59 protein-coding genes and 5 tRNA genes (1 of these 64 only partly in view) are annotated in these 52409 nt (G+C 53.7%); 24 read left to right on the top strand and 40 right to left on the bottom strand.

Going from position 1 to position 52409, the window contains the following annotated elements; translation table 11 throughout:
• Positions 1 to 244: hypothetical protein (locus A6U95_RS31355; protein WP_206744301.1), on the top strand; the 244-nt coding region annotated here is incomplete at its 5' end.
• A gap of 123 nt (positions 245 to 367) precedes the next feature.
• Here A6U95_RS31355 and A6U95_RS25210 read toward each other — a convergent pair.
• Positions 368 to 622: a helix-turn-helix domain-containing protein gene (locus tag A6U95_RS25210; protein ID WP_343227247.1), complete on the bottom strand. Its 255-nt coding sequence runs from the start codon at positions 620 to 622 to the stop codon at positions 368 to 370.
• A 94-nt stretch (positions 623 to 716) separates the two neighbouring features.
• Between A6U95_RS25210 and A6U95_RS25205 the strand changes: the two genes are divergently transcribed.
• The 12 genes from A6U95_RS25205 to A6U95_RS25150 all read left to right on the top strand — a co-directional run bounded on the left by A6U95_RS25205 (position 717) and on the right by A6U95_RS25150 (position 6312).
• Positions 717 to 1421: a helix-turn-helix transcriptional regulator gene (locus A6U95_RS25205; RefSeq protein WP_083196459.1), complete on the top strand. Its 705-nt coding sequence runs from the start codon at positions 717 to 719 to the stop codon at positions 1419 to 1421.
• Between the two features lie 202 nt (positions 1422 to 1623).
• Positions 1624 to 1944 carry a hypothetical protein gene (locus A6U95_RS25200; protein WP_065686468.1) on the top strand — a complete coding sequence of 107 codons (321 nt, stop codon included), beginning with the start codon at positions 1624 to 1626 and terminating at the stop codon, positions 1942 to 1944.
• Positions 1945 to 2019: 75 nt separating this feature from the next.
• The gene (locus A6U95_RS25195; protein WP_065686467.1) at positions 2020 to 2316 is read left to right on the top strand and encodes a hypothetical protein; all 297 of its coding nucleotides are present in this window, start codon (positions 2020 to 2022) and stop codon (positions 2314 to 2316) included.
• Positions 2317 to 2416: 100 nt separating this feature from the next.
• Complete coding sequence (locus tag A6U95_RS25190; protein WP_065686466.1) at positions 2417 to 2785, top strand: S24 family peptidase; 369 nt, start codon at positions 2417 to 2419, stop codon at positions 2783 to 2785.
• 27 nt (positions 2786 to 2812) lie between these two features.
• Entirely contained in the window at positions 2813 to 3193 is a 381-nt protein-coding gene (locus A6U95_RS25185) for a hypothetical protein (RefSeq protein WP_065686465.1), read from the top strand.
• Positions 3183 to 3398: a hypothetical protein gene (locus tag A6U95_RS25180; protein WP_065686464.1), complete on the top strand. Its 216-nt coding sequence runs from the start codon at positions 3183 to 3185 to the stop codon at positions 3396 to 3398. Before A6U95_RS25185 ends, A6U95_RS25180 begins: the two co-directional genes overlap by 11 nt.
• A complete protein-coding gene (locus A6U95_RS25175) occupies positions 3389 to 3574 on the top strand; it encodes a hypothetical protein (protein ID WP_065686463.1) in 186 nt (61 codons plus the stop codon). Before A6U95_RS25180 ends, A6U95_RS25175 begins: the two co-directional genes overlap by 10 nt.
• Complete coding sequence (locus A6U95_RS25170) at positions 3571 to 3864, top strand: ANR family transcriptional regulator (RefSeq protein WP_065686462.1); 294 nt, start codon at positions 3571 to 3573, stop codon at positions 3862 to 3864. Before A6U95_RS25175 ends, A6U95_RS25170 begins: the two co-directional genes overlap by 4 nt.
• Positions 3857 to 4726, top strand: a complete 870-nt coding sequence (locus A6U95_RS25165) for an ORF6N domain-containing protein (protein WP_065686461.1) — start codon at positions 3857 to 3859, stop codon at positions 4724 to 4726. The genes A6U95_RS25170 and A6U95_RS25165 overlap by 8 nt, the downstream gene beginning before the upstream one ends.
• Positions 4723 to 5115 (top strand): hypothetical protein, encoded by a 393-nt coding sequence (locus tag A6U95_RS25160; RefSeq protein ID WP_065686460.1) that lies wholly within the window; start codon positions 4723 to 4725, stop codon positions 5113 to 5115. The genes A6U95_RS25165 and A6U95_RS25160 overlap by 4 nt, the downstream gene beginning before the upstream one ends.
• Positions 5112 to 5363, top strand: coding sequence for a pyocin activator PrtN family protein (locus A6U95_RS25155; RefSeq protein WP_039995829.1), 252 nt, complete (start codon positions 5112 to 5114; stop codon positions 5361 to 5363). The genes A6U95_RS25160 and A6U95_RS25155 overlap by 4 nt, the downstream gene beginning before the upstream one ends.
• A gap of 127 nt (positions 5364 to 5490) precedes the next feature.
• On the top strand, positions 5491 to 6312 hold the full coding sequence (locus tag A6U95_RS25150) for a pyridoxal phosphatase (protein ID WP_065686459.1): 822 nt from the start codon (positions 5491 to 5493) through the stop codon (positions 6310 to 6312).
• A 384-nt stretch (positions 6313 to 6696) separates the two neighbouring features.
• Here A6U95_RS25150 and modC read toward each other — a convergent pair whose 3' ends face one another.
• The 4 genes from modC to A6U95_RS25130 all read right to left on the bottom strand — a co-directional run bounded on the left by modC (position 6697) and on the right by A6U95_RS25130 (position 9553).
• Positions 6697 to 7800: a molybdenum ABC transporter ATP-binding protein ModC gene (modC, locus tag A6U95_RS25145; protein ID WP_024530540.1), complete on the bottom strand. Its 1104-nt coding sequence runs from the start codon at positions 7798 to 7800 to the stop codon at positions 6697 to 6699.
• Positions 7801 to 8490 carry a molybdate ABC transporter permease subunit gene (gene modB / locus A6U95_RS25140; RefSeq protein ID WP_065686458.1) on the bottom strand — a complete coding sequence of 230 codons (690 nt, stop codon included), beginning with the start codon at positions 8488 to 8490 and terminating at the stop codon, positions 7801 to 7803.
• Positions 8487 to 9260 carry a molybdate ABC transporter substrate-binding protein gene (modA, locus tag A6U95_RS25135; RefSeq protein ID WP_065686457.1) on the bottom strand — a complete coding sequence of 258 codons (774 nt, stop codon included), beginning with the start codon at positions 9258 to 9260 and terminating at the stop codon, positions 8487 to 8489. Before modA ends, modB begins: the two co-directional genes overlap by 4 nt.
• 149 nt (positions 9261 to 9409) lie before the next feature.
• Positions 9410 to 9553 carry an AcrZ family multidrug efflux pump-associated protein gene (locus tag A6U95_RS25130; RefSeq protein ID WP_021180335.1) on the bottom strand — a complete coding sequence of 48 codons (144 nt, stop codon included), beginning with the start codon at positions 9551 to 9553 and terminating at the stop codon, positions 9410 to 9412.
• Positions 9554 to 9732: 179 nt separating this feature from the next.
• Here A6U95_RS25130 and modE point away from each other — a divergent pair, with 179 nt between their 5' ends.
• From modE to gpmA, 9 genes are all read left to right on the top strand, one after another.
• A complete protein-coding gene (gene modE / locus A6U95_RS25125) occupies positions 9733 to 10524 on the top strand; it encodes a molybdenum-dependent transcriptional regulator (RefSeq protein WP_065686456.1) in 792 nt (263 codons plus the stop codon).
• Positions 10525 to 10614: 90 nt separating this feature from the next.
• Entirely contained in the window at positions 10615 to 12084 is a 1470-nt protein-coding gene (modF, locus tag A6U95_RS25120) for a molybdate ABC transporter ATP-binding protein ModF (protein WP_065686455.1), read from the top strand.
• Between the two features lie 120 nt (positions 12085 to 12204).
• Positions 12205 to 12777, top strand: a complete 573-nt coding sequence (locus A6U95_RS25115) for a cysteine hydrolase (protein ID WP_065686454.1) — start codon at positions 12205 to 12207, stop codon at positions 12775 to 12777.
• A gap of 146 nt (positions 12778 to 12923) precedes the next feature.
• Entirely contained in the window at positions 12924 to 13742 is an 819-nt protein-coding gene (locus tag A6U95_RS25110) for a CPBP family intramembrane glutamic endopeptidase (RefSeq protein ID WP_065686453.1), read from the top strand.
• A 263-nt stretch (positions 13743 to 14005) separates the two neighbouring features.
• On the top strand, positions 14006 to 15055 hold the full coding sequence (galT, locus tag A6U95_RS25105; RefSeq protein ID WP_065686452.1) for a galactose-1-phosphate uridylyltransferase: 1050 nt from the start codon (positions 14006 to 14008) through the stop codon (positions 15053 to 15055).
• Positions 15055 to 16206, top strand: a complete 1152-nt coding sequence (gene galK / locus A6U95_RS25100; protein ID WP_065686451.1) for a galactokinase — start codon at positions 15055 to 15057, stop codon at positions 16204 to 16206. Before galT ends, galK begins: the two co-directional genes overlap by 1 nt.
• A complete protein-coding gene (gene galM / locus A6U95_RS25095) occupies positions 16200 to 17243 on the top strand; it encodes a galactose-1-epimerase (RefSeq protein WP_065686450.1) in 1044 nt (347 codons plus the stop codon). Before galK ends, galM begins: the two co-directional genes overlap by 7 nt.
• Positions 17244 to 17430: 187 nt before the next feature.
• Entirely contained in the window at positions 17431 to 17769 is a 339-nt protein-coding gene (locus tag A6U95_RS25090; protein ID WP_024483131.1) for a PsiF family protein, read from the top strand.
• A 283-nt stretch (positions 17770 to 18052) separates the two neighbouring features.
• A complete protein-coding gene (gpmA, locus tag A6U95_RS25085; RefSeq protein WP_024483132.1) occupies positions 18053 to 18805 on the top strand; it encodes a 2,3-diphosphoglycerate-dependent phosphoglycerate mutase in 753 nt (250 codons plus the stop codon).
• 52 nt (positions 18806 to 18857) lie between these two features.
• Here the strand turns inward: gpmA and A6U95_RS25080 are convergent, their stop codons facing one another.
• From A6U95_RS25080 to aroG, 3 genes are all read right to left on the bottom strand, one after another.
• Positions 18858 to 19892, bottom strand: coding sequence for a M48 family metallopeptidase (locus A6U95_RS25080; RefSeq protein WP_065686449.1), 1035 nt, complete (start codon positions 19890 to 19892; stop codon positions 18858 to 18860).
• A 10-nt stretch (positions 19893 to 19902) separates the two neighbouring features.
• Positions 19903 to 21081 carry a DUF898 family protein gene (locus A6U95_RS25075; protein ID WP_065686448.1) on the bottom strand — a complete coding sequence of 393 codons (1179 nt, stop codon included), beginning with the start codon at positions 21079 to 21081 and terminating at the stop codon, positions 19903 to 19905.
• A 367-nt stretch (positions 21082 to 21448) separates the two neighbouring features.
• Positions 21449 to 22504 carry a 3-deoxy-7-phosphoheptulonate synthase AroG gene (aroG, locus tag A6U95_RS25070; RefSeq protein ID WP_065686447.1) on the bottom strand — a complete coding sequence of 352 codons (1056 nt, stop codon included), beginning with the start codon at positions 22502 to 22504 and terminating at the stop codon, positions 21449 to 21451.
• 208 nt (positions 22505 to 22712) lie between these two features.
• Between aroG and zitB the strand changes: the two genes are divergently transcribed.
• On the top strand, positions 22713 to 23651 hold the full coding sequence (gene zitB / locus A6U95_RS25065; RefSeq protein ID WP_065686446.1) for a CDF family zinc transporter ZitB: 939 nt from the start codon (positions 22713 to 22715) through the stop codon (positions 23649 to 23651).
• Positions 23652 to 23682: 31 nt separating this feature from the next.
• Here the strand turns inward: zitB and pnuC are convergent, their stop codons facing one another.
• From pnuC to sdhC, 26 genes are all read right to left on the bottom strand, one after another.
• Positions 23683 to 24408: a nicotinamide riboside transporter PnuC gene (gene pnuC, locus A6U95_RS25060; protein ID WP_065686445.1), complete on the bottom strand. Its 726-nt coding sequence runs from the start codon at positions 24406 to 24408 to the stop codon at positions 23683 to 23685.
• A 31-nt stretch (positions 24409 to 24439) separates the two neighbouring features.
• The gene (gene nadA / locus A6U95_RS25055; protein WP_037375120.1) at positions 24440 to 25501 is read right to left on the bottom strand and encodes a quinolinate synthase NadA; all 1062 of its coding nucleotides are present in this window, start codon (positions 25499 to 25501) and stop codon (positions 24440 to 24442) included.
• Between the two features lie 400 nt (positions 25502 to 25901).
• Positions 25902 to 25977, bottom strand: a tRNA-Lys gene (locus A6U95_RS25050).
• 78 nt (positions 25978 to 26055) lie between these two features.
• Positions 26056 to 26131 (bottom strand) — tRNA-Lys (locus A6U95_RS25045).
• 167 nt (positions 26132 to 26298) lie between these two features.
• Positions 26299 to 26374, bottom strand: a tRNA-Lys gene (locus tag A6U95_RS25040).
• A gap of 7 nt (positions 26375 to 26381) precedes the next feature.
• Positions 26382 to 26457, bottom strand: a tRNA-Val gene (locus tag A6U95_RS25035).
• Positions 26458 to 26610: 153 nt separating this feature from the next.
• Positions 26611 to 26686 (bottom strand) — tRNA-Lys (locus A6U95_RS25030).
• 193 nt (positions 26687 to 26879) lie between these two features.
• Entirely contained in the window at positions 26880 to 27683 is an 804-nt protein-coding gene (gene cpoB / locus A6U95_RS25025; protein ID WP_021805256.1) for a cell division protein CpoB, read from the bottom strand.
• A gap of 9 nt (positions 27684 to 27692) precedes the next feature.
• Complete coding sequence (pal, locus tag A6U95_RS25020; protein ID WP_065686444.1) at positions 27693 to 28202, bottom strand: peptidoglycan-associated lipoprotein Pal; 510 nt, start codon at positions 28200 to 28202, stop codon at positions 27693 to 27695.
• A 47-nt stretch (positions 28203 to 28249) separates the two neighbouring features.
• Complete coding sequence (gene tolB, locus A6U95_RS25015) at positions 28250 to 29542, bottom strand: Tol-Pal system beta propeller repeat protein TolB (RefSeq protein ID WP_065686443.1); 1293 nt, start codon at positions 29540 to 29542, stop codon at positions 28250 to 28252.
• 132 nt (positions 29543 to 29674) lie between these two features.
• Positions 29675 to 30883 carry a cell envelope integrity protein TolA gene (gene tolA, locus A6U95_RS25010; protein ID WP_037375210.1) on the bottom strand — a complete coding sequence of 403 codons (1209 nt, stop codon included), beginning with the start codon at positions 30881 to 30883 and terminating at the stop codon, positions 29675 to 29677.
• A 78-nt stretch (positions 30884 to 30961) separates the two neighbouring features.
• Entirely contained in the window at positions 30962 to 31390 is a 429-nt protein-coding gene (gene tolR / locus A6U95_RS25005) for a colicin uptake protein TolR (protein WP_024529347.1), read from the bottom strand.
• 16 nt (positions 31391 to 31406) lie between these two features.
• On the bottom strand, positions 31407 to 32090 hold the full coding sequence (tolQ, locus tag A6U95_RS25000; RefSeq protein ID WP_024483139.1) for a Tol-Pal system protein TolQ: 684 nt from the start codon (positions 32088 to 32090) through the stop codon (positions 31407 to 31409).
• On the bottom strand, positions 32087 to 32494 hold the full coding sequence (gene ybgC / locus A6U95_RS24995; RefSeq protein WP_021805263.1) for a tol-pal system-associated acyl-CoA thioesterase: 408 nt from the start codon (positions 32492 to 32494) through the stop codon (positions 32087 to 32089). Before ybgC ends, tolQ begins: the two co-directional genes overlap by 4 nt.
• Positions 32495 to 32627: 133 nt before the next feature.
• Positions 32628 to 32924 carry a cyd operon protein YbgE gene (gene ybgE / locus A6U95_RS24990; RefSeq protein WP_024529346.1) on the bottom strand — a complete coding sequence of 99 codons (297 nt, stop codon included), beginning with the start codon at positions 32922 to 32924 and terminating at the stop codon, positions 32628 to 32630.
• Positions 32924 to 33037 carry a cytochrome bd-I oxidase subunit CydX gene (gene cydX, locus A6U95_RS24985; RefSeq protein ID WP_021805265.1) on the bottom strand — a complete coding sequence of 38 codons (114 nt, stop codon included), beginning with the start codon at positions 33035 to 33037 and terminating at the stop codon, positions 32924 to 32926. Before cydX ends, ybgE begins: the two co-directional genes overlap by 1 nt.
• Before the next feature lie 17 nt (positions 33038 to 33054).
• Entirely contained in the window at positions 33055 to 34194 is a 1140-nt protein-coding gene (cydB, locus tag A6U95_RS24980; RefSeq protein WP_065686442.1) for a cytochrome d ubiquinol oxidase subunit II, read from the bottom strand.
• A gap of 15 nt (positions 34195 to 34209) precedes the next feature.
• The gene (gene cydA / locus A6U95_RS24975; protein ID WP_065686441.1) at positions 34210 to 35778 is read right to left on the bottom strand and encodes a cytochrome ubiquinol oxidase subunit I; all 1569 of its coding nucleotides are present in this window, start codon (positions 35776 to 35778) and stop codon (positions 34210 to 34212) included.
• Between the two features lie 764 nt (positions 35779 to 36542).
• A complete protein-coding gene (sucD, locus tag A6U95_RS24970; protein ID WP_024483143.1) occupies positions 36543 to 37415 on the bottom strand; it encodes a succinate--CoA ligase subunit alpha in 873 nt (290 codons plus the stop codon).
• Complete coding sequence (gene sucC, locus A6U95_RS24965; RefSeq protein WP_065686440.1) at positions 37415 to 38581, bottom strand: ADP-forming succinate--CoA ligase subunit beta; 1167 nt, start codon at positions 38579 to 38581, stop codon at positions 37415 to 37417. The genes sucD and sucC overlap by 1 nt, the downstream gene beginning before the upstream one ends.
• Positions 38582 to 38700: 119 nt before the next feature.
• A complete protein-coding gene (gene odhB, locus A6U95_RS24960) occupies positions 38701 to 39918 on the bottom strand; it encodes a 2-oxoglutarate dehydrogenase complex dihydrolipoyllysine-residue succinyltransferase (protein ID WP_065686439.1) in 1218 nt (405 codons plus the stop codon).
• 10 nt (positions 39919 to 39928) lie between these two features.
• Complete coding sequence (sucA, locus tag A6U95_RS24955; protein ID WP_024483146.1) at positions 39929 to 42745, bottom strand: 2-oxoglutarate dehydrogenase E1 component; 2817 nt, start codon at positions 42743 to 42745, stop codon at positions 39929 to 39931.
• 256 nt (positions 42746 to 43001) lie between these two features.
• Positions 43002 to 43718, bottom strand: a complete 717-nt coding sequence (locus A6U95_RS24950) for a succinate dehydrogenase iron-sulfur subunit (RefSeq protein ID WP_021805271.1) — start codon at positions 43716 to 43718, stop codon at positions 43002 to 43004.
• 16 nt (positions 43719 to 43734) lie between these two features.
• Positions 43735 to 45501, bottom strand: coding sequence for a succinate dehydrogenase flavoprotein subunit (gene sdhA, locus A6U95_RS24945; protein ID WP_024529344.1), 1767 nt, complete (start codon positions 45499 to 45501; stop codon positions 43735 to 43737).
• Positions 45502 to 45849 (bottom strand): succinate dehydrogenase membrane anchor subunit, encoded by a 348-nt coding sequence (gene sdhD, locus A6U95_RS24940; RefSeq protein ID WP_021805273.1) that lies wholly within the window; start codon positions 45847 to 45849, stop codon positions 45502 to 45504.
• Positions 45843 to 46232, bottom strand: a complete 390-nt coding sequence (gene sdhC / locus A6U95_RS24935; protein WP_024483149.1) for a succinate dehydrogenase cytochrome b556 subunit — start codon at positions 46230 to 46232, stop codon at positions 45843 to 45845. Before sdhC ends, sdhD begins: the two co-directional genes overlap by 7 nt.
• Positions 46233 to 46878: 646 nt before the next feature.
• Here sdhC and A6U95_RS24930 point away from each other — a divergent pair.
• The gene (locus tag A6U95_RS24930) at positions 46879 to 48168 is read left to right on the top strand and encodes a citrate synthase (RefSeq protein WP_021805275.1); all 1290 of its coding nucleotides are present in this window, start codon (positions 46879 to 46881) and stop codon (positions 48166 to 48168) included.
• 87 nt (positions 48169 to 48255) lie between these two features.
• On the opposite strand, the gene nei is transcribed toward A6U95_RS24930, so the two are convergent.
• The 6 genes from nei to pxpC all read right to left on the bottom strand — a co-directional run.
• Complete coding sequence (gene nei / locus A6U95_RS24925; protein ID WP_065686438.1) at positions 48256 to 49047, bottom strand: endonuclease VIII; 792 nt, start codon at positions 49045 to 49047, stop codon at positions 48256 to 48258.
• Between the two features lie 72 nt (positions 49048 to 49119).
• Entirely contained in the window at positions 49120 to 49764 is a 645-nt protein-coding gene (gene pcp / locus A6U95_RS24920; RefSeq protein WP_065686437.1) for a pyroglutamyl-peptidase I, read from the bottom strand.
• An 8-nt stretch (positions 49765 to 49772) separates the two neighbouring features.
• Positions 49773 to 50780, bottom strand: a complete 1008-nt coding sequence (locus A6U95_RS24915; RefSeq protein ID WP_024483152.1) for a DUF979 domain-containing protein — start codon at positions 50778 to 50780, stop codon at positions 49773 to 49775.
• Complete coding sequence (locus A6U95_RS24910; protein ID WP_021805279.1) at positions 50777 to 51508, bottom strand: DUF969 domain-containing protein; 732 nt, start codon at positions 51506 to 51508, stop codon at positions 50777 to 50779. The genes A6U95_RS24915 and A6U95_RS24910 overlap by 4 nt, the downstream gene beginning before the upstream one ends.
• Positions 51509 to 51574: 66 nt before the next feature.
• A complete protein-coding gene (gene pxpA, locus A6U95_RS24905; RefSeq protein ID WP_065686436.1) occupies positions 51575 to 52312 on the bottom strand; it encodes a 5-oxoprolinase subunit PxpA in 738 nt (245 codons plus the stop codon).
• A protein-coding gene (gene pxpC / locus A6U95_RS24900) for a 5-oxoprolinase subunit PxpC (RefSeq protein ID WP_024529340.1) crosses the window boundary here: on the bottom strand, positions 52309 to 52409 show its 3' end. 826 nt of this gene lie beyond the right edge of the window; 101 of the gene's 927 nt are visible here — the last part of the coding sequence; its start codon lies beyond the right edge, outside the window — the gene reads right to left on this strand; it ends in the stop codon at positions 52309 to 52311. The genes pxpA and pxpC overlap by 4 nt, the downstream gene beginning before the upstream one ends.

Raw genomic sequence — 52409 nt, 5'->3', positions numbered from 1 at the left:
AGATGTGTATAAGAGACAGTTCATGTATCATCTTGCTAGTACATTCCTGTACTACTTTGCTGATACGTGGTTCTGGCTTTCTGGTGAGTTCCGACCTGCCGTTACCTCCTCCGCCTTTTCTGTTAACCCCATGCTCGCCTTTGAGCGCTGGGTGACGTACAACCTCAACCGGGTGTTGGCCTCATGCCTTGCCCTGTTCTCCTGTCTGAATGACACCGGCTCTTCGTCCCATGCAGCCTGGTAGATATCTGCATACAACGTCACAATCTTGCGCCGGGCGGATGCGGTAAACTTTTCAAGCTGCCCCTGTATCCATTCGGCATCAGCGGGGCAATACACCGCAGGCATAACCGCCCTGGTGTACTGATCAGGCCCCCGCTGATTCATTGGTAGGCTCAGGAACAGGGAAGATATCGGGAAGATCCGGGCGGATTTCGTGGGCTTTAGCCTCACCATTCGACGCACGGGAGATGGCCACTACATAATCAGCCTTGACCCTGCTACCATTGAGCCAACGAAATACGGCGGGCTGAGATACTCCGCAAGCCCTTGCAAGCGCAGCCTGCCCCCCCGCTATCTCAATTGCTTTTTTGATATATGGGTTAATCACATTTAATACCATAAGTTATTTATCAATTCTTGGATGATAGCACTAGCATAACTTATTGCAATAACTTATTGTATTTGCCTACCAATAACTAAAGGTATAGGATGCAATGATGAAAACTACCTTATCGGAACGTCTGTCACTCGCAATGGAACTCACTGGGACTACCCAGGGTATGCTTGCTGACAGGGTTGGCGTATCCCAACCATCTATTTGGAAACTCGTTTCAGGAAAAACCAATTCCAGCCGAAAATTAGTCGAAATTGCGCGCGAACTGAAAGTTCGTCCTGAGTGGCTAGCTAGGGGTGAGGAACCCATGTGGGAGGAAAAAACGGCCCCCAGAGAAGCGCGCGAAGAATCTGTTAACCACCAAGACAACTATGGTTCACGATCTGGTGATGAGGTTGAGGTTCCTTTCCTAAGTGACATTGATTTTATTGGCAGTGATGGTGTCTTTTCTACCGATGGGCAGAAACCCCTTACGCTCACCTTTGCTAAGAGGCTATTGCAAAAAGCTGGTGCGGAAATGGATGGTAGAGGCGTTTTGTGTTTTCCGATCAGCGGGGATGGCATGGTGCCAGCGATGCCAGATGGCAGTATCTTGGCGATCAATACCGAGGATAAGAAGATTGTGGATGGCAAAATTTACGCTATAAGTCAGAATGGATGGAAGCGTGTAAAAATTTTATACAGAACCGGCCCCAGCTCTTTAAGCCTTCGCAGCTTCAACAAAGATGAGCACCCCGACGAGTCAGCGCCCATTCAGGATGTTGAGGTTATCGGCCGTGTTTTTTGGTGGTCGGTCACCTGCTAGTTAGGACAAGTGACACTGATTCAAACCGGCAATTGCCGGTTTTTTTTTCGCCAAAAATGCCCTCAAATAACTTATTGAAATAAAAATAACCTTTGGTTTCATTAATTTATTATCTTTTTGCATGTTATAATAACTTTTTGTATTGCCATAAGTTATTGCTGCGTGTATCTTAATCTCATCGGCAAACAACGGAGCCAGTGAGATGAACAGTCAGCCATTACCCCCAGCCACATTAAAGTTAAACCAGCAAGCTTTTTGCATTCGCCAAAAGCTTAAAGATACCAATAACCACTGGGCTTACTCATTTCCAGTCACCTCTCACTACGGCAACGGTAATTATAGCTTGGTCACGGAGTGGGCTGATTGTGTTGAATACGCCTTGTATAAGCGCGTTGGTACGAATTTTATCTTGGTTGATTTTTTTTCAGAAATTAACGCTGCTTGTGATGAAGCAAAAGAAATCCTTTGCAAGATTCCTAAATTCGAAAAAGCCATATCGACAATGGCGAGCCATATTAATTAGACAGCTCTGGTCACGACGCCAATCACTAACCAGAGCCTAACCCCAGAAAACTCGAAATATTTTAAAGAGGCTGATATGAACAATAGCATGCCACAGAATAAAAAATCAAACCGGCTGAAGCTGATTGAGCCCGCCAAGTTACGCAGGGCGCAGCAAACCATTAAGCAGTTCCCTGGTTCATGGTCTTGGAAGATCTGCATGCATTTAGCAAAGCAGGCCTACGGGATTGAATGCAAAGCCCCACTGCCAGAGGTAGGTGATTGTATCGGTAATTTTGAATGTACTTACCTACGGGAAGACACAGGCGACTATGCGTTTTCCCACAAGCGTAAAAGCTCACAAATTAATTACTGTGAATATATTCCCAACTAATTAAATTCGGCATCACCGATTAGTCATATTCAGAAGTACTAATTACAACCTATCAGGTTGGGGGATAACTCAACCTGAATTCAGGATCAGGGTAATTGCTATGGTAAGAAACATTATGCAGACAGCGGTTAAAAAAGCGATGTGCGTTCGCGCTGATGTTGCAGAGCACATCAAATTTGATGGTAAGCAAGTAACTTGCCGCATGCCCGATGACACTATGTCAGGTGAAATTGAAGCTGGTGAACATCTCGCTATCGACACTACCATTAGCAGCTACATCGAAGATGGAATATTTGCTTTTTATTGGGATGGAATCTTCATGGTTAAGCGCCTGCAATTCACAGCGAAGGCTATCCGAGTAATTCCAAGCAGTAAATTCTATCAGGTTTGGGAAATAGAAGAAGGCAAAGAGCAGCCATTGTTAATCATTGGCCGCGTTATCGCTAGCCAATCTATCAGACGCCATTAGTTTTAATAACCGAAAGGGACATTAACAATGTCAAATAAAATTAATTTAATTGAAAAGAATAGACAGCGAATTGCCCTCGCCTATTTGGATTTCTGTCAGCGCCATTATGGCGGTAAGTGGGCTGATGTGCTTATTCCTCGTCGTCGTAAAGCAGTGCGTGTCGATGTGACACAAAAAAGCATTGAGGAAGTTATGCGTGTGTATATCGAAGACATGATCCGCGCTGAATTCGGTATTGCTGATGGTCAGAAACAAATCGCCATTTCATACGATGCCATGTTGAGCAGTGGAGGCAAATTAACGCCGCTTGGCGCTACCTCAATGGAAGAGGCGTTTGTCGATGCCGTGGCCTACAAGCTCCTGCATCCGGATAGCGCATTGCTGCAGGTGGTGACTAATGGCAACTAATAGCACAACTACACCACGGTCAATCGCGCATATCGCAGCTCTGGATGCAATGGCGAAGATTGCGACTCTCGCAGAGGTCGCTATGTGCCTCACGGCAAATAAAGGCGAACTGCGCGCACAGTCTGAGCTGCTTGGCGTTATCTATGACATGTGCGTCCGAGCAGAAGATGAGGCGGAACAGGAGGATCATCAGCCATGCAACTAATAGACGCCCAGTGCCGGGCAGAACAGGCAAGAGCGGTTCTTGATATGTGGCTTGAAGCGGAAATCCTCGACCACAACGAATCAGCTCTGGTGTGCGCGCTGATCACCATCTTAGACGGGGTGCCTGAGTCAATCCGGGATCACATCAATAGTCTGCCAGCAATGGGGGCTAAATGAAACTTAGCCCCTACATGCTCAACGCCAACCAGGCGGCCAAATTCGAGAAGGCTGGCCAGTTGCAACTTGCGTCCACGTTCTGGCGTCAGGCCAGCGCGGTAGCAGTGAAGCCGATAAACCGCGACTGGGCAGACGTCCGGGCGGATCGCTGTGATAAGCGTAGGACACTGGCCGCTCGCCATGAGGCTGCTCGTCAGAAGGCAATCGCCGAAAAAGAATCTAAGCGGGTCGCCGAGGCCCTCGGCAGCCACATTAACAAGACCACCAGCGGAGAAATTAAGAATGGCTAAAAAAACTGAGCTTGTGGCCGTCGAGGCCAAAGACCTGCAGATCATCGAGTATCGCGGGCAGCGTGTGGCGACCACCGAGCAGTTGGCGGTTGGGTATGGTGCGACTGAGCAGATGATCACGAATAATTTCAATCGCAACAAGACGCGCTTTGTTGACGGGAAGCATTACTTCAAGTTGAGGGGTGAAGAAGTAGAAATTTTGCGCAACTCTTTCAGCGGTGTGCAAATTTCCTCTAAAGCACGATCTCTCACGCTGTGGACTGAGCGCGGAGCTGCCAACCACGCGAAGATATTAGAAACCGATCAGGCGTGGGAATACTACAACGATCTGACCGAGTTCTACTTTACTCGCCGTGATGCCATTGCGGCACCGGTTGACGCCATGCAGTTGCTGAATGACCCATCCACGCTGCGCAGTTTGTTAATGAACTACTCAGGCGACAACGAGCGCCTCAAAGGTGAAAACCAGCAGTTAGTGAGCACAGTTGAAAGCCTGGAAAAACACTTCACCAAAGGCATGACGATCCCGGCGTTCTGCAAGTGCCTGAACGGCGTCAACATCAACAAAATGATGTGGTGGGCCTTCGAGCGCAATTGGATTTTCAACGAGCAGCGTGATCCAGAGAAAAGCGCCCGCTGGCGCGTAGCATCGTATGCGCGAGATACCTACCTCACCGAAGACGAAATGGAGATCAAGCCGCACGGTAAGGAGGCATTCACCAAGAAAACCCCTGTGCTGCTAGAGAAAGGCTGTCACCGCCTGTACGCGCTTTACATGAAAGGCGAGCTGCCAATGAAGGCAACGTGGAATGGTGAGTATAGCCACGACAAAGCAGCCTACACGCCGGAGGAAAAGCAGTGAGTAAAGATATTTTTGATGGCACTCGGCAGCCCGTAAACAGAACGGCAGCGCTAATTCTTGGTAAGGGGTTTGCCTACCGGCCGGAAAAGAAAATTCAGACGGCAGATCAGCCAAATCCTATCCGACTAAGGTTCGAGGTGCCGCCTAACCTTAAAAAATTTATCGGCAAGCAATTTGGGCGAATGATCGTAATGGGCCTTGCATACGAAAAAAGGGGGCGCTGGGTTGTCCGTTGCGCCTGCGGCACCTATACCCTTCGAAAATTGAAGGCCATCAAGAACCCAGAGAATAAGCACGATTGCTGCGAACATTGCCGCCACCTTCTTTATCTGAGGCGTGCCGATCACTTTCGCAGAACCGGAAAAGAAATTGAATGGGGTGATTTATGAACACGATGTTTTTGCTGATGGCTGAGTTTGAAAAGGTTAATATCCCCCTATCCGATATAGCCGAGAAGTATCTAGGTATGCGGCCCTCAACTGCAGATCAGAAAGCCGCCGAAGGTAAATTGCCAATTGCCACATTCCGAATCGGCAACACCCAGAAAGCACCACGCTTGGTGCATGTTCAGGACTTGGCCGACCATATCGACAAACAGAGAAAGGATGCCAAGGAGGAACTGGAACGCTGCAAATAGGTAATCATATAGGCAGTAACCCGGCACCCCAATAGCACCCCTTTAAATTATAACACCTTGATTTACATGTAACATTAATCATATGTACCATCGAGGTAATTTTCTTGCTAACTATAATGAGACCGCTATGAGCTACCGTGTTATTGCCCTCGATTTAGACGGCACTTTGCTAGACAACCAGAAACGTATCTTACCGCAGTCGCTGGCCGCGCTGGAGGAAGCCCGTGCCGCCGGAGTGAAAGTCGTGGTGGTCACCGGCCGCCATCACGTGGCTATCCATCCGTTCTATCAGGCGCTGCAAATCGATACGCCAGCCATTTGTTGTAACGGAACCTATCTGTATGATTTCCAGCAGAAAAAGGTACTGGCCTCCGATCCGCTGGCAAAAGAGCAGGCCAAGCAGGTACTGCAACTGCTCAAGCAAAGCGATATTCACGGCCTGATGTATGTGGACGACGCCATGCTGTATCAGGAGACAAGCGGTCATGTGATCCGTTCTCTAGCCTGGTCAGAGACTTTGCCGGTAGCCCAGCGCCCAACATTGTTGCAGGTCAACAGCCTGATGCAGGCGGCGGATGAGGCGCAGGCCATCTGGAAGTTTGCCACTTCACATAGCGATCTCCCGGCGCTACGCAGCTTTGCCGAAATGGTAGAAAAAGAGCTGGGCCTGGCCTGTGAATGGTCCTGGCACGATCAGGTGGACATTGCCAAAGGCGGCAACAGCAAGGGTAAACGCCTGCAGCAGTGGGTGGAGTCACAGGGGTTGAGCATGGATCAGGTGGTCGCCTTTGGTGACAACTACAACGACCTGAGCATGCTTGAAGCCGTTGGGCTGGGCGTTGCCATGGGTAATGCCGATAATGCCATCAAGGAACGTGCTGATCTGGTGATTGCCGATCACCTGCAGCCGGGGATTGCCGAGGTTATCCGTTCTCGCGTGCTGAATTAGAAAGATACCCCCTCACCCTAACCCTCTCCCACAGGGAGAGGGAACCGATCGAGTGGGCTGAAAGTATCGTGATTCTTCATGAGCACCGGCAGATTCAGCTTGGTTGAGAGGGCGATCGAGTTTGCTGAGGTGACCTCTTTATTTCCAAAAGAGCAGGGGCTAATGGCTCCCTCTCCTTTTTGGGAACCGATCGAGCTTGCTGAGGTGACCTCTTTACTTCCAAAAGAGCAGGGGCTAATAGCTCCCTCTCCTTTTTGGGGGCCGATCGAGCTTGCTGAGGTGACCTCTTTATTTCCAAAAGAGCAGGGGCTAATAGCTCCCTCTCCTTTTTGGGAGCCGATCGAGTTTGCTGAGGTGACCTCTTTACTTCCAAAAGAGCAGGGGCTAATAGCTCCCTCTCCCTGTGGGAGAGGGTTGGGGTGAGGGGCCATCGCGACTGATCGACACACTCTTGACCTGTGCATACAGCCACTGGCCGGGCCTGATAGCCAGATCGTCACGAGCCCATGGGGTGATCCGCGCCCAGAGAATGTTTTCCCCGACCGTCAGCTTCACCTCAACCTGCCCTGCTACATCGAGACACTCCACCACCTTGGCGGGCAGAATATTACGGATGCTGCTGTTGGCTGGTGGTTGTAGCACTAAAGAAACGTCGGCGGCGTTGATACGAATACGCATTTGGCTGCCCACCGGCGCCTCAATACCGCCGACCCACAGCCGCTGATCGCCCAGTGCCAGCGCGGTCATGGCATAGCGCGGGTGATGCTCAATCACGCTCACACTCAACACGCTGCTCTGATCTTCACGCTGTAGCCAAGGCCGCAGCGCGCTGCTGGCCCAAACCTCCTCCAACCCACCGTACGCCCGCACCTGGCCGTGATCCAACACCATCACTTGCTCTGCAAGGCGCAAGATCTCGTCCATGCTGTGGCTGACATAGAGGATGGGGATGTTGACGTCCTGCGCCAGTCGCTCCAGATATGGCAGCAGTTCACGCTTGCGCGGCATATCGAGTGAGGCCAGCGGCTCATCCATCAGCAACAGTTCCGGCGCGGTCAGCAGCGCCCGACCAATCGCGACGCGCTGTTTCTCACCGCCGGACAGGGTCAAAGGCAAACGGTTCAGCAAAGGCGCAATCCCTAACAGCTCGACAATGCTGTCAAACTGGCCGCGCATACTGGCCGCCATGCCGTATTGCAGGTTGCCGCGTACGCGATAATGCGGGAACAGGCGCGCATCCTGGAAAACATAGCCAACCCGGCGTTTTTCCGGTGGCAAACAGACACCGCTGGCGGTATCCACCAGCGTGCGGCCATTCAGCACAATACGCCCCTGCTGCACCAGCGTCAGGCCACCGATGGCATTGATCAAGGAAGTTTTGCCGGCCCCGGAAAGCCCGAAGATCGCGGTGATCCCCTGAGCCGGCAGATTAGCCTGCACATTGAGATTGAGATCGCCAAGCTGCTGGGAGAAATCCAGTTCTAACATCTATAAGCCCATACGCTTGCGGCCCCAGCGGGCCAGCCATTCAGAAACCATCAGGGCAGCCAGTGCCAGCACGATGGCAATCACGCACAAACGCGCTGCCGCCGATTCGGCCCCTGGCGTTTCGATCAGGGTGTACATTGCCAGCGGGATGGTACGGGTTTCACCGGGGATATTGGAAACAAAGGTGATAGTAGCGCCAAACTCACCCAAAGAGCGGGCAAAGGCCAGCACCACGCCAACGATCACGCCGGGCAGCGAAAGCGGTAAGGTGATGGTGAAAAACACCCGCCACGGGTTGGCGCCCAAGGTGCGGGCCGCCTGTTCCAAACGGGTATCCACCGCTTCCAGCGACATGCGGATAGCCCGCACCATCAGCGGGAATGCCACCACCGCCGAAGCCAAGGCAGCACCACGCCAGCTGAAACTGAAGCTGAAACCAAACCAGTTGTACAGCCATTCGCCGATAAAGCCGCGCCGCCCCATGGCGATCAGCAGCAGATAGCCCACCACCACCGGTGGCAGGACTAACGGCAGATGAATAATGCTATCCAACAACGATTTACCGGGAAAATTGCAGCGAACCAGGATCCAGGCCATCAAAATACCCAGCGGCAAACTGCAGATCACCGCCAGGCTGGACACTTTCAGGCTCAGTTCAACCGCCTGCCACTCATACTCACTTAATATCATTTACGCGGGGTGAATCCATAACGTTCGAAGATAGCCGCAGCGGCCGGAGTCTTCAGGTAATCGTAGAAAGCCGTCACGGCTGGCGTCTGGTGATCTTTAACGATGGCCATTGGATACTCAACCGGCTTGTGGCTGTCTTCCGGGAAGATGGCAATCACTTTGACCTTGTCGCTGGCCACGGCGTCAGAGCCGTAAACGATGCCCAACGGGGCTTCTTCACGCTCAACCATGGCCATGGCGCTACGCACATTATTAGCCCGCGCCAGCTGAGGTTCCAGCGTGGTCCATGCCCCCAGGTTCTGCAACGCTTCTTTGGCGTAGATGCCCGCAGGTACATGATCCGGATCGCCTACGGACAGGCGGCCACCGTTGAGCAATTTGGCCCAGTCGGTTTGCTTGTTGATAGTGATTTTATCTTGTTTGGCTGCTTTGGCGGCGATCAGCACCAGTTCGTTTCCCAACAGGGTATAACGGGTGTCTTTCACCATCTGCTGCTTATCGATGGCGTAATCCATCCATTGCTGATCGGCAGAGATAAACATGTCCGCAGGCGCCCCTTGCTCAATCTGGCGTGCCAGCGTTGAGGAGGAAGCAAAAGAGGAGACGACTTCGACGTCTTTGCCTTTCTGGTATTCGGTGGCGATATCCTGTAAGGCGTTGGTCAGCGAAGCCGCGGCAAACACGGTGATTTTCTCTGCCGCAGAAACCTGTGCCACCAGCCCGCAAGCTAATGCCACACCGCCAACCCAGTTAATCCATTGCTGTTTCATTGTTTTCTCCGCAAGTTAACTCTCATCACATCGCTATGTAAAAAATAATATAACGCAGCGAGAACGATTGTCATGCGGTTTATCGGCAAAGCGAGAGATAACTTGAGAAATACCCGCCAAGAGAGCTCAGCGGGCATTTGGGAGGGGGATTAGCTGCGGTTTTCTTTAGGATGGCCAACTTTGGAGAAGATGTTGAACACCTCGCCCAAGCCATAAATCAAGCCTAAAATAATGGCCATCACTACTGGCACCATTACCACGGCAAACAACAGACTTTTCAATAATTCTAACATCGTAGCCTCACTTGACTGCTTTAAACCGCTGCGTAGGTTTCACTGTAAACCAAAACGCAGGCGAAAACGCGGTTATTTTACCGACTGAGGGAAATTTGTAACCGGCTAAACGTGCTCAGTTGGCGCTTTGCGGCAAATCGGCGACAATAGCCTGACTTACTGCCTTATAAGGACCCATCATGCAGGCCGAGATCCTCCTTACCTTAAAGCTGCAGCAGAAACTGTTCGCTGACCCACGCCGCATCGCGCTGCTCAAGCAAGTGGTGCATACCGGCTCGATCAGCCAGGGAGCCAAGCTGGCGGGGATCAGCTACAAAAGCGCCTGGGATGCCATCAATGAGATGAATCAGCTGGCCGAGCAAACGGTGGTCGAACGCGCTACCGGCGGCAAAGGCGGCGGTGGCGCGCAGGTGACCCGTTATGGCCTGCGGCTGATCCAACTTTACGATCTGCTGGGCCAAATCCAGCAGAAGGCCTTTGACGTGTTGCAGCAAGACAATTTGCCGTTGGACAGCCTGCTGGCCGCCATCGCCCGTTTCTCGTTGCAAACCAGCGCCCGCAACCAGTTTTTCGGCACCGTGATTGAACGCGACCACCAGCAGGTCCAACAGCATATCAGCCTGCTGCTGGCCGACGGCCACACCCGCCTGACCGCTGCCGTCACTCAGCAAAGCGCCGACCGGTTACAGTTGACGCCGGGCAAAGAGGTGTTGGCCCTGATTAAAGCGCCTTGGGTGAAACTCAGTACCGATCCGGCGTCGACCGGCCTGGCCGATAACGCGCTGCCGGGTTGCATTGCCAGCATTCAGCCGGGTAGCGATCACAGTGAGGTTCTGGTGACGCTCAACGGCGGAGAAACGCTGTGCGCCACCGTCAGCAACCAGGAACTGGCGCAGTTGAAACTGAGCGTCGGCACGCCGGTACACGCCTTGTTCAACGCCGATCGGGTGATTGTCGCGACGTTGTGTTAAACGCAACGTCACGTTGCAGTATTGCCGATTGACATCTTTTACGCTTGCGCCTATTTCTAAAGCGAAACATTGCAGAATAGGGATTAGAAGATGTCGTCGTTGCACATTTCGCAAGGTTCATTTCGTTTAAGCGATACCCGCACGCTGGAGCTGGATCGGCTTGATATTCTGTCCGGCGATAGCTGGGCGTTCGTCGGGGCTAACGGCAGTGGGAAATCTGCGCTAGCCCGGGCGCTGGCCGGTGAGCTGACGTTGCTGAAAGGCGAGCGCCACAGTGAATTTCGCCGCGTAGTACGGATCTCCTTTGAGCAGTTGCAAAAGCTGGTCAGCGATGAATGGCAGCGCAACAATACCGATCTGCTCAGCGTGGACGAAGACGACACCGGCCGTACCACGGCAGAAATCATTCAGGAAGAACTCAACGATCCCGCTCGCTGCACGCAGTTGGCCGAGCAGTTTGGCATCACGCCCCTGCTTACGCGCCGTTTCAAATATCTCTCTACCGGTGAGACCCGCAAAACCCTGCTGTGCCGTGCCCTGATGGCCCAACCCGATTTATTGATCCTCGATGAGCCGTTCGACGGACTAGACGTCAATTCACGTGCTCAGCTCGCCGCCCTGCTTGGTGAACTTTCACAGCAGGGTTATACCTTGGTCCTGGTACTCAACCGGTTTGATGAAATTCCAGGCTTCATTGAGCAGGTCGGCGTGCTGGCCGATTGCACCCTCACCAGCCAAGGGCCACGGGAGCAGGTGATGGCCGACGCGCTGGTCGCTCAACTGGCGCACAGTGAAAATCTCAACGGCTTGACGTTGCCAGAAACCGAAGATCCCACCCAGGTCATCAGGCTGCCGGACGATCGGCCACTGATCGTTCTACGTGATGGCGTAGTAAGCTATAACGATCGCCCCATCCTCAACCAACTCAGTTGGCAGGTTAACCCCGGTGAACACTGGCAGATCGTTGGCCCGAACGGGGCGGGAAAATCCACCCTGCTCAGCCTGATCACCGGCGATCATCCGCAAGGCTACAGCAACGATCTGACGCTGTTTGGCCGCCGACGCGGCAGCGGGGAAACCATCTGGGATATCAAACGCCATATCGGCTACGTCAGCAGCAGCCTGCATCTGGACTACCGTGTCAGCTCCAGCGTGCGTAACGTGATCCTGTCCGGTTTCTTTGATTCGATAGGCATTTATCAGGCAGTTTCCGATCGTCAGCATCAGTTGACGTCGCAATGGCTGGCTCTGCTCGGGCTTGGCGCTATGGGCGATGCTCCCTTCCATAGCTTGTCCTGGGGCCAGCAACGCTTGGCTCTTATCGCCCGGGCGTTAGTCAAACATCCGGCGCTGCTGATCCTCGATGAGCCACTGCAGGGCCTGGATCCGCTAAACCGCCAGTTGGTAAGGCGCTTCGTGGATGTGCTGATCCAACAGGGCTCGACGCAGTTGCTGTTTGTTTCACACCACGCAGAAGATGCGCCGCAATGCATCACCCACCGTTTCTCCTTCATCCCTGAAGGCGATGGCTACCGCTATCAACAAGACGTTCTGGCTTAACCTACTCGGGGTGAGTGCTACAGCGCTCATCCTGGGGACATATCCGGCAACACTTCCTTCACAACGCATCACATTTGGCCTTTTATCATTAAAGGGTACAGAGACGTTTTTGGAGAAGGTATGTCCGCCGCGTTGATTATTATTGACCTGATTGAAGATCTGGCTGGCCCTAAAGGGCGGGCGAATCACTGCCGCGAACACATCGTAACGCGTGATGTAATCGCGCACGTCAATGCTGCTGCGGCCTACGCTCGGGTGCGTAAAATCCCGGTGATTTGGTTACGCACCGGTTTTGCCGATAATTACCACGATATTCCCCGACACTCGCCGCTGTTCAATCAGCTCAAACATATCGGTGCGCTGCGCTTAAGTAACGGGGGATGTCATTGGCTGGCCGGTCTGGAGGTAAAAACCGAGGATCTGTGCCTGGAAAAGAAAGGGCTTAGCGCCTTTGCCGGTAACAATTTGTTAACCTGGTTACAGCAGCATCGCTGCCACCACCTGCTATTGGGCGGGATCAGCACCCCGCTAGCCATTGAGAGCACCGCCCGGCAGGCGCACGATGCAGGTTTACAGGTAACGGTGCTACAAGATTTATGCGCCGCCCCAACGGATGAGATCCACCAGCAAAGCCTGGAAACCTTGCAGAACCTTGGGGAGGTTATGCGTTCGCAAGCCTGGATGAAGGGTTAAAACCGTTTCCGCACGATTAACTACTGTCCCGACCTTTAAATTCACCCTGTTGTGCTACTATCCCAATTAGTGCTCGTTTAACCAGACATTAACACGCCGGATTTCCGGCATTGAGCGCCGTGTATCTATTTAAAGGGATAGCTATTATGTGGGGCGTACTTTCGGCTTCGTTGTTTTTTTTGCCATTTAACCGGCTGATTGCCTCGGTAGTATTGGCTGCGGCCGCCGCAATGGGGGTTTACCATCATGTCCTGACGCCCGTTGGGCTGGGTTATCTGGCGGTTATCGCCATTGCCATCTGGCTTCATCAGCACTATCGCCAGCAGCGCAGCATCGCGCTAGCGCTGGAAGTGTTTTTAGTCGCCTGCTCAATCGCGCTGTTTTATCACCTGATACCGGGCTTCAATAACCAATTGATGGTCGATCAGGACAAAGTGGGCCCGATGAGCTCGCTGTATTCCATGTATTACAACTTCGATAAGGCACTGGTGCCCTTTCTGCTGTTAGCCTGCCTGCCAACGCTGTTTAACGCTGGCAAGCCTGACAAGCAAGTCGGCGTCAGCGCCTGGCTGATCCTGGTGCTCTGCATCCCTGCGGTGCTGCTGTTGGCGGTGGCGCTCGGTGGGCTGAAAGTTGAGCTGCACCTGCCCTCCTGGATCCTGGCTTTCATTATGGCCAACCTGTTTTTTGTTTCGATGGCCGAAGAAGCGCTGTTCCGTGGCTATTTGCAGCAGCGTCTGCGCCAGTGGCTGGGTGCCTATCCGGCACTGATTATCACCGCCTTGCTGTTTGGTGCCGCCCACTTTGCCGGTGGCACGTTGATGATGGCATTTGCCACGCTGGCGGGGGTGATTTATGGCCTGGCCTGGATGTGGAGCGGCCGCCTGTGGGTGCCCATTCTCTTCCACTTTGGGCTAAATCTGGTCCATTTGCTGTTCTTTACCTACCCGGCTTACCAATATTAGTCCCCCTCCAGGCCGGTAGATTGCTCTGCCGGCCTGCGTAGTGTAACCGCTACCACTTAACACACCCCATCGCCTTCCCTATCTCAACCGGATTATAGCCTCAATCGATGTAAGCGATTCCATTTTTCGCGCTAGATCACCTTTTTCTCACCGCGACCATGCTATCTTCTAGCCATTATTTTCCAAATGCACTCGGCTATAGTCGGTCACGCAGCAAGTGAAAGCGATTACAATTAGCCCCGTTGCGAGATAAAGGAAGCGCAATGCCTGATTTCAATCCTATCGATCATCCACATCGCCGTTTTAATCCCCTTACCGGGCAATGGGTGCTGGTATCTCCGCACCGGGCCAAACGCCCGTGGCAAGGCCAGCAGGAATCCCCCGCTCAGGAAACACTGCCAGCCCACGATCCTGACTGCTTCCTTTGCCCTGGCAACACGCGCGTGACTGGTGATAAAAACCCTGACTTTCCGGGCACCTACGTGTTCACCAATGATTTTGCCGCCCTGATGCAGGATACCCCGCAGGCGCCGGAAAGTGACGATCCACTGATGCGTTGCCAAAGCGCCCGTGGCACCAGCCGGGTGATCTGCTTCTCCCCCGACCACAGTAAAACGCTACCGCAGCTGACACTACCCGCGCTGGAACAGGTGATCGCCGCCTGGCAGGAACAGACCGCCGATCTGGGGCGCAGCTACCCCTGGGTGCAGGTGTTTGAAAATAAAGGGGCCGCGATGGGCTGTTCCAATCCTCACCCACACGGTCAGGTATGGGCCAACAGCTTCCTACCGAATGAAGCCGAACGAGAAGATCGCCTGCAGCAGGAGTATTTCAGCCAGCATCAGTCCGCCATGCTGGTGGACTATGCTCAGCGCGAGCAGGCCGACGGCAGCCGTACGGTGGTGGAAACCGAGCACTGGTTGGCGGTTGTTCCTTACTGGGCAGCCTGGCCGTTTGAAACGCTGCTGCTGCCAAAAGCGCCGGTACAACGACTGACCGAGCTTAGTGCAGCACAAAGCCGCGATCTGGCCATCGCGCTGAAGAAACTCACCAGCCGCTATGACAACCTGTTCCAATGCTCTTTCCCTTATTCCATGGGCTGGCACGGCGCACCCTTCAACCAGGCCGATAACCGCCACTGGCAACTGCATGCCCACTTCTATCCGCCGTTACTGCGCAGCGCCACGGTACGCAAATTTATGGTGGGTTATGAAATGCTGGCGGAAACCCAACGCGACCTGACCGCAGAACAAGCCGCTGAACGCCTGCGTGCGGTCAGTGATATCCATTACCGCGAAGCCGGAGTGAAATAATGAGTCTGAAGCAACTTACCCAAGCCCTGTTTACCGAACACTTTGGCTACGCACCCGCCCTGACGATCCAGGCGCCGGGCCGAGTCAATCTGATCGGTGAGCACACCGATTACAACGACGGCTTCGTCCTGCCCTGCGCCATTGATTATCAAACCGTGATCAGCGGGGCTCCACGTAACGATCGCCAGATCCGCGTATTGGCCGCCGATTACGAGAACCAGCAGGATCAGTTTTCCCTGGATGAACCGATCGTCAGCCACGCCAATCTGCGCTGGGCCGATTATGTACGCGGCGTGGTGAAACACCTGCAGACCCGCGATGCCAGTTTTGGCGGTGCCGATCTGGTGATCAGCGGCAACGTCCCGCAGGGCGCCGGGCTTAGCTCTTCAGCCTCACTGGAAGTGGCTGTCGGACAGGTGTTGCAGGCACTCTATCAACTGCCGCTGGACGGCGTAGCGCTGGCGCTGAATGGCCAGGAAGCGGAAAACCAGTTTGTCGGTTGCAACTGCGGCATTATGGATCAGCTGATTTCTGCGTTGGGCAAGAAAGATCACGCCCTGCTGATTGACTGCCGATCTCTGGAAACGCGCGCGGTGCCGATGCCAGCCGATGTCGCGGTGGTGATCATCAACTCCAACGTTAAACGCGGCCTGGTCGACAGCGAATACAACACCCGCCGGCAACAGTGCGAAGCGGCGGCTCGCTTCTTCGGCGTCAAGGCGCTGCGCGACGTCAGCCCGGATCTGTTTTTCCCGATCCTGCATGAGCTGGATCCGATCGTGGCCAAACGGGCGCGCCATGTGATCACCGAAAACGATCGCACCTTGGCCGCTGCCGATGCCTTGGCCGCTGGCAACCTGAAGCTGATGGGCAAACTGATGGCGGAATCGCACGCGTCGATGCGTGATGACTTTGCCATCACCGTGCCCCCTATCGATACGCTGGTAGAGATTGTTAAAGAGGTTATTGGCGAACGTGGCGGTGTGCGCATGACCGGAGGGGGCTTCGGGGGTTGCATCGTGGCCCTGATGCCGCAGGATCTGGTAGAGTCGGTACGTACGGCGGTTGCTCGCGAGTATCCACTGCGGACCAACGGCCTGCAAGAAACCTTCTACGTCTGCAAAGCTTCACAAGGATCCGGTCTATGCTGAGCGATAACTCCGCCGTTGCCCCAGACGGCCAGCCCTTTATTCTCACCACCCTGCGAAATGCCGCGGGAATGACGGTCACGTTTATGGATTGGGGCGCAACCTGGCTTTCCGCCGTGCTGCCCTTGAAATCAGGGGAACAACGTGAGCTGCTGCTGGGGTGCCAAACTCCGCAGGACTATCTGCACCAAGGGGCCTATCTGGGGGCCACGGTCGGGCGCTATGCCAACCGTATTGCACATGCCAGCCTGAACATCGCTGGCAAGCCACACCCGCTGATCGCCAATCAAGGGGAGCATCAACTGCACGGCGGGCCAAACGGCTTCCACGCTCGCCGCTGGCAGATTGTGAAGCAGGATGAGCAGCAGGTGATTTATCAGCTCCATTCGCCAGATGGCGACCAGGGCTTCCCTGGCAACCTCGACGTGACGCTGAGCTACCGGCTAACCGCCGATCACCGGCTGGAGATTGAGTATCAGGCACAGACCGATCGCGCCTGCCCGGTCAATCTGACCAACCATGCTTATTTCAATCTGGATGGCGCAGGCCACGACGCCCGACAACAGCGCTTGCAGCTGTTCGCCGACCGTTATCTGCCCGTGGACGGCGATGGCATTCCCAGTGCCGATCTGACGGCGGTTGCCGGTACCGGGATGGATTTCCGCCAGCCGAAAACCCTGCAGCAAGATTTATTGCGCGATCGCGATCAGCAACGGGTTAAGGGTTACGACCATGCTTACCTGTTGCACGATACCTGCCACGGATTGGCAAGCCCGGCGGCTCACCTGTGGTCTGCCGATGGCAAGGTTGCGATGACGGTGTTCACCACCGCGCCAGCACTCCAGCTTTACAGCGGTAATTATCTGGGTGGCACACCGGCACGCGACGGCGGTAGTTACCAAAATTATGCAGGCGTGGCGCTGGAAAGCGAGTTCCTGCCGGACAGCCCGAACCACCCCGAATGGCCACAGCCGGATTGTTGGCTACAGCCTGGTCAGCGTTATCAGAGCGCAACGCACTATCAGCTTATTCCTATCTGAGCCGCCACGCCCCTTGTCATGCGGTAAGGGGCGTGATTGTTATAATTGCTTACATTGCACCCCCAAGCCGTTACCTTTCCTTATTGCCAACCCCGCACTAGAATCAGGCTACCGTGGTATGCACAAGCCCGTGAGTGATATCACAATTTTCGGCCTGTTGGCCGTTCAATAGCTGAAGGAACACCTAATGCGTCTGATCACTGCACTTCCATTACTGGCAGGTTTACTGCTGAGCACCAACCTGATGGCTGCCGACACCGCAGCAAAAACGCCTTCTCCGGCGCAGGCTGCCCAGCAAAAACGCATGACCGATTGTAATCAACAGGCTACCACCCAATCGCTGAAAGGTTCTGACCGCACCACCTTCATGAGCACCTGCCTGAAGGCCGAAGGCCACCATACCGAGAAGGCCCTGACGCCACAGCAGCAGAAGATGAAAGACTGTAATGCCGACGCTGCTAAAAAGAGCCTGAAAGGTGACGAGCGCAAAACCTTTATGAGTAGCTGCCTGAAAAAAACCGCCTGATCGCCTTAACGCTGTGGCGCGAGTGAATAGCTCTCATTCGCGCCCTTCGACCAGCCTGAACGATTCAGCTTTTTCCTTTGCGCCCCTCTTACCTTGCAGCCAAAAATTGGCTATGGTTAACACTATGCCCAGTGGCAGTAAGGGTTAGACAATGTCGCGCGTCGTACGAAACCCTCGACTTTTAGTGGATATATTCACGGGTATATCGATTGCCGAGTGAGTAGCAGCGGAATATAATGATATTCGTTATCATTAAACCTTCAGATTATTAAGGAGTTAAGCTATGGCTGTAACTAAGCTGGTTCTGGTGCGCCACGGCGAAAGCCAGTGGAACAACGAAAACCGCTTCACCGGTTGGTATGATGTCGATCTGTCCGACAAAGGCCGTACCGAAGCAAAAGCAGCGGGCAAGCTGTTGAAAGACGAAGGGTTCTCTTTCGATTTCGCTTACACCTCCGTACTGAAGCGTGCTATCCACACTCTGTGGAACATTCTGGACGAGTTGGACCAGGCCTGGCTGCCTACCGAAAAGTCCTGGAAGCTGAACGAACGCCATTATGGCGCGCTGCAGGGTCTGAACAAGGCTGAAACCGCAGAAAAATACGGTGACGAGCAGGTCAAACAATGGCGCCGCGGCTTCGCAGTCACTCCACCAGAGCTGACCAAGGAAGATGAGCGCTACCCGGGCCACGATCCGCGTTATTCAGCGCTGAGCGATAAAGAGTTGCCGCTGACCGAAAGCCTGGCGTTGACCATCGATCGCGTTATCCCTTACTGGGACGAAGAGATCCTGCCACGCATCAAGAGCGGCGAGCGCGTGATCGTCGCGGCTCACGGTAACTCCCTGCGTGCGCTGGTGAAATATCTGGATAACCTGAGCGAAGACGAAATCCTCGAGCTGAACATCCCAACCGGCGTGCCGTTGGTGTATGAGTTCGATGAGAACTTCAAGCCAATCAAACGTTACTACCTGGGTAATGCCGATGAGATCGCAGCCAAAGCTGCGGCCGTCGCCAACCAAGGTAAAGCGAAGTAAGTTTTCGCCCCTGAAAAGCAACAAGCCCCCGGTGTTGAGCCGGGGGCTTTTTTTATTGCTCTTTGATCCTGGCCGCTTCGATAGCCTGCAAACGCGCCTGCATCTCTGGATGGGTGCTTAACCATTCCGGCACTTCTAGTGCCACGGTTGACGTGCTTGCCGCCTGTTGCAATGCGCGGTAAAGATCTTCCATCGCCAATAACGAACGCCCCTGGCGCTGCATTTCTGCGATTGCCCAGTCGTCCGCCTCACTTTCCACGCTGCGTGAGAACTGCATTTCATGCACAAATGAGGCTGATTGCAGCAAGGTATCGCCGATGCCGCTGACATCACCTGTCATCCACATAAACGTCAGTGCCACCAGGGATGAACGCACCACCATGCGCATGGGATGACGGTAAGCATGATGCCCCATTTCATGGAGCATCACCGCGGCCAGGCCGTCGTCATTGGTTGCCAACTTGGCCAGATCGTCGGTGATCACCAAAGTCCCGTCAGGTAACATGAACGCATTGGCAACCTCTGGCACCGCCAGCAATTTCAACTTGAGCGGAGTGCGCTCTTGCCGCATCTGCTCCGGCATCACCTGTAAGAACAGCTTCTGTATCGCTTGCTGTTTCTCAGCGGGCAATTGCGATGGCTTGAAGCCACTGGTTTGCAGGAAATCGAGCGTATGCTTACCCAGCTTCTGTTCGGCCACAGTAGGAATGCGCATGGCGATTTCACTGCTCACCCAAGGGAGTAGCAGGAAAACATAGGCCAGGGTCAACAGAACGGTTAGCAACAACGTCAGCAACACGCCACGCTTATATCGCTCTAAGCGGTGCACCAGCCCCGGTGAACGGCGTTGATAAAACCACTGGCGGAATGACGCATCATCGGCAGGCACAAACCGGCCACCGTCTGGGAAGGTCAGGGTCAGCGGAATGCGGCCCAATGACTCGGAAACGGTAATTTGCGCTAAAGAAAAATAGCGATGTTCGCCATCATATTGCAGCGTTACTCCATCGCCCATATCGTTTAACAGCAGCCGGGCCGCCTGTTGGGCGGCCCGGCCAGGGCACTGATAGTGTCCTTCAAGGATCATCAGTCTTTACTCAAAAACTGGTGCCCAGATCGAGCGCCTGTACGGCTTCTTCAGCGATAGCGGTATTAGCCGTATCGTGATGAGCCTGTACCGACAACAGCGACAGATCGCCTTCAACCTGAGTTGACTCAGCAATATAGCGAGCATGGCGTACGTGGGCCACCGGAGCTGCAAGGCCCAATGAGAAGACGGTGATCAGGCTGTTGGTGATCAACAGTCCCATATACGGCAGAGTCTGCATGGAAGAACGCAGTTTAACCTCACCTTGCAAGGTGGTTTGGTTAAACACGTAGTTACGCTGAGCGACAACCATATAACTGCTGGAAACCATCACACCTAGCAATAGCACCAACATCATCATGAACAGGCTACCAATATTACTTGCCATCTGGGCTTGCAACATTGCATCGGACATACCGCCAAACAGCGCCATTTGGAATAAGCTGACAAAGAACGAGCCAACCAATACCAAGGCGATGACCAAGAATGGCAAGAAGATCAGCAGGCTGAACAGTGCAATCTTAATGAACTCCGCTTTCTTGAATTGGGCGACAAATGGTGAAGTGCCAAAACGCAGGTTGTTCACATACAGATCATGTTGCAGGGTAGCCAGGATTCCATTGATCGCGGCCAGCATCGGCACAAACAGGATGACCGTAATCGCTGCCAGCACAACGATCGCAGTTGGGCTGCCCAAACTGCTGCCAATCACACCCAATACGATCATAACCGCATACAAGCCAATCACTAGCAGTATCGGGCAGAACAGTAATACCCAGTAGGCGCGCCCGGTTTGGCATAAGTAATTGAAGCGAACACCACGATAGCTAGACATAATAGCGTTATAACGCCAGCTACGGATAATAATCCAAGGGATCAGCGCAAGGAGTGCCAGCATGGCAATCATGCCAAGAAATGGGTTGATAAATAGAAGAATATAGAACAGGATCACGGCGCCGATCACCAGCAGACGGCCCTTGAGGATTTGCATTGGCTGCGCGTGGTAATCAAAGCGGTCGCCATTCAGTTCGGTATTGCCATAAAAATAACGACGGCGACGCACCGTTGCCCAAGCTGAGTATATTCCCAACGTAATAGCCGTCAGTAATATGTTAACCAGCCAGATTGCGAAATACTCCCCACCCGTACCACGAAAATAAATTTGATGCCGAGAACTATTGTTTTCCATCAGCTATTCATCCTGAAATTAAAGTCATTCACCATCATGCCCTTATTTTTAGATTGGGTATTTTGGTTGTAAAAAACGCATCATCATAATCATACCGCGCGTCAAGAGCAAATTGTGTTTAAGTAGTAACAGTTGCGCGAGATGAAAAGCAGCGGTGGGCCAAATAAGATGTTTCCTGGAAATAAAAGTATGGCCGGCAACACCAACTTATTATCATCAGAAAAGGCCCAGCAGAACGAGGAAAGCTCTACGAAATTAGTATAATGTCAGATTTTATTCTGGTGTTATTGTTGCAGGAGTCAATTCTTAAAATAACCCTAAGGGTTGGGCCCCACAGCACTACTGCAGGGCCACAAACACGGGTAGCTTATCGGCTACGGCGCGCCTTCACCGCTGCGGCCAGATCGCGCAGTACGGTTTCGGTATCTTCCCAGCCAATACAGGCATCGGTCACGCTTTTGCCGTAAACCAGCGGCTCGCCGCTTTCCAGGTTTTGATTTCCTTCCACCAGGTGGCTTTCGATCATCACCCCGATAATGGCTTTTTCACCACCACGCAGTTGCTGGCAAACGTCCGCGTTCACCTCAAGCTGTTTTTTAAACTGCTTGCTGCTGTTGGCGTGGCTGAAGTCGATCATCACCTGTGCAGGCAGGCCCGCTTTGGCCAACCCCTCTTTCACTTCTTTCACATGGGCAGCACTGTAGTTTGGCTCTTTGCCGCCACGCAGAATAATGTGGCAATCACCATTGCCGCTGGTGTTAACAATCGCGGAATGACCCCACTTGGTGACGGACAGGAAACAATGCGGTGCGCCAGCGGCATTGATAGCATCGATCGCCACCTTGATGGTACCGTCGGTGCCGTTTTTGAAGCCCACCGGGCAAGACAGGCCAGAGGCCAGTTCACGATGCACCTGGGATTCCGTGGTGCGTGCGCCGATCGCTCCCCAGCTCATCAAATCTGCCAAGTATTGTGGAGTGATCATATCAAGGAACTCGCCTGCAGCAGGCAAACCGCCGTCATTGATATCCAACAGCAGCTTACGCGCCAGGCGCAGGCCTTCGTTAATCTGGAAGCTGTTATCCATCTGCGGATCGTTGATCAGCCCTTTCCAGCCAACGGTGGTACGTGGCTTTTCGAAATAGACCCGCATCACCACTTCCAGCTCACCGTTGAGCTCCTGGCGCAGGGTCATCAGGCGCGCAGCATACTCTTTCGCCGCTTTGGTATCGTGAATGGAACAAGGCCCAATCACCACCAACAGGCGATCGTCATTGCCACGCAGGATGTTGTGGATCGATTGGCGAGCCTGTGACACCGTCTCTGCTGCCTGAGCCGAAGCCGGAAACTTTTCCAACAGGGCCACCGGCGGCAGGAGTTCCTTGATTTCTTTAATACGTAAGTCGTCGTTTTGGTAATTCATCACTTTTCCATTCGGTATCGGGTGTATCGCACAGCGCGTAGAGTAGATTTTACCAATCTAGCCTGTGAGGCTGGCGCTGTAAATCACCTTTAGATCCCATAATTACCATCGGCAAATATTCAGCTCTCTAGCAAGGCCACCTATAATGAGCTAAGTAACGGCCAAACTTAGACTTTGGCACCCGACAAATTTTGCAAAAGGATAAGTAATGTCTGGAGCTTCTCATGTCCATCAGCCTAAAGACGGCAACAGTAAGCGCCTACTAGCCGCATTTTTAGTCACTACCCTCTTCATGGTTGTCGAGGCCGTGGGCGGATTACTTTCTGGCTCACTGGCGCTGCTGGCAGACGCCGGGCATATGCTGACGGATTCCGCCGCCCTGCTCGTCGCGCTGATGGCGGTGCACTTCTCACAGCGTAAACCCAACGCCCGCCATACTTTTGGCTATCTGCGCCTGACCACGTTGGCCGCCTTTATCAATGCTGCCGCATTACTGCTGATCGTCGTATTCATCCTGTGGGAGGCCGTACGGCGTTTCTTCGAACCACAGCCAGTGATGGGTACCCCAATGCTGGTGATCGCCGTAGCGGGTCTGCTGGCTAACCTGTTCGCCTTCTGGCTGCTGCACCGTGGCAATGAAGAGAAAAATATCAACGTACGTGCCGCCGCCCTACATGTTCTTGGCGACCTACTCGGCTCAGTCGGTGCGATCGCAGCAGCCATCATCATTCTCACTACCGGCTGGACCCCCATCGATCCGATACTCTCGGTCCTGGTTTCCTGCCTGGTGTTGCGCAGCGCCTGGCGCCTGCTGAAGGAGAGTTTCCATGAACTGCTGGAGGGAACGCCACAGGAAGTAGATATCACTAAACTGCAAAAGGATCTGTGCCTGAATATTCCGGAAGTGCGTAACATCCATCATGTGCATGTCTGGCAGATTGGCGAACAAAGGCTGATGACGCTCCACGCCCAGGTGATCCCACCCCACGATCATGACGGGCTATTACGCCGCATCCAGGCCTATTTGCTGGAGCATTACCAGATTGGCCATGCGACGATCCAGATGGAGTACCAGCATTGTGATACCCCTGACTGCGGCATTGCGAGTGACCACTCACACTCCAATCATCTGGGGCATCATCATTAACATCCAGGGGCGCTTGTTACGCCCCTGGGTACTAAGGTGCTGAAGAAAGCGGTTGGGAGTGATTCTTCGAGGCACTGCGTATCCATAGCCAAGAGCCATTGAGAGCAATCAGCGTCAAGATGACGTATTCCAGCGCCATGGCATATACGCCCTGGTAAGCAAAGATCGCCACGCTGATCACATCAATCACTACCCATAGCAGCCAGTTTTCAACGTACTTGCGCGTCATCAGGATCATGGCGACGATAGACAGCACCATCATGGCGGAATCCCAGAACGGGAACGCGTCCGGTTGCAGTTCTGGCATCTGTACGTTAAGACCCAACCCCTGCATGACCGCCACCGCAATTTGTGTCAGGTAGGCAAATACCCGGTCGATATTAAACGTCATCAACGCGATACCAACCACGCACACCGCCCCCCATGCCAATGCTTTAGGCAGTGGCAACCAACGGATCTTCAATTCGGCCTGATTATCCTGCGTCTGGCGGCTCCAGGCATACCAGCCGTATATATTGGCCACGAAGAAAAACAGTTGCAGCAACAGGCTGGCGTAGAGTTGGATCTGAAAGAAGATCACCGCAAACAGCGTGACGTTGATCAGGCCAAACAGGTAGTTGATGATTTTCTCTTTGCTGGCATACCAGATACAGAGTAAACCAAACAGCGTGCCGATGGCCTCAATCCACGACAGGTCATAACCCCCTGCACCAATCGGAATGTGGACCAGAATGTTGCCGGTGCTGAAAAAGCTCATATGTCTTCCTTATAAAAACGTCAGCCTGGATTCAGGCGTTGCCTTTAACCTGCATTTTCAACTGCGCTGCAAAGTCCAGCATGCGGTTGAGCGGAATAAGCGCCTGATCACGCAGTGCGCCATCAACAAAAATCTCATGCTGTGAACCCCCTTGTTCCAGCCCTTCGGCAATAGCCTTCAGGCCGTTCATCGCCATCCATGGGCAGTGGGCGCAACTACGACAGGTGGCACCCTCACCGGCAGTAGGGGCTTCAAACAGTTCTTTATCCGGACAAGCTTGCTGCATCTTGTAGAAGATACCGCGATCGGTGGCCACGATCAGTTGCCGGTTAGGCAAGGTTACCGCCGCCTGGATCAGTTGGCTGGTCGAACCGACGGCATCAGCCAGATCGACGATCGCCTGCGGTGACTCTGGATGCACCAGTATCGCGGCCTCCGGATATAGGGCTTTCATACGTATCAGCGCCTGGGTTTTAAACTCGTCATGGACGATGCAGGCCCCTTGCCAGCACAGCACGTCTGCGCCGGTCTGTTTCTGCACATAGTTACCCAGATGGCGATCCGGCGCCCAGATGATTTTCTCCCCCAGGCTATCGAGATGTTCAATCAGCTCAACGGCAATGCTGGAAGTGACCACCCAATCGGCACGCGCTTTGACGGCTGCTGAGGTGTTGGCGTAAACCACCACTGTCCGATCAGGATGGCTGTCGCAGAATGCGGCAAACTCCGCCTCGGGACAACCGAGGTCCAGAGAGCACTCGGCATGCAGCGTTGGCATCAACACCTGTTTTTCTGGGCTAAGGATTTTGGCCGTCTCCCCCATAAAACGCACGCCAGCAACCAGCAGTGTCGACGCAGGATGTTGGCTACCGAAACGTGCCATCTCCAGTGAATCGGCGACGCAACCGCCCGTCTCTTCGGCCAGTGCCTGGATTTCCGGATCAGTGTAGTAATGAGCCACCAGGACCGCATCACGCTGCTTGAGCAAGGTTTTGATCTTCTGCCGATAAAAAGCCTTTTCTGCGACGTCTAACGGCACCGGTTTCGGCGGGAATGGGTATATCGCCGCATTGACATCAAACATTTCACTCATCACTGTTATCTCTATGCTAGGCTGTGGGTCTGCTTTTAGGCCGTATCCTGCCGCTTGCTCAACCACCTCGTTTTATATACTAAACAAAATACCTAATTTTTAGCTAAAAGTCGCTGAACATTTCTTGATATGGGCAGATTTGTTTAATGGGCTGAAATTTTGGTTGAAATGAAGGGGAGAGATTGGATACAAACTTATGAATTGGGTGAGATTGTAATCGATAAGTTCAAAGGCAAGGTTAGGGAGGACTATGAGCGAGACGCGATGGGTCTGGCAGGATGACCGGCTGCCGCCGTTGTCTCGCAAGCGAGACTCGAACCTGAACGCAGGATCTCACCCGCACGACTGGTGCAATATGGTGCGCTGGAGTTTGGAATTTAGTACTTTGGAATTTTTAAGATGGTGGGTCGTGCAGGATTCGAACCTGCGACCAATTGATTAAAAGTCAACTGCTCTACCAACTGAGCTAACGACCCACTGATGTGGTTTACTGCTTAACCGCGTTAGCAACGAGAGGGGGCTCGGCTGCAATTCTTTACCAATTCATCAAGAATTGGTGGGTCGTGCAGGATTCGAACCTGCGACCAATTGATTAAAAGTCAACTGCTCTACCAACTGAGCTAACGACCCACTGACGTGGTTTACTTCTTAATACGAGAGCAACGAGGAAGGACTCGACTGCACATAATGGTGGTTCTGGCAGGATTAACGGCTATTACCGTTGTCTTGCTTCGCTCGGCTCGAACCTTTAACGGTTCTCATCCTCACGATTCTAGCTTTACCAACCCATTAAGAATTGGTGGGTCGTGCAGGATTCGAACCTGCGACCAATTGATTAAAAGTCAACTGCTCTACCAACTGAGCTAACGACCCACTGTCGTGGTGGGTGATGACGGGCTCGAACCGCCGACCCCCTCCGTGTAAAGGAGATGCTCTACCAACTGAGCTAATCACCCACTGTCGTGGTTACTGCTCCACTCTTTACCAATTCACTATGAATTGGTGGGTCGTGCAGGATTAGCGGCCATGCCGTGGTCTCCCTACGGTCGGCTCGAACCTTTGACGGTTCTCATCCTTCACGATTCCAGCTTTACCAACCCATTAAGAATTGGTGGGTCGTGCAGGATTCGAACCTGCGACCAATTGATTAAAAGTCAACTGCTCTACCAACTGAGCTAACGACCCACTGTCGTGGTTTACTACTAATTTCCTAGCTGCTTTAACATCTTGCAAGTTGTCTTGGCAACGGCGGCATATATTACTAATTTATCTCAGCAGCGCAACCTAAATTTTGGCGCAATAGGTTCAACTGCTTGTTCTTCACGCGAATGAGCCCAGAATTCGGTCAAATCGACTAACTTCTGGGCTCAGTTTTTACTTACAAACTCGCTTCGCGTTTCTTGGCCTGCTTGGCCGCATCGCTGGTCGGGTACGATTTGATCACCTGCTGGTAAACGGCTTTGGCTTTATCAGCCTGCCCTTTTTCCTGCATGATCACCCCAACTTTATACATTGCGTCCGGCGCCTTGGGTGATTTTGGGTAACTCTTAACCACCACTGCATAATAGTATGCCGCGTCTTCCTTCTTACCCTTGTTGTAGTACAACTGGCCCAGCCAATAGTTGGCATTAGGCAGGTAAGTGGATTTCGGATACTGCTTTATGAAAGCCTGAAAAGCGGAGATCGCCTGGTCATACTGCTTTTTTTCCAGCGCCAGTGAAACAGCGGCGTTGTAGTCGCTGTTTTCATCGCCCGTACTAGCCGCAGCGGCTGTCGCACCCGCAGGAGCGCTGCCAGCGCCGTCAGAGGACGCCGCGGCGGCTGTACCACCTGCGGCCCCTGCTGCTGCACCAGCGGAATTCTGTGCGCCACCCTGGCTAAGGCTATCCATCTGTTGATAGATCTGTTTCTGGCGTTCAACCACCTGATTCAACTGATACTGACTTTCCTGGATCTGCCCACGGAGCGTATCGATATCGCGTTGGTTGTCAGAGAGTTGTTGCTGGAGTTGGTTCAAAAGCTGGCCCTGAGCATTACTGATACGCTCAAGTGATGTGACACGGTCTTCGACCGAGCCGGACCCGACATTACTGATTGGCGCTTGGGCAGTAGCGGCCCATGGGACCGCTACGCCAACCAGTAACGCCAGACTCAACAGGTGACGTCTGAAGTTACTGTTCATGCGATTCTCTTAGTAAACCAGAACGGCACGACGGTTTTTAGCATAGGCTGCTTCGTCGTGGCCCAGTACTGCTGGTTTTTCTTTACCGTAAGAAACGATAGAGATTTGGTCAGCAGAAACGCCTTTGCCTTGCAGGTACATTTTAACTGCGTTAGCACGACGCTCACCCAGAGCGATGTTGTATTCTGGCGTGCCACGCTCATCCGTATGACCTTCAACAGTCACTTTGTAGGATGGGTTGTTACGCAGGAAAGCAGCATGCGCATCCAGCATCTGAGCGAACTCAGAGCTGACGTCATATTTGTCCAGGCCGAAGTAAACAATGTTGTTACGTTGCAGTTCTTGCATCTGCAGACGTGCTTGTTCTTCAGAAGACAGGTTGCTGCTGCCGTTTTCTGTACCAGTGCCAGCGCCCATACCGGATTGATCGTTATTCGCGCTTTTGTTAGAACTACAAGCTGCTACAGCCAGAACTGGCAGTGCCAGCAGAAGCCCTTTCAGCACTTTGTTCAGTTGCATTTCTTTGATCCTTTTATAGTTTTTGCCATACATATTTTAAACATGCATCACAGATACGGCGACCAGGAAGGGGATTTTACCTGTCCATCAGTTGCCGGAAGACGCGCTTTGAAGCGCCCATCAGTCGATACCAACTGCAGCACGGAGCCCATACCTTGCGTGGAGCTATAGATCACCATGGTGCCGTTTGGTGCGATACTAGGCGATTCATCCAGGAACGTGTCCGTTAATACTTGAACGGCTCCCGATCCGAGATCTTGTTTGGCGATATGCTGAGCCCCATTATTGGAGCTTACCATCACCAGGAATTTACCATCAGAACTCACAGTGGCATTCTGATTCTGGGCACCTTCCCAGGTCAGACGTTGTGATGCACCACCATTGGCACTGATTTTATAAATCTGAGGACGCCCGCCCTGGTCAGAGGTAAAGGCCAGAGACTGGCTGTCCGGGAACCAGGAAGGTTCGGTATTATTGTTGCGACCATCGGTAATCTGAGAGATCTGGCCAGAAGCCAGATTCATCACATACAGGTTCATGCTACCGCTTTTAGACAAGGCGAAAGCCAAACGAGTACCGTCTGGAGAGAAGGAAGGCGCACCATTGTGACGTGGGAATGAAGCCACCTGACGGATTGCACCATCAGACAGATTCTGGATCACCAGCGCTGATTTACCGCTCTCAAAAGTCACGTAGGCCAGTTTGCTGCCATCCGGCGACCAGGCTGGTGACATCAGTGGCTCTGGTGAACGATGTACTGGAACCTGGTTATAGCCGTCGTAATCCGATACGCGCAGTTCGTACGGGAATTTCCCGCCGTTGGTCTGCACCACGTAAGCGATGCGGGTACGGAACGCGCCCTTGATGCCGGTCAGCTTCTCAAATACGCCATCACTGGCGGTATGAGCCGCATAACGCAGCCACTGTTTGGTCACTTTAAACTGGTTTTGGGCCAATATTGTGCCAGGAGAACCTGAAGTATCGACCAGTTGGTAGGAAACCAGATAGCTGCCGTCGGCACCAGGTTGAACCTGACCAACCACTACGGCGTCGATGCCCAGCGCAGTCCAGGCCGCCGGCGTCACTTCAGACGCGGTGGTTGGCTGCTGTGGCATACGTGCCACATCAATCGGGTTGAATTTGCCACTGTTACGGAGATCTGCGCCAACGATCTGGCCAACATCTTCCGGAGGCGTGCCTGGACCCGCCCATTTAAAAGGCACCACGCCAATCGGGCGAGCAGAGTCGACCCCTTGGGTGATTTCAATGCGAACTTCCGCGTGCAGCACGGATGCCCACAGAACAATAAGACCTAACGCTACTCGAAATGCCTGCTTCATCTCATCTCCCTTATCCAGACGGTATGCCTGCGATAATTTAGCAGAATTTTAACAAACCAACGCCAACAACACTACATATTCCCTGTTGGTTACCTTGGTACATCCATGCGTTTAACTTAGCTATAACAACAGTTATTGCGGCTTGAATTCAAGTATAGAACTCTTAAATTGCTGATAAACTGCATCACTTGGCGGTTTAGGAATACGCGCCTGTTTTGCAGCTGCAACAGCAGCCTGACACAAGGCAGGATCGCCCCCCACAGCTTCCACCTCATACATAAAGCCATCAGGTCTTAGCTTAATACGCAAATCACAGGTTTTGCCCACATACAAACCAGCATCATAGAACTTGCTCTTGATAGCGGCCTGAATCTGGCTCTTATAACCACTGATATCCGCTCCACTTGCCCCTGCAGTTTTGGCATTACCCTCACCTTGCGCCTTGGCTGCGTCACCTTTAGCCTTGGCACCGCCACCTTTCGGCGCGTTTTTACCATCGGCCAAGCTACCGAATAAGTCATCTACATCAGCAGACTGTTTGGCAGCTTCAGCAGCGGCCTTCTTCTTGGCATCTGCGGCTTTCTTGGCGGCAGCAGCCTTCTCAGCAGCGGCGGCTTTTTTCGCTTCTTCTGCGGCAGCTTTTTTCTCAGCGTCGGCAGCGGCTTTCTTCTCTGCAGCCTCAGCTGCTTTCTGTTCAGCGGCCGCGGCGGCTTCTTTCTTCGCCTCTTCCGCCTGCTTTTTAGCAGCGGCGGCAGCGGCAGCTTCTTTCTTGGCTTCCGCTTCAGCTTTCTTCTGCGCGTCTGCCTGCGCCTTGGCTATTTTATCCGCCTCGGCTTTAGCTTTCGCCGCAGCTTGCTCGGCTGCCTTCTGTTGTTCTTTGGCCTTCGCCGCAGCGGCTTCTGCTGCTTTTTGCTGCTCAGCGGCCTGCTGTTGCTGCTCAGCGGCTTTCTTCTGCTGTTCGGCCTGTGCCTTGGCGTCCTGCGCGGCTTTTTCCTGCGCGGCCAAACGCTCTTGTTCCAGTTCTTTCAGGCGCTGCTGTTCCGCCGCCTGCTTCTGCTGCAGCTCTTCAGCCTGCTGCTCCGCCTTCTTCTGGCGCTGCTTTTCTGCACGCTGTGCATCGCTGCTCTGTTGCTGCTGGCGGTTGTACTGCTCTACCACCGCCCCTGGATCGACCATCACGGCCCCGACCACGGAACCATCACCGCCGCCGCCTGCACTACTCATTTCAGTATTTTCGTACAGCGAACCCCAAATCAACAGGGCAATCAATAGAATGTGCAGAACCACCGAAACAATCACGGAACGGTTCAGCTTATCATTTTGCTCAGTTGCCTTTACCAAAATAGAATCCCAAAAACTGCTGCTTAAACGGGGTTCCTGCACCACAGTGCAGGAACCGGGTTGCCACTGACCTTACGGTTAGATTGGCTGGGTCATTAACCCTACGGAAGCGACACCCGCCTGATGCAGAATATTCAATGCCTTGATAATCTCATCGTACGGTACTTCCTTGGCCCCACCGATCAAAAACACCGTCTTCGGATTAGCTGCCAGACGCGACTTGGCTTCGGCCGCCACCTGCTCAGGCGGCAACAGCTCCATACGGTTGTGATCAACCACCAGGGTGTACTGACCTACGCCGGAAACTTCCAGGATCACCGGTGGATTATCGTCGCTGGACACCGTCTTGGAATCGGTGGCATCAGGCAAATCAACTTCAACGCTTTGGGTAATGATTGGCGCGGTTGCCATAAAGATCAGCAACAGCACCAACAAGACGTCCAGCAGCGGAACAATGTTGATTTCCGACTTCAGCTCACGCTTGTTACGACCACGAACTTTCGCCATGCTACCCTCCTACTTCCTATTTGCTGTCGCTGGAGAAGGCCTGACGATGCAGAATAGCGGTGAACTCTTCCATAAAGTTGTCGTAATTCTGCTCAAGCTTGTTAACGCGCTGGTTTAGGCGGTTATAGGCCATAACGGCAGGGATCGCGGCAAACAGACCGATGGCCGTGGCGATCAACGCTTCGGCGATACCCGGAGCTACCATCTGCAAGGTGGCTTGTTTTACCGCGCCCAGGGCGATAAAGGCGTGCATGATCCCCCAAACGGTACCAAACAGGCCGATATACGGGCTGATGGATCCCACGGTGCCGAGGAAAGGAATATGGTTTTCCAGCGTTTCCAGCTCACGATTCATCGAAATACGCATCGCACGCGTTGCCCCTTCGATCACCGACTCCGGCGCATGGCTGTTAGCGCGGTGCAAACGGGCAAACTCTTTGAAACCGGAATGGAAAATCTGCTCTGAGCCAGTCAGGCTATCGCGACGCGCCTGGCTTTCCTGATACAGACGGGAAAGCTCGATACCAGACCAGAATTTGTCTTCGAAGGCTTCGGCGTCGCGAGTGGCCGCATTGAGGATGCGGGTCCGCTGGATGATAATCGCCCAAGAAGCCACTGAAAAGCATATCAAAATCAGCATGATAAACTTGACCAGCAGGCTCGCCTTCAAGAATAGATCTAGGATGTTCATGTCAGTCACTGCTTAAACTCCGCGACAATAGACTTAGGAAGCGCTATCGGCTTCATTTGGTGTGGATCAATGCATGCAATCAATACATCGGCCTGACTCAAGAGAGTACCGTCAGAATTAACAATGCGTTGAGCAAACGTAAGAGAAGCCCCGCGTATTGAGGTGATTTTGCTCTGCACTTCCAGCAGATCGTCAAGACGAGCTGGTGACAGATAATCCACCGTCATACGCCGGACAGCGAAAGCGACATGTTCTTCACTGAGCAGCTGCTGTTGATGAAAGTTATGTTGACGCAGCATCTCGGTGCGCGCTCTTTCATAAAAAGCGACGTAACGGGCATGGTAGACCACACCACCGGCATCGGTGTCTTCAAAGTAAACACGAACCGGCCATCGAAACAACTTATTACTCACGAGACTTCCAAACCAAGGCAATTGAACGCTTGCTACTATACGCAAGACGGATCGGGTTGGGAATGGGTTACTGAATGGGAATGAAAATAATTATGGGCCTGAACGGCCCATAACAGGGGGGATGCGTAATAGATTATAAAGAAACGTAAAGTAATCCTGCGGCCAGGATCACAATTGCAGGTAATGGCGCGAAAAATGCACGCCAAAACGTGCTCTGATGCCGAAAGCCGACACCGTGAATGATGCCCGCACATACCGCCCAGATCAGCAAGATGCCCTGCCAGATCTCTAACGAGCTGGTACGTGCTGCAAAACGGCTAGGATCCCAGAAGATACATCCCGCCAAAATCACCGCCAACACCAATGAAAGGGCCCGAACCGGGCCCTTGTCGGTGATAGCGTACAGCTTATCCACCAGTGACGAACTCATCACTTACCGTCTTGCTGCGCTTTTGAATCTTCACTGTGCTCAAGCGCCAGCGCCGTGATGATACCGAAGGCACAGGCAAGAAGCGTTCCGAGGATCCAGGCAAAATACCACATGGTTTAGCTCCTTTTGCTTAGTACAGCGAATGCTTATTTTTTTCGATGAAGTTCTTATCCAGGCGACCAAACATTTTGTAGTACGCCCAAGCGGTGTACGCCAGAACGATTGGCACGAAGATAATGGCAACAACGGTCATCACCTGCAGCGTGAACAGGCTGGAAGTCGCATCCCACATGGTCAGGCTGACGTTAGGCACGGTGCTGGACGGCATAACGAACGGGAACATGGTTACCCCAGCCGTCAGGATCACACAGGCAATCGTCAGTGATGAACTCAGGAACGCCATCGCAGCTTTGTCCAAACGGGCAAACAGGATAGTGAACAGTGGCAGAACCACGCCCAACGCCGGCAGTGCCCACAGGATTGGATACTTGTTGAAGTTGATCAACCAGGCACCCGCCTGATGAGCGACTTCTTTACGCAGTGGGTTGGATTCCGCTGCCGTATCCAGTGCTGAGGTGATCACGAAACCGTCGATACCTTTCACCAGCCAGATACCCGCCAACAGGAAGCATACGCCCATCACCAGCGCAGAAATCTGCGCCGCAGCGCGTGAGCGCAGGTGAATCTCGGCAGTGGTACGCATCTGCAGGTAGGTTGCCCCCTGGGTCACCAGCATGGTCAGGCTGACAATACCGGCCAGCAAACCAAACGGGTTCAACAGTTGGAAGAAGTTGCCGGTATAGAACAGACGCAGATATTCATCGATATGGAACGGTACGCCCTGTAACAGGTTACCGAACGCCACGCCGAATACCACCGCAGGCACGAAGCTACCGACAAAGATGCCCCAGTCCCACATGTTACGCCAGGTGCTGTTTTCCAGCTTCGAGCGGTAGTCAAAACCGACCGGGCGGAAGAACAAGGCAGCCAGCACCAGGATCATGGCCACATAGAAACCAGAAAACGCGGCAGCGTAGACCATTGGCCAGGCGGCGAACAATGCGCCACCGGCGGTAATCAGCCATACCTGGTTACCGTCCCAGTGCGGGGCAATGGCGTTGATCATTACCCGGCGCTCGGTATCGGTTTTACCGATGATGCGCATCAGAATACCGACACCCATATCGAAACCATCGGTGACGGCGAAACCGATCAGCAGGACGCCAACCAGGAGCCACCAGATAAATCGCAGAACTTCGTAATCAAACATATCTTGGACTCCTGTTTAGCGCGCTTCCTGCACGGCGGCAGTCGGTTGTTCAAAGTGGTAGCGGCCAGTTTTCAGGCTGCTTGGACCCAGACGTGCAAACTTGAACATCAGGTACATTTCAGCCACCAGGAACAGGGTGTACAAGCCGCATATCAGCCCCATCGAGAACAGAATGTCGCCTGCGGTCAGCGAAGAGGTGGCGACTGCGGTTGGCAGTACCTCACCTATCGCCCACGGCTGACGGCCATACTCCGCCACGAACCAGCCCGCTTCAACGGCAATCCAAGGTAATGGCAGGCCGAACAGCGCAGCACGAAGCAGCCATTTCTTCTGACCGATACGACCACGTACTACGCTCAAGAATGACAGGCCGATAATAAACAGCATCAGCACACCACAGGCCACCATGATACGGAAGGCGAAGTACAGTGGAGCAACGCGCGGAATAGAATCTTTGGTTGCCTGCTGGATCTGCGCTTCCGTTGCGTCGGTGACGTTTTCGGTATAGCGCTTGAGCAGCATGCCGTAGCCAAGATCCTGTTTGGTATCGTTGAATGCGGTACGCACTGCAGGATCGGTATTACCGCCACGCAGCTCTTCCAGCAGTTGGTAAGCCTTCATACCGTTACGGATACGCACCTGGTGCTGTGCCATCAGATCGCGCAGGCCGATAACCGGGGTGTCGATAGAACGGGTAGCAATCAGGCCGAGCGCCCAAGGAATTTGAATCGCGAAGGAGTTCTCCATTTTCTCCTGGTTCGGAATACCGAACAGGGTAAATGCGGCCGGAGCCGGTTGAGTTTCCCATTCGGCTTCAATGGCAGCCAGTTTGGTTTTCTGCACGTCCCCCATTTCGTAACCGGATTCATCACCCAGCACGATAACGGAAAGGATTGCAGCCATACCGAAGCTGGCAGCAATGGCGAACGAACGCTTGGCAAAAGCAACGTCACGCCCTTTCAGCAGATAGTAAGAGCTGATACCCAGCACGAACATCGCGCCGGTGGTGTAGCCAGAAGCTACGGTGTGAACGAACTTCACCTGTGCAACCGGGTTGAAGACCAGCTCGGAGAAGCTGAGCATCTCCATACGCATGGTTTCAAAGTTGAAATCGGAAGCGATTGGGTTTTGCATCCAGCCGTTGGCGACCAGGATCCACAACGCAGACAGGTTTGAGCCGAGGGCAACAAACCAGGTGACCGTCATGTGCTGGATCTTGCTCAGGCGATCCCAGCCGAAGAAGAACAGCCCGACCAGCGTCGATTCCAGGAAGAACGCCATCAGACCTTCGATAGCCAGCGGGGCCCCGAAGATGTCACCGACGTAATGAGAGAAGTACGACCAGTTGGTCCCGAACTGGAACTCCATGGTCAACCCGGTGGCCACACCCAGAGCAAAGTTGATTGCAAATAACTTGCCCCAGAATTTGGTCATATCTTTATAAATTTGTTTGCCGGACAGCACATATACGGTTTCCATAATTGCCAGCAAAAACGCCATACCCAGCGTTAATGGGACAAATAGGAAGTGGTACATCGCCGTTAAAGCAAACTGTAAGCGCGACAGTTCGACAATATCAAACATCTTGACTCCTTGCTCCTCGCAGGAAGACTCCGACTTGCGGTTATCGGTATTACTCCCGAAAGAGTAGCCGGTAACGCCCCGCAGTGAATGCCCTTAAACACAACAAAATTTGATCCAGCCTCTCCGCTTTCAACCGTACGTTCAGAGCCAGACCACCAGGGGGCGGGAGCAAAACGCACCAATGAAAACCGACAGCGGGTAACAAATGCAACAAGATCAACCATCCATAATTACACAATGGCATGATACTCGCCAAAGCCCATACAATAAATAGGTATTTGCGTGACGCAGGTTGGACTTTTGGCTACAGGTCAAAAATCAGCCTAAATAGGTAGCTAGGCCTATATTGATCTAAAACAATTTAAGCCTATCTGCATATTATTGCTAGGCTCATTACACATTTTACTGTAATTTCCCAGCGCCTATGTTAAGCAATGGTTTAATTGTTTTTTATTGATATATTTGTGTTAAATAAATGTAATTTAAAATACCCCCAATTGTATTACTTCAGCATTACCATTCGATAGATATTAACTTTTTATTTTCAATGGCGATTGCAGTGAGTTAACTCACAAATCTGCTTTTTGCTAAGTAATCATAGACCATGTTGCGAGGTTGATCCCAGAACCTGCAAATACTGAGTGGTCAGCTCGCACCTCCTGCAACAATGCCTTGCAAAACCCCCTTCCCTCTCAGTGACATATAAAAAAAGGCCGCCCAAAGGCGGCCAAACATGTCGAGATATTATTATTTGCTATAGGGTACTAACGATTCAGGATCGCCTTCACTGCGTCACCGATATCAGCCAGGCTGCGTACGGTTTTCACCCCTGCCGCTTCCAGAGCCGCGAACTTCTCATCCGCAGTCCCTTTGCCGCCGGCAATGATGGCGCCAGCATGGCCCATACGCTTGCCTTTAGGTGCAGTGACACCGGCGATATAGCCCACCACCGGCTTGGTGACGTGCTCTTTGATATAGGCCGCCGCTTCTTCTTCCGCGCTGCCGCCAATCTCACCGATCATGACGATGGCTTCGGTCTGCGGATCTTCCTGGAACAACTTCAGGATATCGATAAAGTTGGAACCCGGGATCGGGTCACCACCGATACCGACGCAGGTAGACTGCCCCAGACCGGCGTCAGTGGTTTGTTTTACCGCTTCATAGGTCAGGGTACCTGAACGGGAAACGATGCCCACCTTGCCTGGCAGGTGGATATGGCCAGGCATGATACCGATCTTGCATTCGCCTGGAGTGATTACACCTGGGCAGTTCGGGCCGATCATGCGTACACCGGCTTCATCCAGCTTCACTTTCACGGTCAGCATATCCAGAGTTGGGATACCTTCGGTGATGGTGATGATCAGTTTGATGCCTGCATCGATGGCTTCCAGAATGGAGTCTTTGCAGAATGGCGCTGGCACGTAGATAACAGACGCGGTAGCGCCAGTTGCTTCAACCGCTTCACGCACGGTATTGAACACAGGCAGACCCAGGTGCTGAGTACCGCCTTTACCTGGAGTCACGCCACCAACCATTTTGGTGCCGTAAGCGATAGCTTGTTCGGAGTGGAAGGTCCCTTGGCTACCGGTGAAACCCTGGCAGATTACTTTGGTGTTCTTATCGATTAAAATGGACATTATTTACCCTCCACTGCCGCAACAACTTGCTGAGCCGCATCAGTCAGGCTGGTCGCAGCAATGATATTCAAACCGCTGTCCGCCAGTTTCTTGGCGCCCAGTTCGGCGTTGTTCCCTTCCAAGCGCACGACGACCGGGACGTTAACGCCCACTTCGGCTACCGCGCCAATGATACCGTCGGCGATCAGATCGCAACGCACGATGCCACCGAAGATGTTAACCAGTACCGCTTTCACCTTGTCGTCAGACAGGATGATTTTGAAGGCTTCGGTCACACGCTCTTTGGTTGCGCCACCGCCCACATCCAGGAAGTTGGCTGGTTCGCCACCGTGCAGTTTCACGATGTCCATGGTACCCATCGCCAGACCGGCACCGTTCACCATGCAACCGATGTTACCGTCGAGGGCAACATAGTTCAGTTCCCACTGGGCCGCACGGGATTCACGCTCATCTTCCTGAGAAGGGTCACGCATTTCACGCAGTTCGGACTGGCGGAACAGCGCGTTGCCATCGGCACCCAGCTTACCATCCAGGCAGATCAGATCGCCCTGCTTGGTCACGACCAGCGGGTTGATCTCAACCATCGCCAGATCGCGCGCCAGGAACAGCGTTGCCAGACCCATAAAAATTTTGGCAAACTGGCCGACTTGCTTGCCGGTCAGGCCCAGTTTGAATGCCAGCTCACGCCCCTGGTAAGGCTGTGGGCCTGCCAGTGGGTCGATGGTCATTTTGTGGATCAGTTCCGGGGTCTCTTCCGCAACTTTCTCAATTTCAACGCCGCCTTCGGTGGAAGCCATAAACACTACGCGACGGCTGGCACGGTCAACTACCGCCCCCAGATACAGCTCTTTATCGATGTCGGTGGCCGCTTCTACCAGGATCTGGTGAACCGGCTGGCCCAGCGCATCGGTCTGGTAGGTCACCAGGCGTTTACCCAGCCAGGCTTCGGCAAAAGCACGGATATCTTCTTTGCTGTTAACGACTTTAACGCCACCAGCTTTACCACGGCCGCCAGCATGAACCTGACATTTTACCACCCACGGGCCGGAGCCGATTTTAGATGCGGCTTCTTCTGCTTCACGCGGAGTGGTACAGGCGTAACCGGTTGGTGCTGGCATGCCATACCGAGCAAACAGCTGTTTTGCCTGATATTCGTGTAAATTCATGATGTTCTATCCATTCAGGTCAGAAAGTTTTAGCCGGGTCACTTTCGCGGTATTCCGCATGACTTATCGGCCACATAGCACAGGGTGTGGGCGCGGCAAAAACCGCGCCCATGCAGGGATTAAACGTCCAGCAGCAGACGAGCCGGATCTTCCAGCATGTCTTTCACCGTCACCAGATAACTCACCGACTCTTTGCCATCGATCAGACGATGATCGTAAGACAGAGCCAGATACATCATCGGCTGGATCACAACCTGACCATTGACCGCCATTGGGCGATCCTTGATGGCGTGCATACCCAGGATGGCGCTCTGCGGTGGGTTGATAATCGGGGTAGACATCAATGAACCGAAGACGCCGCCGTTGGTAATGGTGAAGTTACCGCCGGTCAGCTCTTCCACGGTCAATTTGCCGTCACGGCCTTTGATTGCCAGCTCTTTGATTTTCTTCTCGATGTCCGCCATGCTCATGGAGTCGACGTCACGCAGTACCGGGGTTACCAGGCCACGTGGAGTCGATACCGCAATGCTGATATCGAAGTAGTTGTGGTAAACCACGTCGCTACCGTCGATAGAGGCATTCACTTCCGGGAAGCGTTTCAGCGCTTCGACTACCGCTTTGATGTAGAAGGACATAAAGCCCAGACGTACACCGTGGCGTTTTTCGAAGGCTTCGCCGTACTGCTTGCGCAGATCCATGATCGGCTGCATGTTGATTTCGTTGAAGGTGGTCAGCATCGCGGTGCTGTTCTTCGCTTCCAACAGGCGCTCGGCCACGCGTTTGCGCAGGCGGGTCATAGGAACACGTTTTTCGCTACGGCCGCCCAAGGCTGGCTGAGGTGCCGCCGCTGGGGCTGCAGCAGCCGGTGCCGCTTTCTTGCTGGCAGCCAGGTGCGCTTCTACGTCTTCACGCGTGATACGTCCACCCACGCCGCTGCCTTTGATGGCGGCAGCATCGAGATCGTGCTCGGCAATCAGGCGGCGGATCGCCGGGCTGAGTGCGTCGTTGTTCTCTTCTTCCAGGCTGGCGGTTGCACGCTGTGCCGGAGTTGATTCAACGCTCTGAGCTTTCACTTCGGTCGGCTTGCCAGAGCTGTCACCCTGACGGATACGCCCGAGAAGCTGACGTGAAGTGACGGTTGCGCCTTCGTCTTCCAGGATCGCTTCCAGTACACCGGCTTCGCTGGCTGGCACTTCCAATACAACTTTGTCGGTTTCAATTTCAACCAGCACTTCGTCACGCTGAACGGTGTCACCCGGTTTTTTATGCCAGGTGGCGACGGTCGCATCGGCAACGGATTCAGGGAGGTCAGGAACCAGAATATCTACGCTACTCATTAGCTTTCCTTTAAATTTTTTCTTCAATATTCAGCGCGTCATTCACCAGAGCCTGTTGCTGCTTCTGGTGTACGGACATATAACCCACCGCCGGAGAGGCAGAGGCTGGACGTCCTGCGTAACGTAAAGAGGCCCCAAACGGGATCACTTCACGGAAATTGTGTTGGCTGCAATACCAGGCGCCCTGGTTCAACGGCTCTTCCTGACACCAGACGAAATCATGCACGTGGGCATACTGTTCCAATACCGCCTGCACGGCCTGATGCGGGAACGGATACAGCTGCTCGATACGTACGATGGCCACGTCTTTCTGGTCGTTCTTGCGGCGTTGCTCCAGCAGATCGTAATAAACCTTACCAGAACACAGCACCACGCGTTTCACCGCTTTGGCATCCAGCTCGTCAATTTCGCCGATGGCCGGTTGGAAGGTGCCGTTTGCCAGTTCTTCCAGGGAAGAGACTGCCAGCGGATGACGCAGCAAGGACTTCGGTGACATCACCACCAGCGGACGGCGCATACCGCGCAACGCCTGACGGCGCAGCATGTGGTAGACCTGTGCCGGAGTGGATGGGATGCACACCTGCATGTTCTGTTCTGCACACAGCTGCAGGTAACGTTCCAGACGCGCAGAGGAGTGCTCTGGGCCCTGGCCTTCGTAACCGTGCGGCAGCAGCATCACCAGGCCACACATACGGCCCCACTTCTGCTCACCGGAGCTGATGAACTGGTCGATCACTACCTGAGCACCGTTGGCAAAGTCACCAAACTGCGCTTCCCAGATGGTCAGGGTGCGCGGCTCTGCGGTGGCGTAGCCATATTCAAATGCCAGAACGGCTTCTTCAGACAGCACTGAGTCCCAGACTTTGAATTCGCCCTGACCGCTGTGGATATTAGCCAGCGGGACATAGACAGAACCATTTTTCTGGTTGTGCACCACCGCATGACGGTGGAAGAAGGTGCCACGGCCAGCATCTTCACCGGAAATACGGATCGGGATGCCTTCATCAGCCATTGTGGCGTAAGCCAGCGTTTCCGCTGCGCCCCAGTCGAACGGTTTGTTGCCTGCGGCCATCTCGGCACGATCGCCGTAGATTTTCGCGACGCGCGACTGCATTTCGATCGCTTCCGGTACGCTGCTGATGCGGCGAGCCAGTTCCTGCAGGCGCTTCATCTCAACCTTGCTTGGGTACTCTTCGTCCCACTCATGGTTCAGGTATGGCGACCAGGTAAAGGAGTGCAGGTTCATCGGACGCCACTCTTCAACCACGCAGTCACCGCGATCGAGAGCATCGCGATACAGGTTGACCATTTCCGTGGCATCTTCCAGGCTGGCAACCTTCTGTTCGGTCAGCACGTCAGCGTAGAGCTTGCGTGGCGTTGGGTGTTTCTTGATCTTCTGGTACATCACCGGCTGGGTAGCACTTGGCTCATCGGCCTCGTTATGCCCATGGCGACGGTAGCAGACCAGATCGATCATCACGTCACGTTTAAAGGTGTTACGGAAATCCAACGCCAGACGGGTGACAAAGGCCACCGCTTCCGGATCATCGGCATTCACGTGGAAGATAGGAGCCTGCACCATCTTGGCAATATCGGTACAGTATTGGGTGGAACGCGCGTCCAACGGGTTGGAAGTAGTGAAACCAACCTGGTTGTTGATGACGATACGCACCGTACCGCCAACTTCATAACCGCGAGCCTGCGACATGTTCAGGGTTTCCTGAACCACGCCCTGCCCGGTGATTGCCGCGTCACCATGAATGGTGATTGGCAGCACCATGTTGCTGCGCGCTTCGTCCAGACGGTCGCGGCGGGCACGTACAGACCCCATGACAACCGGGCTGACGATTTCCAGGTGCGACGGGTTAAACGCCAGCGCCAGGTGAACCATACCGCCTTCGGTTTCCACGTCGGAAGAGAAGCCCTGGTGATATTTCACGTCACCGGTGCCCAGGTGTTCTTTATGTTTGCCGGCAAACTCGTCGAACAGGTCAGCCGGTTTTTTACCCAGCACGTTGATCAACACGTTCAGACGGCCACGGTGGGCCATACCCAGCACCACTTCACGCGTGCCGTTTTTGCCCGCGTGACGCACCATTTCTTTCAGCATCGGCACCAACGCGTCGCCACCTTCCAGCGAGAAGCGTTTGGCCCCAGGGAATTTGGCACCCAGGTAACGCTCCAGCCCTTCGGCAGCCGTCAGTTCGCTCAGGAAACGGCGTTTCTCATCGGTGGTGAAGCTGGCACGCCCCGCGACCGATTCAATGCGCTGCTGGATCCAGCGTTTCTCTTCGGTGTTGGTGATGTGCATATACTCGGCACCGATCGAACCGCAGTAGGTCTGCTTCAGCGCCGCGTACAGATCGCTAAGCTTCATGGTTTCTTTGCCGATGGCAAAAGAACCCACGTTGAAGGTTTCCTGGAAGTCGGCTTCGGTCAGGTTGTGGTACGCCGGATCGAGATCGGGAACGCGCTCCTGTTTCCACAGATCTAACGGGTCGAGGTTGGCGTGCTGATGCCCACGGAAGCGGAAGGCGTTGATCAGCTGCAATACCTTGACCTGCTTGGCATCGGTTTCAGGATCGTTGATGGTGGTGTTATAACGAGCAGAATCTTTCGCCAGGCGGCGGAAGTAATCTCGCGTTTGGGAGTGGAGCTGATCGGGTTTGACACCCGCAGTTGGTAGTTGCTGGAAAATGGAACGCCAACTATCTTCAACGGAGCTCGGATCGGTTAAAAAGTCTTCATAGAGCTGCTCTATGTAGGACTGGTTCGCGCCCGCCAGATAGGAGGAATCCAGCCAGGCCTTCATTGCGCCGTTCTGCATTTTGATCCCTTAAGCTTTAAAGCTTCAGTTTTCGCCGTGGTTAACATAATTACCGTAATGGTACGCTTAACGGTTCACTAGACGTGCTTATACCTAAGTGCACGTTCTGTTTTGGACCTTGCGGCCCCTTACAAGGAACCTCTAAAAACCGGCGGGACAAACCTGATTGCCTTTAACCACAATCACGGGTCAGTTTTTAGAGATCCCCTCTTGGGATGTGCGCCGGTAAAGCCCCCGGCGCAGCATCTCGTTCTGTTTATGCGCCGCGTTGCAGCAGCATAGACTTGATATGACCAATTGCACGGGTCGGATTCAAGCCCTTAGGACATACACTGACACAATTCATAATGCTATGGCAGCGGAAAACACTGAAAGCGTCGTTCAGATCGTCCAATCGTGCTTCAGTTTCCGTATCACGGCTGTCGATCAGGAAGCGGTACGCCGCTAACAGACCGGCCGGGCCAACAAACTTGTCAGGATTCCACCAGAACGATGGGCAAGAGGTGGAGCAACAGGCACAGAGAATACATTCGTACAATCCATCCAGTTTTTCCCGCTGATCCGGCGTTTGCAGGTGCTCACGCGCCGGAGGATTCTTGCCATCATTAATCAGGAACGGCTTGATCTTTTCATACTGGGTATAGAACTGCCCCATATCCACCACCAGATCGCGCACCACCGGTAAACCCGGCAGCGGGCGGATCACAATCTTGTTGTTGCCTTTACGCAACGACGAGACCGGGGTGATACAGGCCAGACCGTTCTTACCGTTCATATTGATGCCGTCTGAACCGCACACGCCTTCACGGCAAGAGCGGCGGAAAGATAAGGTCGGGTCCTTTTCTTTCAGCTGGATCAACGCATCCAGCAGCATCATGTCACGGCCTTCTTCCGCTTCCAGGCTGTAGTCCTGCATATGCGGGGCGCTATCGACATCCGGATTGTAGCGATAGATAGAGAATTCAAGTTTCATCAATCGAGCTCCGCAATTAGTAAGAACGCACTTTCGGCGGGAATGCCGCGCGCAGCTTCGGTTGCATGTTCACTTCACGACGCGTCATGCTTTCCGATTGCGGCAGATACAGCGAATGGCACAGCCAGTTGGCATCGTCACGCTCCGGGAAGTCGAAGCGGCTATGCGCGCCACGGCTCTCGGTACGGAAGTTGGCCGACACGGCGGTGGAATACGCGGTCTCCATCAGGTTATCCAACTCCAGGCATTCGATGCGCTGGGTGTTGAATTCGCTGGAGGTATCATCCAGGCGTGCGTTCTTCAGTCGTTCACGGATCACTTTCAGCTCTTCCAAGCCTTTCGCCATCGCATCACCTTCGCGGAACACCGAGAAGTTATGCTGCATACAGGATTGCAGTGCCTTACGGATCTCCACCGGATCTTCACCAGAACGGGTGTTATTCCAACGGTTCAGACGATCCAGCGAAGCTTCGACGTCCGATTCACTGGCTTCGCGGCTTTCGCCCTGCTCTGCCAACGACTCTTGCAGGTGCATACCGGCAGAGCGACCAAATACCACCAGATCCAGCAACGAGTTGCCACCCAGACGGTTGGCGCCGTGTACCGATACGCAGGCAATTTCGCCTACCGCGAACAGACCCGGGATCACCACGTCTTCGCCTTTCTCGTTCACGGTCAGCGCCTGGCCGGTCACTTTGGTCGGAATACCGCCCATCATATAGTGGCAGGTAGGAATGACCGGGATCGGCTCTTTCACCGGATCGACGTGGGCGAAGGTACGGGACAGCTCAAGAATACCCGGCAGACGGGACTCCAGCACTTCTTTGCCCAGGTGATCCAGCTTCAGCTTGGCATGTGGGCCCCATGGACCGTCACAGCCGCGGCCTTCACGGATCTCAATCATGATCGAACGTGCCACAACGTCACGGCCCGCCAGATCTTTGGCATTTGGCGCATAACGTTCCATGAAACGTTCGCCATGTTTGTTCAGCAGGTAACCACCTTCACCGCGACAACCTTCGGTGACCAGTACGCCAGCCCCGGCAATACCGGTTGGGTGGAACTGCCACATTTCCATATCCTGCACCGGTACACCGGCACGCAGCGCCATACCGACACCGTCACCGGTATTGATGTGGGCGTTGGTGGTGGATTGGTAAATACGGCCTGCCCCACCGGTAGCCAGAATGGTTGCCTTGGCTTTGAAGTACACAACTTCACCGGTTTCAATACAGATAGCGGTGGTACCGACTACCGCACCATCCTGGTTTTTCACCAGATCCAGCGCATACCACTCGGAGAAGATGGTGGTGTGGTTTTTCAGGTTCTGCTGATAAAGGGTGTGCAACAACGCGTGACCGGTACGGTCTGCCGCAGCAGCGGTACGGGCCGCCTGCTCGCCACCAAAGTTCAGTGACTGGCCGCCAAACGGGCGTTGATAAATGCGGCCATCGTCCAGACGGGAGAACGGCAGGCCCATGTGTTCCAGTTCCAGAATCGCTTCCGGGCCGGTTTTACACATATATTCAATGGCGTCCTGGTCACCGATATAGTCGGAACCCTTCACCGTGTCGTACATATGCCATTCCCAGTTGTCTTCGTGGTTATTGCCCAAGGCTACGGTAATGCCGCCTTGTGCAGACACGGTATGGGAACGGGTCGGGAATACTTTGGAAAGCAGGGCACAGGTTGAGCCCGCCTGGGAAATCTGCAGCGCCGCGCGCATACCTGCGCCACCCGCACCGATAACAACTGCATCAAACTCTCTGATTGGCAGTTTCATTTATGCACCCCACACTACGATTGTTCCGTACAGTAAATAGACCAGCAACGTGACAACAATCGCCAGTTGCAGCACCAGGCGTAACGCCAGTGGCTTGATATAGTCCGTCAGCACCTGCCACATTCCCACCCAGGCATGAACCAGGATCGACAGCAATGTCAGCAAGGTGAATACTTTCGTAATGGAGGTGGCGAAGAAGCCGCGCCAGATTTCATAGGTGATGTCCGGAGCCGTAACCACGAAGCCCAGGATATAGAGAACATACAGGGTGATGACGATAGCGGAAGCACGCAGTAACAACCAGTCGTGTACGCCGTTACGTCCTAATGCAGAAACGTTGCTTACCATACGAGGACTCCAGCCAGAATTGACAGCACGACGGTCAGACCGAACGCCACCTGGGCAGAACGGGTACCTGCGGCTAAACTCTCTTCGATATAGCCAAAATCCATTAACAAGTGACGAATGCCACCGCAAATGTGATAGGCCAACGCGGTGAGGATCCCCCAGAAAATGAATTTCACGAAGAAGCTATTCATGATGGCGGCAGCGTGCAGGAAGCCCTCTTGAGAAGAGAGAGAGATACCCAGCAGCCAGAGGAGAATGCCCACGGCAACGAAAGTAATTACGCCAGAGACTCGGTGTAAGATGGACGCTATCGCAGTTACAGGAAACCGGATCGTTTGCAGATCCAGATTGACAGGTCTTTGTTTTTTCACGGTTTTGCCCACACAGCTCTTATTATTTTCCTTCCTCCGGACCTGGGTGGGGATCAGACAGCGTCCAAGAGTTTTCACTCTTACACCTCACGCGCTCAAACATCGACATCCTAGTGCTTAAACGGCGCGTAGTGATAACGCTGGGTGCTCCTACTTCAGGGTAATCCGGAGACCTGGCGGCAGTATAGGAGGTTCACATTCTTATTACAATTCCCATACAATCCCTTTGGTCACATTTCCCCAGAACAGTGATTTAGATCACGATTATTACATTTAGCACTAAATTAATTATCTGATTTGACAAGAGATCAACATTTCCATTACAAATAGGGCAGCAATCAACCCTATGATGCACTAGCGGTCACCGGATACACTTCCCCCTAAGCACAAGTTATGCAAGAGTGTAGCGATAGTGTATGTGGTTAACATTCCAAACAGATCGTAGGTAATGATTAAAAGAAAATAACGAATCCCGATGAATCGTTAACGGCTGCTAACCCGTCTTGTTCGCCTGGTGCAAACTCTGTCCCCTACCGGCGCAAATGCGCTGTCGCTCACAGAGTTAGCGTTCGCTCGACTTTAATGCGGGCAACCTGCGGAGATTTAAGGTATTTCAGTTGTTAGAGGTTTTTAAAATAAGGCGTTAAGGAGACTGTAAATGACTGATAAGAAAGCGACGCTAAGCATCAACAACGGCGAAGCTCCGATCGAACTGGGCGTACTCACCCCTTCACTGGGCCCTGATGTTATTGACGTACGCGCCCTGGGCTCCAAAGGTTATTTCACATTTGATCCCGGCTTTACTTCTACCGCTTCCTGTGAATCCAAAATCACGTTCATCGACGGCGACAAAGGTATCCTGCTGCATCGCGGCTTCCCGATTGAGCAGTTGGCAAAAGAGTCCTCCTACCTGGAGGTGTGCTACATCCTGCTGTACGGCGAAACCCCGAGCGCTGAAGAGTTCGAAACCTTCAAAACCACGGTAACCCGTCACACCATGATCCACGACCAGATCACCCATCTGTTCCGTGGTTTCCGCCGTGACTCGCACCCAATGGCGGTGCTGTGCGGGGTAACAGGTGCCCTGGCTGCGTTCTATCACGATGCGCTGGACGTCAACAATGAACGTCACCGTGAGATCACCGCGTTCCGCCTGCTGTCCAAAATGCCTACCGTGGCAGCGATGTGTTACAAGTATTCTCTCGGCCAGCCGTTTGTTTATCCACGCAACGACCTGTCCTATGCCGGTAACTTCCTGCGCATGATGTTTGCTACACCTTGCGAAGAGTACGTGGTGAACCCGGTGCTGGAACGCGCCATGGATCGTATTCTGATCCTGCATGCCGACCATGAGCAGAACGCGTCCACCTCCACCGTGCGTACCGCCGGTTCATCCGGTGCCAACCCGTTTGCCTGTATCGCGGCCGGTATCGCTTCCCTGTGGGGGCCAGCGCACGGCGGTGCCAACGAAGCAGCACTGAAGATGCTCGAAGAGATCAAAACCGTTGAGCACATCCCTGAGTTCATCAAGCGCGCTAAAGACAAGAATGACTCGTTCCGTCTGATGGGCTTTGGCCACCGCGTGTACAAAAACTACGATCCACGCGCCACCGTGATGCGTGAAACCTGTCACGAAGTATTGAAAGAACTGAACAAGAAAGACGACAACCTGCTGCAGGTCGCGATGGAGCTGGAACACATCGCGTTGAACGACCCGTACTTCATCGAGAAGAAACTGTACCCGAACGTCGATTTCTATTCAGGTATCATCCTGAAAGCGATGGGTATTCCTTCTTCCATGTTTACGGTGATCTTCGCGATTGCCCGTACCATTGGCTGGATTGCCCACTGGAACGAAATGCACGACGAAGGCATCAAGATCGCTCGCCCACGTCAGCTGTATACCGGCTATGCCGAGCGTGAGTTCAAGTCTCAGGTTAAGAAGTAAGCTTTAGCAGGGGCGTCATATTCGCCCCAACTCGGCTAATGACTCTATCGACTTAACGCTGCCCCACTGGCAGCGTTTTTTTATGGGTTACTTCTGGCAAACCGGGCACCAATAGAACGGTCGCGAAGATAGCGCCGTTTTCTCGATCATTGCCCCACAGCGAGGGCAAGGCTCACCACTGCGATGAAACACCTTGAAGCTGAACAGCGTGCCATGATGGCGATTTTCATCTACCTGACCACGGGTCTGGTATGAAATACGTGGAATATCCAACAGCGCCTGCGCCAACTGATGCAGCGCATCAGGGGTGAGATCCTGCGGTTTATGCTTGGGTGCCAGTTCTGCCTGCCACAAAATCTCGGCTCGCAGGTAATTGCCCAGACCTGCCAGAAAAGACTGATCCAGCAGCATCCCGCCTAACTGGCGCTTACAAAACGCCGGCGATAACAGCCGCTGTTCCACCTGCTGTACGGTCAAAGCCATATCCAGCACGTCAGGGCCAATACGCTTTAAGAACGGGTGTTGCTCAATCTCACCGCGCGGCGCAATGGTGATATCCGAAGCGCTGTACAACAAGATCGCCCACTCGGCAGTCTCCAGTCGTACGCGCAGATCGCGCTTGGTTTCTGGCGTTTCGCCCTCTCGCACCACCTTCCACACGCCGTAAAGCTGGTTGTGGCTGTACATGGTCAAACCGTTGGAAAAATCGGTTAACAAGGCTTTACCACGCGGTTCAATGGCAGTGATACGTTCACCGACCAGCTCGCCCTGATAGTGTTTCAGTTGCGGGAAAGCAAACCAGACTTCGGTCAGTGGCTGATCGATCATCACCGCCGCCAGCTTATCTGCCGCCCGGCGGATCTCCGGCCCTTCTGGCATGGACAACTCCTTGATTGAAAAGGGTCCGGCAAGCCGAACCCTAAGGTTAACATGGAGGTAGCATAAATCACCTCAATGCGTGGCGCCACCCACCACTTTCAAGTCATGCTCTACCTGCAAGGCAATCGAAATCGCCATTTCCAAAGCAAACAGCACCGTCTGAGCTGCCATACTCGGCGCACCAGGATGCTGTGCTGCCTGCTCAGGCAGGTAAGGGATATGGATAAAACCGCCCTTCACCACCTGCTGCCCGCTTAAGCGGTGTAACAGACCGTACATCACATGGTTACAGACATAGGTCCCGGCGGTTTGTGATACCGAGGCCGGAATGCCAGCCTCACGCATCGCATTTACCACCGCCTTGATCGGCAAGGTGCTGAAATAGGCCGCCGGGCCGTCAGCCACAATGGCCTGGTCGATCGGCTGCTGTCCCTGATTATCGGGAATACGCGCGTCATCGACGTTAATAGCGACGCGCTCCAGCGTGATGTCGGTGCGCCCCCCCGCCTGGCCGATCGCCAACACCATCGCTGGCTGAACTTCGTCAATGGCCGCGTTCAACACCGTCAACGCCTCACCGAAGACGCAAGGGAGCTGGCGTGCAATAATGTGCGCCCCGCCAAGCTCCAGATCGTTAAGCTGCTTCACTACCTCCCAGGATGGGTTGACACGCTCGCCGTCAAACGGCTCAAAGCCGGTAATCAATACTTTCTGCATGCGTTCTCCTAGAGGAACATCAGGAAATAAAGCAGGAATACGTTAACCAATAGCAACGTGACCCCGGTCGGTATCTGCGCCTTGATGACCGCATTCTTGTCCGGCAACTCCAGTAACGCCGCCGGTACAATATTAAAGTTAGCAGCCATTGGCGTCATCAACGTGCCGCAATAGCCGGAGAACATGCCGATAGCCGCCATCACCGCGGGGTTACCACCATGTTGCAGTACCAGGATCGGAATACCGATACCCGCAGTGACAATCGGGAAAGCCGCAAACGCGTTCCCCATGATCATGGTCAACACGGCCATGCCGATGGCATACACCGCTACGGCGATAAAGCGGTTATCTACCGCCAGGTATTCCTGCGTTAAGTGGGAGATAGCCGTACCAACGCCCGCAACGGTGAACAGCAGGCCAAGAGTAGCCAGGATCTGCGGCAGGATGAAGGCCCAGCCGATGGAATCCAACAGACGACGAGCTTCCTGCACTGGCTGCGACATTTTCTCACGGGTCATCTTCACCGCAATAACCAGGCCAAGCAAACAGCCGAGGGTCATGGAGAACAGCGTGATCAAGGTGGAGTGGTTACCGCTGCCAAACACCGCCTGTTGCAAGGCCGGGATATTATTGAACAGCAGCACACCGATCACCGTGACGACCGGGATCGCCAGCGCCGGGATAAACAGACGGTTGCCCAAGCGTTTAGCACTGGTTTCGCGCTCTTGCTGGCTGCGCTGATGATAGCTGCCAAGACGCACACCGCCAAAACCGGCGATCAGAGCCATCACCACCACCAGAACCCCCACGGTGATATGCAGTTGACGTTTGGCTTCGGCCCCTGAGCCAAACAGCCCATAGGTCCAATCCCCCACCAGGAAGATCAATCCATACAAGGCCCAGAACAGACCGGTAGAGATACGACGTGGGTTGGCCTTATCGCCAAACGACATCGCGGCGACGATCAGTAATACCGCGCCCGCCAGCCAATAGAGATATTGTTGTTGGAATATCATTGGCCTTCTCCCTTGGCCTGCAACGCAGCCTGGTTAAGTTTGCTCAGTTCAGCGTTGAGTTGCTTGTCCATGCGGTACAAACGGAACGAGTGGATCAGGAAGGCAAAGATCGCCGTTGGGATCCCCCACAGCGCAATGTGCAGCGGTTCGGTCTGAATGCCGCCGGATTCCAGCATAAAATTATGCATAAAGATGATCGCGCCAAAGGCGACAAAAATGTCTTCGCCAAAGAACAGCCCGACGTTATCGGTCGCGGCAGACATTGCCCGCAGACGATAGCGCACACGTTCCGGCAGTTCCCCATAGCGGTTTTCCGTCGCCCCCTCCGCCATCGGTGCCAACAGCGGACGTACCATCTGAGGTTGGCCGCCCAGGCTGGTCAGCCCCATTGCCGCCGTCACTTCACGCACAAACAGGTAAACGATCAGTAAACGCCCTGCGGTGGCGCTTTTGATTTTGGCAATCCACGCCTGCGCACGCTCTTTCAAGCCGTGGCGCTCTAACAGCCCGATAATCGGCAGCGGCAACAGCAGGATCAGCGGCAGGTTACGGGTATTGAGAAAGCCCTCGCCGAGCTTTTCCAAAATGACATCCAGCGGCATCAAAGCTGCCAGCCCGGTGATAATACCGGCGGCGATCACCACCAGCACCGGGTTAAAACGCAATACAAATCCAACCACGATGGCAGCGATGCCTATCAGTGGCCAGAGGTTTACCGCTTGTTCCATATTAACGTCCCTCTTGTCGCCCTCGGTCTTACGGGCAATGTTGTGTTTGCTGTAGTCATTATTTTTTTATGTGGCGCTGACGCCAATCTGCTGCTGAGCAAAGCTCTCTCTCAGCTTCCTGGCATAGGCCAGCGCATGTTCCCCGTCGCCGTGCAGGCAAACGGTTTCAGCCTTGACGGAGGCCCAGCCCCCCTCAATGGTTCGTACACGCTGGTGGCGAACCATTTCCAGCGTCTGTTGCAATGCCAGTTCATCACTGGCGATCAGTGCCCCAGGTTGCCCACGAGGTACCAATGTTCCATCGGCCTGATAGCCACGATCGGCAAACACTTCCTGCCGCGTCGCCAACCCCAGTTTTTCACCTGCGCGGATCAGCTCACTGCCAGCCAACCCCACCAAGCGTAACGAAGGATCTACCGCATACACTGCACGAGCGATGGTTTCGGCCAGTTCAGGCTCCACCGCCGCCTGGTTGTAGAGCATGCCGTGCGGTTTCACATGCACCATCACGCCGCCTTCAGCACGGGTAATGGCGGCCAGCGCACCCAACTGATACACCACTTGGGCATACACCGTTTCTACCGGTAACTGCATCCGGGTGCGGCCGAAGTTTTCCCGATCCGGGAAACTGGGATGGGCACCAATCGCCACACCGTATTGCAACGCCCAGCGCACCGATTGGCGCATGGTCTGGGCATCCCCGGCATGGAAGCCGCAGGCAATATTGGCCGAGCTGACCAACTGCAACAACGCTTCGTCATTGGCGCAACCTTCACCGAGATCGGCATTCAAATCGACGATCATTTAACCCCCCAGGCAATCTGTTGAATAAAGTGATCCTGCTCAGCCTTGGCGCGCTGCGCCTCTGCCAGGGTGCAGGGGATAAAGTGAAGCGCATCCC

This window comes from Serratia sp. 14-2641 (assembly GCF_001692375.1).
GTDB lineage: Bacteria > Pseudomonadota > Gammaproteobacteria > Enterobacterales > Enterobacteriaceae > Chania > Chania fonticola_C.
The sequence above is the reverse complement of the archived record's forward strand: the minus strand, read 5'-3'. Positions and strand labels throughout refer to the sequence as shown.

What these genes read in the sequence shown, in the direction of transcription:
- galK (WP_065686451.1), top strand. Translation starts at nt 15,055, where the DNA reads ATGAGTCTGAAGCAACTTACCCAAGCCCTGTTTACCGAACACTTTGGC.
- modA (WP_065686457.1), bottom strand. Translation starts at nt 9,260, where the DNA reads ATGAAACAGCAATGGATTAACTGGGTTGGCGGTGTGGCATTAGCTTGC.
- A6U95_RS25190 (WP_065686466.1), top strand. Translation starts at nt 2,417, where the DNA reads ATGGTAAGAAACATTATGCAGACAGCGGTTAAAAAAGCGATGTGCGTT.
- A6U95_RS24930 (WP_021805275.1), top strand. Translation starts at nt 46,879, where the DNA reads ATGACTGATAAGAAAGCGACGCTAAGCATCAACAACGGCGAAGCTCCG.
- A6U95_RS24910 (WP_021805279.1), bottom strand. Translation starts at nt 51,508, where the DNA reads ATGGAACAAGCGGTAAACCTCTGGCCACTGATAGGCATCGCTGCCATC.
- aroG (WP_065686447.1), bottom strand. Translation starts at nt 22,504, where the DNA reads ATGAATTACCAAAACGACGACTTACGTATTAAAGAAATCAAGGAACTC.
- modE (WP_065686456.1), top strand. Translation starts at nt 9,733, where the DNA reads ATGCAGGCCGAGATCCTCCTTACCTTAAAGCTGCAGCAGAAACTGTTC.
- A6U95_RS24950 (WP_021805271.1), bottom strand. Translation starts at nt 43,718, where the DNA reads ATGAAACTTGAATTCTCTATCTATCGCTACAATCCGGATGTCGATAGC.
- A6U95_RS25175 (WP_065686463.1), top strand. Translation starts at nt 3,389, where the DNA reads ATGCAACTAATAGACGCCCAGTGCCGGGCAGAACAGGCAAGAGCGGTT.
- modF (WP_065686455.1), top strand. Translation starts at nt 10,615, where the DNA reads ATGTCGTCGTTGCACATTTCGCAAGGTTCATTTCGTTTAAGCGATACC.
- A6U95_RS25155 (WP_039995829.1), top strand. Translation starts at nt 5,112, where the DNA reads ATGAACACGATGTTTTTGCTGATGGCTGAGTTTGAAAAGGTTAATATC.
- A6U95_RS25090 (WP_024483131.1), top strand. Translation starts at nt 17,431, where the DNA reads ATGCGTCTGATCACTGCACTTCCATTACTGGCAGGTTTACTGCTGAGC.
- sdhA (WP_024529344.1), bottom strand. Translation starts at nt 45,501, where the DNA reads ATGAAACTGCCAATCAGAGAGTTTGATGCAGTTGTTATCGGTGCGGGT.
- A6U95_RS25205 (WP_083196459.1), top strand. Translation starts at nt 717, where the DNA reads ATGATGAAAACTACCTTATCGGAACGTCTGTCACTCGCAATGGAACTC.
- A6U95_RS25170 (WP_065686462.1), top strand. Translation starts at nt 3,571, where the DNA reads ATGAAACTTAGCCCCTACATGCTCAACGCCAACCAGGCGGCCAAATTC.
- A6U95_RS25130 (WP_021180335.1), bottom strand. Translation starts at nt 9,553, where the DNA reads ATGTTAGAATTATTGAAAAGTCTGTTGTTTGCCGTGGTAATGGTGCCA.
- A6U95_RS25165 (WP_065686461.1), top strand. Translation starts at nt 3,857, where the DNA reads ATGGCTAAAAAAACTGAGCTTGTGGCCGTCGAGGCCAAAGACCTGCAG.
- A6U95_RS25185 (WP_065686465.1), top strand. Translation starts at nt 2,813, where the DNA reads ATGTCAAATAAAATTAATTTAATTGAAAAGAATAGACAGCGAATTGCC.
- modC (WP_024530540.1), bottom strand. Translation starts at nt 7,800, where the DNA reads ATGTTAGAACTGGATTTCTCCCAGCAGCTTGGCGATCTCAATCTCAAT.
- sucC (WP_065686440.1), bottom strand. Translation starts at nt 38,581, where the DNA reads ATGAATTTACACGAATATCAGGCAAAACAGCTGTTTGCTCGGTATGGC.
- A6U95_RS25180 (WP_065686464.1), top strand. Translation starts at nt 3,183, where the DNA reads ATGGCAACTAATAGCACAACTACACCACGGTCAATCGCGCATATCGCA.
- sucD (WP_024483143.1), bottom strand. Translation starts at nt 37,415, where the DNA reads ATGTCCATTTTAATCGATAAGAACACCAAAGTAATCTGCCAGGGTTTC.
- nadA (WP_037375120.1), bottom strand. Translation starts at nt 25,501, where the DNA reads ATGAGTGAAATGTTTGATGTCAATGCGGCGATATACCCATTCCCGCCG.
- A6U95_RS25210 (WP_343227247.1), bottom strand. Translation starts at nt 622, where the DNA reads ATGGTATTAAATGTGATTAACCCATATATCAAAAAAGCAATTGAGATA.
- A6U95_RS24915 (WP_024483152.1), bottom strand. Translation starts at nt 50,780, where the DNA reads ATGATATTCCAACAACAATATCTCTATTGGCTGGCGGGCGCGGTATTA.
- zitB (WP_065686446.1), top strand. Translation starts at nt 22,713, where the DNA reads ATGTCTGGAGCTTCTCATGTCCATCAGCCTAAAGACGGCAACAGTAAG.
- sucA (WP_024483146.1), bottom strand. Translation starts at nt 42,745, where the DNA reads ATGCAGAACGGCGCAATGAAGGCCTGGCTGGATTCCTCCTATCTGGCG.
- modB (WP_065686458.1), bottom strand. Translation starts at nt 8,490, where the DNA reads ATGATATTAAGTGAGTATGAGTGGCAGGCGGTTGAACTGAGCCTGAAA.
- nei (WP_065686438.1), bottom strand. Translation starts at nt 49,047, where the DNA reads ATGCCAGAAGGGCCGGAGATCCGCCGGGCGGCAGATAAGCTGGCGGCG.
- cydB (WP_065686442.1), bottom strand. Translation starts at nt 34,194, where the DNA reads ATGTTTGATTACGAAGTTCTGCGATTTATCTGGTGGCTCCTGGTTGGC.
- A6U95_RS25075 (WP_065686448.1), bottom strand. Translation starts at nt 21,081, where the DNA reads ATGGAAAACAATAGTTCTCGGCATCAAATTTATTTTCGTGGTACGGGT.
- pnuC (WP_065686445.1), bottom strand. Translation starts at nt 24,408, where the DNA reads ATGAGCTTTTTCAGCACCGGCAACATTCTGGTCCACATTCCGATTGGT.
- ybgE (WP_024529346.1), bottom strand. Translation starts at nt 32,924, where the DNA reads ATGAGTTCGTCACTGGTGGATAAGCTGTACGCTATCACCGACAAGGGC.
- tolR (WP_024529347.1), bottom strand. Translation starts at nt 31,390, where the DNA reads ATGGCGAAAGTTCGTGGTCGTAACAAGCGTGAGCTGAAGTCGGAAATC.
- cpoB (WP_021805256.1), bottom strand. Translation starts at nt 27,683, where the DNA reads ATGAACAGTAACTTCAGACGTCACCTGTTGAGTCTGGCGTTACTGGTT.
- galT (WP_065686452.1), top strand. Translation starts at nt 14,006, where the DNA reads ATGCCTGATTTCAATCCTATCGATCATCCACATCGCCGTTTTAATCCC.
- cydX (WP_021805265.1), bottom strand. Translation starts at nt 33,037, where the DNA reads ATGTGGTATTTTGCCTGGATCCTCGGAACGCTTCTTGCCTGTGCCTTC.
- A6U95_RS25150 (WP_065686459.1), top strand. Translation starts at nt 5,491, where the DNA reads ATGAGCTACCGTGTTATTGCCCTCGATTTAGACGGCACTTTGCTAGAC.
- galM (WP_065686450.1), top strand. Translation starts at nt 16,200, where the DNA reads ATGCTGAGCGATAACTCCGCCGTTGCCCCAGACGGCCAGCCCTTTATT.
- A6U95_RS25080 (WP_065686449.1), bottom strand. Translation starts at nt 19,892, where the DNA reads ATGATCCTTGAAGGACACTATCAGTGCCCTGGCCGGGCCGCCCAACAG.
- pcp (WP_065686437.1), bottom strand. Translation starts at nt 49,764, where the DNA reads ATGCAGAAAGTATTGATTACCGGCTTTGAGCCGTTTGACGGCGAGCGT.
- A6U95_RS25115 (WP_065686454.1), top strand. Translation starts at nt 12,205, where the DNA reads ATGTCCGCCGCGTTGATTATTATTGACCTGATTGAAGATCTGGCTGGC.
- A6U95_RS25200 (WP_065686468.1), top strand. Translation starts at nt 1,624, where the DNA reads ATGAACAGTCAGCCATTACCCCCAGCCACATTAAAGTTAAACCAGCAA.
- pal (WP_065686444.1), bottom strand. Translation starts at nt 28,202, where the DNA reads ATGCAACTGAACAAAGTGCTGAAAGGGCTTCTGCTGGCACTGCCAGTT.
- pxpA (WP_065686436.1), bottom strand. Translation starts at nt 52,312, where the DNA reads ATGATCGTCGATTTGAATGCCGATCTCGGTGAAGGTTGCGCCAATGAC.
- sdhD (WP_021805273.1), bottom strand. Translation starts at nt 45,849, where the DNA reads ATGGTAAGCAACGTTTCTGCATTAGGACGTAACGGCGTACACGACTGG.
- A6U95_RS25195 (WP_065686467.1), top strand. Translation starts at nt 2,020, where the DNA reads ATGAACAATAGCATGCCACAGAATAAAAAATCAAACCGGCTGAAGCTG.
- odhB (WP_065686439.1), bottom strand. Translation starts at nt 39,918, where the DNA reads ATGAGTAGCGTAGATATTCTGGTTCCTGACCTCCCTGAATCCGTTGCC.
- A6U95_RS25110 (WP_065686453.1), top strand. Translation starts at nt 12,924, where the DNA reads ATGTGGGGCGTACTTTCGGCTTCGTTGTTTTTTTTGCCATTTAACCGG.
- cydA (WP_065686441.1), bottom strand. Translation starts at nt 35,778, where the DNA reads ATGTTTGATATTGTCGAACTGTCGCGCTTACAGTTTGCTTTAACGGCG.
- gpmA (WP_024483132.1), top strand. Translation starts at nt 18,053, where the DNA reads ATGGCTGTAACTAAGCTGGTTCTGGTGCGCCACGGCGAAAGCCAGTGG.
- tolB (WP_065686443.1), bottom strand. Translation starts at nt 29,542, where the DNA reads ATGAAGCAGGCATTTCGAGTAGCGTTAGGTCTTATTGTTCTGTGGGCA.